Source organism: Mesorhizobium sp. M1217 (assembly GCF_040318275.1).
Taxonomy (GTDB): Bacteria; Pseudomonadota; Alphaproteobacteria; order Rhizobiales; family Rhizobiaceae; genus Mesorhizobium.
On record NZ_JAMYMA010000005.1, the window covers coordinates 110257 to 165265 of the forward strand.

The window sequence follows — 55009 nt, forward strand, 5'->3', positions numbered from 1 at the left end:
CCTTGCGGATGCGGCTTTCGGCAAAGGCGATATCTTCGGGGATCGACGGCGACAGATGGTGACAGACCATCAGCATGTCGAGGTGTTCGGCCAGCGTGTTGACCGTGTAGGGGCGGGTCGGATTGGTCGAGGACGGAATGACGTTGGGCAGGCCGCAGACCTTGATGATATCAGGTGCGTGGCCGCCGCCGGCGCCTTCGGTGTGGAAGGCATGGATGGTGCGGCCCTTGATCGCCGCCACCGTGTTTTCGACGAAGCCGGACTCGTTCAGCGTGTCGGTGTGGATCATGACCTGCACGTCGTAATCGTCGGCGACCGACAGGCAGCAGTCGATTGCAGCCGGTGTCGTGCCCCAGTCCTCATGCAGCTTCAGCGAGCAGGCGCCGGCGAGCACCATCTCCTCGAGCGCGGCAGGCAGCGACGCGTTGCCCTTGCCCGACAGGCCGATATTCATCGGGAAGGCATCGAAAGACTGGATCATGCGTGCCAGATGCCACGGGCCAGGCGTGCAGGTGGTGGCCAGCGTACCGTGCGCCGGGCCGGTGCCGCCGCCGAGCATGGTGGTGATGCCCGACATCAGCGCTTCCTCGATCTGCTGCGGGCAGATGAAGTGGATATGCGCGTCGAAGCCGCCGGCGGTCAGGATCTTGCCCTCGCCGGCGATGATCTCGGTGCCGGGGCCGATGATGATGGTGACGCCGCCTTGAGTATCCGGATTGCCGGCCTTGCCGATCGCGGCGATACGGCCGTCCCTGAGGCCGATATCTGCCTTGACGATACCGGCGGTGGCATCGACGACCAGCGCATTGGTGATGACGGTGTCGACCGCGCCTTGCGCGCGCGAAACCTGGCTCTGGCCCATGCCATCGCGGATGACCTTGCCGCCGCCGAATTTCACCTCCTCACCGTAAAGGGTGAGATCCTTTTCGACCTCGATGAACAGTTCGGTGTCGGCGAGCCGGACCTTGTCGCCAACGGTCGGGCCGTACATCTGCGCATAGGCGGCGCGGGTGATTTTAGCCATCAGCAATTGCTCCCGAAATACAGCCCGAAAATACCGCTTGTCGAAGCCGGGACCCACATTGCCGCCATCCTATGGTCACGCAATGACCCGCTGAGCGACACTTTCCGATCCCATTTGGCGGTTGAGGTGGGCGGGCCACCCCAAAACGACCATTTGCCAATCGATGGAAAGGAACATCCATGCGCAAAACGACCCTTCTGGCAGCCGCCGCCACGCTGGTGCTCGCAACCGCCGCCAGCGCCCAGCAACAGCCTGCGCAGCAGCCCAGTCCGGCGCCGGCCGCTCCTGCTCCTGCCGCGCCCGGGGCGCAGCCGCAGGCGCCCACCATTCAGGCGATCAATGTCGTCGATATCAAGGATCTGCCGGCGGATACTCAAGCCAAGGTCAACGAGGTGATCGCTAAGCGCAGCGATGCCGATTTGCAGAAGCTGCGCGGCTCGATCGACGCGACACCGGAGGTCAAGTCCGCGCTCGAAGCGAAAGGACTCACCTCGGCGCAGGTGATCGCCGCCAGCATGAGCACCAATGGCGCGCTGACGCTGATCACCAAGAAAGCCAGCTGACGAGGCGAGGCGGCGGGCCGGCGCCCGGTCAGCCCGCCGCATCGCAAAGGGAACCTTCACAGGGGAAGTTACGTTTCGGTCCTGTCGCCCTGACACAAGCCTCGAAAAGGAGCCTGAGAACGAGCGATGGCGATCACCACCTTCTCCGACACCAGATGGCTGCATGGGATTGCTGCGACCGCGTTTCTGGCAGCCAGCATTCCGCACGCCGCGCTGAACGCGCAGAGCCTCGATAGCGCCGAGACCGTCAACCGGATCGTCGGCTCGGAGGTCGGCCAGGAAGAGACCAAGACAAATGCGGAAGCCGGCAAGGTCAGCTCGGCGATCGACCGCACGCGTGAAAACATCGCTGTCGTGCGCAAGACGTCCAAGCTCGACAAGGTCGATATCGTGTTTCTTACCGACGCCGCGCGCACCGAAGGCGGCCCGCCGCCGGCGATCGAAAACAAGGTCAGGCAACATCGGGACGACATTGCCGAGCTGCGCAAGGAGATCGAGGCGAACGCATTGCTGTTCAACGCCATCGACTCGCGGAGAGTGCAAACCGAGGACGTTCTGGCGGTGGAATTCGACGATCCGGGAAAGGTCGTCATCTATGCGGCGGCCAAGCCGCCCGGCTGAGCCGAAACTGCTCGACGCCTTCGATCTCACAGCTTGCCCATGATCTTCTGCTGAAATCCGTAGACCTCGCGCTTGCCGCCGAACGGCACCAGGGTAACGTCACGCTCCTGCCCCGGCTCGAAGCGCATGGCGGTGCCGGCAGCGATGTCGAGGCGCATGCCGCGGGCCTGGTCGCGATCGAATCTCAGCCCTTCATTGGTCTCGAAGAAATGATAATGGCTGCCGACCTGGATCGGCCGATCGCCGCTGTTGGCTACCTTCAAGGTGACGGTCGCCAGACCCTTGTTCAGCTCTATCTCGCCGCTTGCCGTGATGATTTCACCTGGGATCATTGCGGCCCTCACAGGACGCCGAAAGCAAGGCCGGCGCCAATCGTGGCACAGGCGGCCCCGGCGACGCGGGCAAGTCCGCGGAAGCGCCAGCCGAGGTTGAAACCGGCAGTGATGCCGACGGCGTGGAGCAGCGCGGTGGCGGCGGCAAAGCCCGCCATGTAGCCGAGCCCACCCGCATTTTCGGGCACCTCGGTGCCGTGGGCATAGCCGTGGAACAACGCGAACAGGCCGATGACGGCGACGCCGGCCGAGACCGGAAGGTCGACGGCGAGCGCAACCAGCAGCCCGAGCACCACGACGGACGCCAATATGGCCGGCTCGACGAAAGCCATCGGCACATGCAGGATGCCGAGCGCGCCGCCGGCCAGCATGATGCCGACGAAAGCCAGCGGCCATGCCCAGATCGCTTTGTCGCCCTTGAGTGCTGCCCACAGGCCGACGGCAATCATCACCGTCATGTGATCGAGGCCGGAGAGCGGGTGGGTGAAGCCGGCGGTGAAGGACGAAACCGTGCCGTCGCCGACATGGGCATAGGCTGGCCCAGCTGCCGCCAGCAGCAGGACCGCCGACAGCGTTGTGCGTTTCATCGTAGCGGGGATCATCGGCGTACCTTCCATCTTCGAGATCATCATGCCTCTCACGCGGCCTTGCGGGCCGGGCCGCAGCCCTCTGCCTTGAGAATGCGCTGGGTCGAGGCCGGATATTTCTTCAGCATCGCTGCCGGACGGATCGGGCGGGCCGAGAAGTTGCCGCCACAATTCGGACAGGCGCCGCCGAGCACGTTTTGGGCGCAGTCCGCGCAGAAGGTGCATTCGAAGGTGCAGATCACCGCATCTGTCGCATCGGGCGGCAGATCCTTGTCGCAGCATTCGCAGTTGGGACGCAGCTCAAGCATTTTCCTCTCCTCGCCTTTGGTGATTATCTGATCGGTTCGTGCACGGTCACCAGCTTGGTGCCGTCGGGAAACGTCGCCTCGACCTGCACATCGTGGATCATTTCGGCAATGCCTTCCATCACCTGCGCCCGGGTCACGACATGGGCGCCGGCCTCCATCAGCTCGGCGACCGCGCGCCCGTCGCGGGCACCCTCGACGACGAAATCGGTGATCAGCGCGATCGCTTCCGGGTGGTTGAGCTTGACGCCGCGTTCGAGCCGCTTGCGGGCCACGATCGCCGCCATGGCGATCAGCAGCTTGTCTTTCTCCCTCGGCGTCAGATTCATGCTTTTTCCTGCAGTGGCATAATCGAAATCAGAGTGACCATAATTTGGGCAGGCCCGCCCGCCCGTTGAGCAATTCGACAAGCGGCACCAGCCGCTTGCGGAGCTGGTAGCCGTCCTCGGCGAACAGCCTCGCAAGAAGCTTGCCAGATTTCCGCACACTCCAGAAACTGACGCCGCCCTGGCCGCCGACCATGCCCCGGGCCGGCTCGAGCAAAGCCTCTGCCCGCGGCGACACCATCAGCAGCGTCGCCACGGCGATGCCGCCACCGGCCACAGCCGTACGGTTCAAGGTGGCCGCAATGTCGGGCCCGATGCGGAACTCCTCGGCATGGACCAGCGCTCCGTCCTGGCGGACGCGCCAGCGGTCGTGGAAATAGCCTTGCGCTGCCCGTTCGCCCATGGCCAGGCGGCCGAAGACAGTAGCCTCCAGGATCAGCGCCTCGGCTCCGGCGGCAAGCTCCACGTCAAGCGTGCGGGCAAAGACCGAGCGGTCGAAGACGATGGTTTCCTGCGGCAGCCAGGCAATGTGGCCGCCTTCGCCGACGGTCAGTTGCACCCGCACTTCGGCGCGATCGGATGCGGCGCGGTAGATTTTCTCGCAGGCCTGCGTTGTTATGGTTGCGGAGGCGCCGGCACCGACATCGACCTGCCAGGCGAGACGGTCGCCGCCGGTCAGGCCACCGGCAGTGTTGATCAGGACAGCTTCGAGCGGATCGGCCGAGACTGCCGGCATGCGGATCTTGGCCGAGCCGTCCTGGTACAAGCGCCGAAGACGCGTGCGGCCTCCGTTCCAGTCGCAGCCAAGCCGCGCGACGCCGGCAACGCGCTGGGCCGGCGACACTGAGCTCAAGCTATATGCGATCGTATCCACGACACCAACGTTAAGCACTGCGGCGGCTTTGTCGATATATAGCTTGTTGCTTGACAGCGTTTCGGTTTCTATAGAGGGAGCCACCTTGGTACGGTCATCGGCGCCTGGCGGGGGTAAAAGGCGACGATGACGACGTAATCGAGGACAAAAGGGGCGCTGATCAGTTGGCGTCGGGAAACGACAGAGTTGGGGAAGAAACCGAATGGCTGACCAGCTGGCAAACGATATCATCGCCAAGATCAAGGCTCATGCCGAGCCGGGCGGCGAGGAAATCACCACCAGTACCGAACTGACCGCCCTTGGCATCCATTCGCTGGAACTGACGGAAATCATCTTCGATCTCGAGGAAGAGTATGGCATCGAAATCGAGATGAACACGGTCGATGCCTGGAGCAATCTGAAGAATGTCGGCGACATGGTCGAGGCGGTTCGCGCGCTGATCGCGAAAAAAGCCTGACTGAATGCACAAGCGCATCGTCATCACGGGCATCGGCGGGTTATGCGGGCTCGGCACCAATGCACCAGCAATATGGAATGAGATGCGCACCGGCCGTTCGGCAATCGGTGCGATCGTCAATTCCGAGCTGCATGACCTCAAGGTCAGGGTCGGTTGCGAAATCAAAACGCTTCCCGAGCACGGCATCGACCGCAAGCAGGTCGTGTCGATGGACCGCTTCAGCCTTCTGGCGACGATCGCCGCGCGGGAGGCGGCACAGCAGGCGGGATTGAACCCGCACGCGGCCAACACCTATCGGATGGGCACCATCGTCGGCGTCGGCGTCTGCGGCTGGGAGGCAATCGAAGAGAGCTATCGCGCCATCCTGCTCGAAGGCAAGAACCGCGCCGGCATCTTCACCGTGCCGAAAGTAATGCCGGGCGCGGCCGCCGGCCACGTCAGCATGAATCTTGGTCTGCGCGGGCCGGTATTCGGCATCACCTCTGCCTGTTCGTCATCCAACCACGCCATTGCCTCGGCGGTCGACCAGATCAGGCTCGGCCGCGCCGACGTCATGGTCGCCGGCGGCACCGATGCGCCGCTGGTCTGGGGCATCCTCAAGGGCTGGGAGGCCCTGCGGGTCTTGTCGCCGGACACCTGCCGGCCGTTTTCGGCCGATCGCCAAGGCCTTGTGCTCGGCGAGGGTGCGGGAATGGTGGTGCTGGAAACCTATGAGCATGCCATGGCGCGCGGCGCCGCCATCCTTGCCGAAATCGCCGGGGTCGGCCTTTCCGCCGACGCCTCCGACATCGTTGCGCCGACCATCGAAGGGCCGGAGGCGGCGATGCGCTTCTGCCTCGTCGATGCGGGGCTCAATCCGGAGGACGTCGACTATCTCAACGCGCATGGCACCGGCACCAAGGCCAACGACCAGATCGAGACGGCGGCGATCAAGCGTGTCTTCGGCGGCCATGCCTACAAGCTTTCTATCTCCTCGACCAAATCGATGCACGCCCACTGTCTCGGCGCGTCCGGCGCGCTGGAAATGATCGCCTGCGTGATGGCGATCCGCGACGGCATCGTGCCGCCGACCGCCAACTATCGGGAAGCCGACGCCGACTGCGATCTCGACATCACGCCGAACGTGGCGCGTGAGCGCGCGGTGCGCACCGCGATCAGCAACAGCTTCGCCTTCGGCGGCACCAATGCGGTGCTGGCGGTCAAAGCCGTCTGAACCGCACCCCTTGCCGGGTTTCGTCGGGGCCGGTGAAACTTTCCATGCGCATATTGATCGCGCCAGGCGTCGCGCCTAACTCTCTGCGACCCGCCGTGACCGCGCCGTTCGGGGCGCCCCCCGACCAGGAGTTTCGATGACCGATCTGTCCGCGTTTCCGATTGCCACGCGCTGGCCGGCAAACCATCCCGACCGCATCCAGCTTTATTCGTTTCCGACGCCGAACGGGGTGAAGATATCGATCGCGCTGGAGGAACTTGGCCTGCAGTACGAGCCGCATGCTGTCGACATCGGCAAGAACGAAAGTTGGACACCGGAATTCCTGTCTTTGAACCCGAACGGCAAGATACCGGCGATGATCGATCCGGACGGCCCGGGCGGCAAACCGATCGGCCTGTTCGAATCCGGCGCCATCCTGCTCTACCTCAGCGACAAGACCGGCAAGCTGGTCCCGGCAGACGCAACGCTGCGTTACGAGACGATCCAGTGGGTGTTCTTCCAGATGGCTTCGATCGGGCCGATGTTCGGCCAAGTCGGTTTCTTCCACAAATTCGCCGGGCGCGAAATCGCCGACAAGCGCCCCCTGGAACGTTATCGCGACGAGTCGCGACGGCTGATCGGCGTCCTCGAAACGAGGCTCAAGGGCCGCAGCTGGATCATGGGCGACGATTACACCATCGCCGACATTTCGATGCTTGGATGGGTGCGCAATCTGATCGGCTTTTATGAGGCACGGGAACTCGTCGGTTTCGACGATTTCCCCAGCGTCGGCGCATGGCTGGAGCGCGGCCTTGCCCGGCCGGCGGTGCAGAGGGGCCTCACCATTCCGGCCAGAGCCTGATCGAAAGCCAGACTGGCCCGGCTATTTTGCCTTGGTCCGGGGTTTCGAGCCCTTGCCGACTACGGAAGCGGCAAGCGAGGCCGCACCTTTGGCGGTCGCAAGCACGGCACCGGCGGCGACGTTGGCCGTCGTTTTGACGGTGCGCATTGCGCTGCCTGCGATCGATCCTCTGCTGCTTGCCGGCTTTTTGGGCTTGGGTGCAGCGGCTTTGGCCGCGGCAGGCACCACCTTCTTCGGCGCCGCCTTGCCAAAGCTGGGCTTTGCCGCGTCCTTGGAGCGGGCCGCCACTGCCGGGCCGGCGCTGGTTTTCGCTCGCGTTGCTTTTGATCGTGTTGCCCTGCCCTTGGCGGGCGCAGGCTTTCTTGCCATGGTTTCCATCGAACTGTTCCCTCATACGGCACGATTGCCGTGTCCGGGATAACGGCCTGAAAGTGTTAAGGTTCCGGCCGAACAGTCCTTACAGATCAGGCCTGTTCACCAACCACCAGGTCGGCGGGCCGCCGACGGGCAAGCACGCGATCGATGTTCGGCATGTCGTTGGAAGCAATCCAGGCGCGCGCGTCCTCGTCGGACCGGCCGTGCTCGTGCCATCGCTCCAGCAGTCGGCGCTCGAGGTCGGCGCGCGGCACATCGACAAAGATCGAGAAGTCGAACAGCGGCGCCAGCCGCGTCCATGGCTCTTCGTCGAGCAGCAGATAATTGCCTTCGACCAGGATGAATTTGGTGTCGGCGGCGATGATCGCAGCGGCGGCGCGCGACAGCTCCATGCTGCGGTCGAAGACCGGGATCGCGATATCCGGCTCGCCGGCGCGGATGCGCTTGAGCAGCGTTTCGAAGCCGGCAAAATCAAAGGTTTCCGGGGCACCTTTTCGTTGGCGAAGGCCGCGTCGCTCGAGCACGACATCATCGTAATGGAAGCCATCCATCGGCACGACTTCTGCCGTGCCTTCCGGCAGCAGGTCGTGCAAGCCTGCCGACAATGTCGATTTGCCGGCGCCGGGCGGACCGGCAATGGCAACGATGAAGCGCGGTGCCTTGCCGGCGCGCTTGAAGATGGCAGCAGCAATATGGGCGATCTCGGACATTGGAGCCTTTCTGGCTGAGTGTTTTCGATCTTGGCGACAATTCGCGGGAATTTCAAACCCGAGATTAGTTTCCTCGCTCAGGGATTTTGACCGTCCGTCGGCAAATCGCAAAGCTTTGAGATTGCCCGAAACGATCGTCCCTTTCGTCATCCTGGGGCGGAGCAAGGAGCGAAGCGACGCAGCGCAGACCCCGGGATCCATGCCGTGACATCAGGGCGCCTCAGCGGCGCAGAATTCTGTTCCGCCGCATTCCTCGACGACGGTCGCGGCATGGATCCCAGGGTCTCCGCGACGTCGCTTCGCTCCTGCTCCGCCCTGGGATGACGAAGGTGGGGAGGCGAGTTCTCAAGCTGGGGCCGACCTGCCGATCCGCAGGAAGTCGCTGTCGAAGCCAATGTCGCGCACGGCGCCGTCGGCGGCCAGGATGCGCATGCGGCCCGGTAAGCTCGCGACGTCGCGCGGCGGCTCGCCGGACGGCCACGGCAGTGCGCCGATGACATGGCGGAACGAAAAGCTGCGCCCTTCAGAAAGCGCAAAGGCGGTCGCCACGCCTTCGCGCTTCAGCCAGTTGTCGCCGAGCGATGCGGCGTGGCCGACAGCGGTGCGGCCATCCTCGATGCCGAGCACGCCGCGATGGCGGCCGCTCCATGGCGCATAATCGCGCCCGCCATTGCTGACCCACAGCATGGTCACCGGCAGTTCAGCCGGGTTCTTCAGCACCAGCACGAGATCTGCTTCCGCCTGGCGCGCCAGCGCGGTCCAGCCCGGCCCGCCATGATCGGCCTCGACCAGCGTGACAAAGTCCTCACGCTGCTGGTCCATGCGATAGGCGGTCAGGTCGATCATGCCGCCGTCGGCGGCGGGAAAGCGCGTCAGGTCGGCGGTCCGTGCCGGGTAGGCGAGCAAAGAGCGGCCGCGAGCCGGATCGGGTTCCGGCGCCTCGTTCGGCGTTGCGGCAAAGCGCTTCGCCGAGAAAGCCAGCCTGCCGCCGGCCGTCATTACCGTCATCGGGTGGTGGGCGACGGGAATGGCGCCGACGCCGCCGGAAAAGACGTGCTCCTGATAGAGAACGGGATGATCGTCGCGCAAGGTCAGGATCTTGTCGACGGTTGCGCCCATGACCGGGCGCTGCAGACGGAAGACGGCGCGCCAGCCATCGGCCGTCGCGGCGCTGTCGACGACGTCCCAGCGACTATTGGCCGGCCAGCCATGCAAAGGTGCCGCTTCGACGTCGCTGGTCGAGAACGGCGCGCAGAGGAAATCGCCGGACAGGTGGACCGTCCCTTCAGGCAGATCTTTCGGCAGCGTCTCGCGCGGCTCTTCGACCCAGGGTGCGCGATGCAGCGGCTTCAGCCGACGGCCGTCGATCTCGATCGCCATGTCGGCGAGATGGCCGACGGCAAGATCAACCGATACCGAAATCCCCTTTGCCGTAATCGTGACCGTATCCATGTGCGCACCTACCGATTCTGCCAGCCCGATTCTGGCGGCCCGATTCTGCCGGCGCCAGCAAAGCCCACTCGCCGCCCCTTGCGCAAGCGCGGCGGCCGGCAATTCGCATCGGACGGCTTGGCACAGCCGCCACGTCTGCCTGTGGACAGGGCACCATTCCAGGGCGCGACGATATTAACCAAATGGACTGTGCCTTTGCGTTAAGATAGCTTCGCCTCGTCTCAGAAACAGCCTGCCTTCGGAACTGACTTGTCCGCCTTCCGGTTCTTTTCGCTCATCCACAACTACGTCGCCATGCTGGCGCTGCTGCTGCTTGCTGCCGGCTGTACGACGGTGACGCCGCCCGACAGCGTGCTGGCGGTGCCGGCGCCGCCGCAGAAATATGCCGCGATGGTCATCGATGCCGGCACCGGCAAGACGCTGTTCGAGGTCAATTCGACGGCGCCGCGTTATCCGGCGTCGCTGACCAAGATGATGACGCTGTACCTTCTGTTCGAGGCGCTGGACCAGGGCCGTATCAGCAAGGAGACGCAAATTCCGGTGTCGGACAACGCCGCCCGGCAGCCGCCGACCAAGCTGCGGTTCAGGCGCGGCGAGACCATCGACGTCGATTCGGCGATCCGCGCCATCGTCGTCAAATCGGCCAATGACGTGGCGGTCGCCGTTGCCGAATATCTCGGCGGCAGCGAAGAGGCGTTCGCCGGCATGATGACCGCCAAGGCGCGCCAGATCGGCATGAGCAGCACGGTATTCCGCAACGCCTCGGGCCTGCCGGACGGCGACCAGCACACGAGCGCGCGCGACATGGCGGTGCTCGGCATGGCGCTGCACGCCCGCTTCCCGCAGCATTTCCACTATTTCTCCGAAAGCGACTTCATGTTCCGCGGCAGGCTGGTGCGCGGCCACAACGACATGCTCGGCCGGGTGCGCGGCGTCGACGGCATCAAGACCGGCTACATCCGCGCTTCCGGCTTCAACATCGTCACCTCCTATAATGCGGACGGGCACCGGCTGATCATCGTGGTGATGGGCGCCGACAGCGCGCGCCAGCGCAACGACCATGTCGAGGCGCTGATCCAGCGCAGCCTGTCGACGGGGACGGCGAATGCGACGACGCGGCTGTTGTACGCCGAGCAGCAGTGAGGGGTGACGTCCGGCGGGCGGCGAATCAGGGCGCTCATCGGGCGACAAACGCAGAACCGCCGTTTTGCGCGACACTGCTGAGATACTTTGCCGGCGGCTTGCCAAGCGCTTTCTTGAACATGGTGATGAAGGCGGTGACCGATTCGTAACCGAGATCGGCCGAAACCTGCTGCACGCTGGCGCCGGAGGCCAGCTCGCTCAATGCGACGATCAAATGCATTTGCTGGCGCCAGCGCCCGAAGGTCAGCCCTGTCTCCTTTACCACGAGACGTGCGAGACTGCTCTCGCTGAGCGCGACGCGATTGGCCCATTCCGCCAGGGTGCTGCGGTCGGCAGCATCTTGCGCCAACGCCGCCGCGATACGCCTCAAGCGCGGCTCGGACGAGATCGGCAAATGCAGCTGCTGGACAGGCATGCGCGGCAGTTCGGCGAGCAGTACCCTGGTCAGGAGCTCGCTCCTGGCGTCATCGTCCTCACCGCGATCCGCCAGCTCGATGATGAGCTCGCGCAGCAACGGCGAGATCGAAAGCGTGCAGCACCGGTCCGGCAGCTCGGCAGCTCCCGGCTCGATATAAACGAAGAAAATCCGGGCATTGGCGGTCGCGACATTGCTGTGCTCCATGTTGCCCGGAATCCACACCGCGCAATGGGGCGGCACCATCCACAGGCCGCTGGGGACGCGGCATGTGACGCCGCCGCCGAGCGCGAAGACGAGTTGGCCTTTGCGGTGGTGGTGGTCCGGCACCTCTGCCCTGGTTTCGGTAACGTCAACGCGCACGGCGATTGCCGAGGCGAGGACATCATCCGGATCGAAAGGCCAGGGGTAGCGGAGAGGCTGTCTCATATTGACTGATTTTAGCGATCAACTGCCAAGGTATCTAAATTACTCAAACAGGAAAGTCGATAGTTTAGGGCCTTGAGTAACTCAGAAGACGACAGGGCGGGCTTCCAGATAGTCATACCCTGCTTGCGTTCTGAACGTCGGACCAACAAGCCCGGCGCACGAAAACAGACTGGCGTCCCCCATGCAGCAAGAAAGGACGATACCAATGCTCGCCTTGGTCACATCTTCCGACAGAGCCACCGGGCTGAAACTCGCCGAGCTTGGCGAGCCCGAGCCCGCCCCGGACGAGGCGCTGGTCTCGGTCCGGGCAGTCTCGCTGAACCGCGGCGAACTGCGCCTGCTCAAGATCCGTCCGAACGGCTGGGTGCCTGGCCAGGACGTCGCCGGAATTGTCGAGCGCGCCGCGGCCGATGGCTCCGGGCCGCCCATCGGCACCCGGGTTGCGGCGCTGGTCGACGAGGCCGGGTGGGCCGAGCGTGTCGCCGTTCCAACCGACCACCTCGCCGTGCTGCCGGACGGCGTCAGCTTCGCCGCCGCCGCCACCGTTCCGGTCGCGGGCACGACCGCGCTGCGAACCCTGCGCCTCGGCGGCGACCTGGCCGGCCAGCGGGTCCTGATTACCGGCGCAAGCGGCGCGGTCGGCCGTTTCCAGATCCAGATCGCCCGCCAGCAGGGCGCGTCGGTGGTGGCGGTCGCCGCCACCCGGCATGCCGACGATCTCCGCGGCCTCGGAGCCGAGCGCGTCGTCGAAAGGATCGAGTTGGCCGACGGACTCTTCTCGCTGATTACCGAGTCGGTCGGCGGCGACAGCCTCGCCCACGCCATCGAACGCGTCGCGCCCGGCGGAACCGTCGTCATGTTCGGCTCGAGCAGCGGCGAACTCACGCCCATCGGGTTCCGCCAGTTCGTGCCGGGTCACGAAGGCGCGCGGCTGCAGACCTTCGCCTACTACACTTCCGGTCCGGAGGTTGGCGCCGACATCGGCTCGCTGCTCGCGCTGATCGCAGCCGGCCGGCTCGAAACGCGCGTGGTCCTGACCGTCCCGTGGCGGGACGTCGGCCGGGCTCTGGACGCGCTGCGGCAGCGAAGCATCAGCGGCAAGGCAGTGCTCACCATGACGGAATGAGCAGGCGCGGCCGCCGGACGGGACACCGTCTGGGCTGCTGCGCAATCTGAGCCCGTCCGCGATTGCCCGTTGAAGCCGGCGCCTGCTTCAGCTAAGAAGCCGTGGCTGGCCGGTTTACCGGCTGGTTCGTTTTTGGGATCACCGATCCTGAAGGCACCCGTAGCTCAGCTGGATAGAGCGCTGCCCTCCGAAGGCAGAGGTCACAGGTTCGAATCCTGTCGGGTGCGCCAGTTCTGCCCATTCCACCACGCCAACACCGAAAAAAATACCGCCAATCGCCGCCGGAACTACGCCCGTGGGAAGAGCGGGAATAGCCAGAAGGCGACAAAGCCTAGTAACGGCGGTGATCGACGGTGAAAAAGTCCGAATCGCTTACGGTCGAATGGCGTATTTGGACCCAAGGCAGAACTCGCATGTTCGTCGTTGGACGACCGTTGTGCGCCTCATGTCGGCCATAGAGTTCAGCTTTGCCGCTGCCCGAAAGCAGACATCGCGGGCGGCGACATCGGAGGTCGCGGTTGCGCCAACCCAGATTGTATGGGAAGCCCGTATCGATGAGTACAGCGTCGTTGAGCAGGGTGGTATCAATGGCTTCTCGTATGTCCGAATCGTAAGGGTAGCCATTCGTCGCATGAACGTGCTGTTTCCCGATGTTCCCGTGATCGTAAGGCGACGCATGGCGCGCATTCGGGGCAAGGCCACGCGCCCAGAGTTGCTTGTCCGCCAGACTGTGCGAGCGCTGGGCATCGGCTATCGGCTTAACCGTCGAGACTTGCCAGGATCACCGGATCTCGTTTTCAAGGGGCGCAAGAAGGTCATCTTCGTGCACGGGTGCTTCTGGCATCAGCATGGATGCAAGCTTACGGGCAAGGCGCCTCAGAAGCGCGCCGAGTACTGGGCCCCCAAGCTCAAGCGGAACGTAAAGAGGGATCAGGAGGCGCAACAGCGCCTAGAAGAACTCGGCTACCGTGCCCTCACGATTTGGGAATGCGAGGTCAGCAGCCCAAGTCTGCCAGAACGGATAGCGAAATTCCTCAAGACCTGAATTCTTCGTGCATTTTGATGAATTTTGGTGCATCCTGGTGTGGGGAGGCTGATATGGCAGGGCTGACGCAACAGAAGCGATTTACAGTTTCGGTAGATCGAGCCGACTACGAAGCTCTTCAAGAGCTCGGCCGGTCTGTGAGCCCGCCGGTCAATCTGCAGTACCTCGTCCGACTCGCAGTTCGGAATCTGCTCGAACAGCACGCATCCAAGCAACTCACCTTTCCTCTGGAGAGGCGGTAATGAGGTTCATCGACCTCTTCGCCGGCCTGGGCGGATTCCACCAAGCGCTCGAGAGGCTCGGACATGAGTGCGTGTTCGCGTCCGAGCTCAATCATGACCTGGCGAACCTTTACGAGCGGAATTTTGGGATCAAACCCCATGGGGATATTCGTGAGGCGTACGAGTTAGTCCCGGCGCACGAAATCCTGTGTGCGGGCTTTCCCTGCCAGCCTTTCTCCAAGGCCGGAGACCAACTCGGTTTTGACTGTCCGCAATGGGGCGACTTGTTCGACTACATGATCAAGATCCTTCAGCGGCATGAGCCTCGGTTCCTGATTATTGAGAACGTGCCTAATATCATGCGTCACAACGGCGGGAAAACGTGGCAGCGCGTCCGCCAACGCCTCCGCGACGTTGGCTATGACATCGACTCCTCCTTAATGTCACCGCACATGTTCGGCGTGCCGCAGTTGCGCGAGCGCGCGATCATCGTCGGCGCGCGCGATAGCCTCGGCAGCTTCGAGTGGCCCACGGCGACGCATTCGGCCGAGGAGGTCGACATTCGATCAATCCTAGATGACCGGCCAGACGACGCGAAGTCTCTTCCGCCGGCGTTCGTCGCCTACCTTCAGGAGTGGCAGCGGCTGCTGGATGCGCTGCCTGCGGACGCGGAGTTGCCGTCATTCCCGATCTGGGCAATGGAGTTTGGCGCTACCTACCCGGCTCGGACAGGGACCCCTATCGGCCACGGGCTCTCGGAGATCCGCTCCTTCAGCGGCGCATTCGGGAAACCGCTGCGCGACATGACCGACGCTGAGGTCTTAGAGGCGATCCCGCCGTACGCGCGTGACGTGAACCCGACCTTCCCAGAATGGAAGATTCAATTCATCGAGCAGAACCGCCGCTTCTATCAGCGGCATAAGGCGGTGATCGATCCGTGGCTCCCGTCTATCCGATCCTTCGCGCCAAGCTTCCAGAAGCTTGAGTGGAACTGGAAGGGGGGCCCGCGCGACCTCAACCAGTGCATCATCCAGTTCAGGGCGTCAGGCATTAGGGCGAAGCGCCCGACGGCCGCGCCATCGTTGGTGGCATTGACGACCAGCCAGGTCCCTGTCATTCCATGGGAGCGGCGTTACATGACGATGCGCGAGTGCGCCCGGCTGCAAAGCATGGACAAGCTTGCGCATTTGCCTGAGACGCAGACTGCGGCCTTCAAGGCGCTCGGAAATGCGGTCAATGTGGATGTGATCGCGGCGGTCGCAAGCGCGCTGCTCAGCGATAGGGAGCAGAAGGTTGGCAGCCTAAGGCTGCCGCTCGGCCGCCCGCCGACCCCGCTAGAGGCTGCCGCCTGATCGCAGGGACAAAGACCAGGCTTGGAGGGGAACGAGGCGTTGGAAGATCTAGACTTTGACCAGGTTGCGACGCTTCTGTCTGAGCTGTCGCTGCCGAGCGCGATGCCCAAGCTGACCGGCGGCCGGAAGGGTTCGAACGCCTTCGATGCCAATGAGATCGATTTCGCGTCCAGCGCTTGGCTCGCGCGCATCGTCGAGGTCGCGACCTGGCTGAACCTTGACGCCACCTTTGAGCAGGAGGATTCTCCTAAGTCCGTCGCAATCAAGCTGTTCGATGAGCTCTCGCTGGGAAAGGCCGAGGCCAGCTTCCAAATGGAGGACGGGCACGTCCTGCTGACCGAGATGGGCGCGCAAACGCTTGGGGAGCGGCTAAGTCGAGCGGTTAGCAACCGCGCCAACTTTCTCCAGATGCTTGACGAGGAGTTGTCGGTTGCCGCCGCCACCGAGGCTTGGATCGATGCTTGGAACGAGGCGCCTCCGACCGAGCCGCTGTCGATCAACGCCAAGGTCGACAAGTGGCGCATCAACGAGCTTGCCGGCATCGCTGAGCTTGGGGAGCTTGACCTCAACCCGAGCTATCAGCGCGACTTTGTGTGGTCGAACGCGGACTCGCAGATGCTGATCGAGTCGATTCTGCGCGGCATCCCGCTACCCTCGATTATTCTCGCGCGCGTCTCGAATAGCTCCAGCTTCCAGATCGTCGACGGGAAGCAGCGCCTGACTGCCATACTGCGATTCATGGGGAAGCATCCAGAGGGCATGGAGAATGCCAAGCGGATGAAGGAGCCCCAACTCTTCTCGACGAACTTCGGACTGTTCGCGCGTCGCAACAATCTGCGCGCGACCGAGGTCCGCGAGAATTACTTCCCCTTCAAGACTAAGAAATATCCGGCGGACGATCCGCTCGCGCCGCTGGGTGGCAATTATTACTGCGACATAAGGGATCAAAAAGTCAGGATCGCCGGCGAGTCCGTCTCGGTCGGCAATCTGTTTGAGCGAGCGGCGGGAGACTACTTCATCCCGGTGCTGATTTACCGAGACACCCTCGTCCGCGACATCCATAAGGTGTTCCGCCTCTACAATCAGCAGGGCATGAAGCTGAACGCGGAGGAGATCCGCAACGCGGTTTTTAATCACCTGATGATCTCGCGGCTCATGCTCTTCGTCAGCGGCGACCGGCCAGAGCCCGAGATCGCGCCTGAGCTTATCGAGGCCGGCATCGATCCCACGACGGCCCATGAGAACATCAAGGCTCTTGGCTTTGGCATCACGCGCTTTCGTCGGACCAAGGTCCTGCTCTGGACAGTGGCGACGCTGATCCTCAAGCCTGCCCAGGGACCGGATAGTGCATACCGGACGCCGTCGACCGCGAGCCACATCGATGAGTTCCTGCGCTCGATTGATGACAAGCGCTTGGCGCAGTTCCGGTCCAAGGGAACCCTTGAGAACCTTGCCAATGACCTGATCGCCGCGCTGGAGTTGCATCAGCTCTCGTCCGACGCCTGGCATCCGAAATTCCGCCGGAAGGGCAAGAGCGAGATGGCGTCTCGTTGGGAGGAACTGCCCGTCGTTGCCAGCCTGCTTGCCTGCCTGATCCTCGTTATCACCCGCCAAGAGCCCAAGCTCGAGCAGGGAATCGACGAGGTTCGCGATCTTACCTCGAAGATGGTCGGGCCGCAGAGCACGCAGAACAAAACGCAGTGGGCGCATATCGCCAACGCATCGACGAGCATCCTCGAGACGCTCGGCGTCAGCATGGCCGACGCAGACGCGACAGTGAGGGATCGCTACGGCGACAGCGCGATCGATGCACTGCTCGAGATCCGCAAGATTCCGATGATCTGAGATGGCGGTAGGTGATCCCAGTCTCGGCCCGGCTGCGATCGTCCCGGTCGGCGCGACCAGCGACGCGCCCGATCCAAGGGGCGGCTCGGCCATCGGCGGAGAGGCGTGGTGGTCGCGCTATCGCGCGAGCGTCGAGGGCCACCTGTCGCCGACGGCGCTCTCGGTGCTTGAGGCAGATGTGCGCTACATCATCGGGAAGGCGCTTCCTCGTGCGAAGGACAGGCTCGATAAAGCGGCATGGCCAGAATCTCGGGTGCGCACCGGCATGGTTGTTGGCTCGGTCCAGTCGGGTAAGACGGCGAGCATGCTCGGCGTTGCTGCGATGGCGCTCGACGCGGGGGTCGACCTCCTGATCCTCCTTGCCGGCACGCGCGTCAGCCTCTGGCTCCAGACGTACGAGCGGCTGCTTGCTCAACTGGACGGGTCGACTGCCGACAGTGCCTATCGCCGGCGTGCCGAGCGGCTGATCCTGCCCCAGCCTGCCGACATTCTTCACAAACAGCGGGCGGACCCGGCGCGCTACCTACAGCGGCCGCTCGCGCGACAGGCCTTGAGGGCTGGGCGGCCAATCATCTGCGTCATCCCAAAGGAGGACGACCACCTGCTCACGCTCCGGCGCTTCCTCGCTGACATGATTAGCGACGATTACCTGGATGCCTGCGGCCACCCCTACTCCATCCTCCTCCTCGACGACGAGGCGGATGATGCGAGCGTCCTAGACAGCGATCGATCGCAGAAGATCACGCCTAGGCTGATCACTGCCTTGTGGAGTGGCGACACCGACGAGGCGACGACGCGGCACGTCAACATGCTGGCGACATACGTCGCCTATACTGCGACGCCGCAGGCGAACTTCCTCCAGGCAACGCACAACCCGCTGAGCCCCAGGGACTTCAACGCAGCGCTGCGCACGCCAGGCGCGACCGGCGCGGTGGTGCCGCGATCGCTCACATATGTCGAGCCTGCGGGGGTCCGCTCATATTATTGCGGTGGCGAAATCTTTTATGAGTGGCTGCGCAAGGCCGGTGACGGCGCCCTCTGCCACACGGCGTTGTTCCCTGATCTCACGTTCGGCGAGACCGAGACCGAGCTTGCCGGAAGGCGCGACGCCCTGCGCTGGACGATGTTGTCCGATGCCTTGCGCTGCTATCTCGTAGGCGCCGCGGTCCGCAGCCTTGCGCCTGGGTGGGAGCACGCCTTCAATCATGCGCGGGCCTTCACCTCCGCTGAGGAGGCACTGATCGCGGCGCGAGGACCGCATACCATGCTGATCCACCCTTCGGCGCGGAAGGAGGACCATTTCAGCACCGCTGTCGACGTCGTTCGCTGGGCTATGGCGATGCCGGGCCGCGAGGCCGAGGTCGAACTCCACGAGGGGGCTGAGGAGCGGCTGGAGGTCTCGGCAGATGGTCTTGAGCGCCGGCTGTCGCATGAGGAGGCGGAGTGGTCGGCCTGGCTCAGCCGGTTTGAGGCGTCGCGGATCGCGCTCGCCACCCTACCGCAGGTGCCCTATGCGTCGATCTCCGCGGCGGAGTGGCCAAAGGTGCGGACGGCGCTGATCGAGCGAGTCTTCCCGAACGTGCGCCTGCGCGTGCTCAACAGCGACCCAGCATCGGATGATCGGCCACGCTTCGAGATCGCCGAGGACGAGGCAGGCTTCCATGTTCCGGCCGACAGCCTGTCGATCTTCATTGCCGGCAACGTGCTATCGCGCGGGCTAACGCTAGAAGGCCTGACCACGAGCCTGTTCCTGCGCGGCGCGGCGGAGCCAGCGGCGGATACCCAGATGCAGATGCAGCGCTGGTTTGGCTATCGCGGCGGCTTCCTGCCGTTCTGCCGGGTCTTCACCTACGAGGATCAACTGCAGTTGTTCCGACGCTATCACATCAACGACAATGCGCTAAAGACGGAGGTCATGTCGTCGATGGACGCCGGTGAAGATACGAACGGCCCGGCGCTGGTACTGCAGGGCGCGGCGTTCGTGGCGACGAGCAAGGTCGAGGCGCGCAAGGTGCCGCTCTCCCCGGGGCCGCGTCCGTCGATCCGGCTGGTCGAGGCCGAAGATGGCGACCTTGCCCGGCACAATATCGATATTGCGGTCGACCTGCTCGGCGATGGCCAGTGGGTGCCGCTTAGGGATGACAATGGCCTTGAGCGCGGGGTCATCCGAACGGAACCGGTCAGCCTACGGATGCTGGCCGGAACGCTCGACAAGCTGCGCTACTCGCACCACGACCCTGACCCCGGCAATGAACTGAGCCAGCGTTGGGAGCATTATGCGCGGCTTCTGGGCATAGACGATCCGCTGTTCACGCCGCCGATGCACAACTCTCAGGACTATGGCGCTGAGCCGCAGTCGTGTCCCTACTCGATCGCGGCCTACCTCAGGCTCTGGTCGTGTCTCACGGGAGACCACTCGGCACCGGGCTTCTATCCGACCGACCGGCCTGAGGTGCCCTGGAATTACGCAGATACGCTGCGCACAAGCACGCCAGAGTTCTACCTTGCCTTCCGGCACGGTCAGAGCAATGCGCGAGACTCGCGGCTTGCGGCGAAAGGCATCAAGGCGGTGACCCGCGATCGCGTGGCCAATGGTCGAGCGCTGCAGACGCTATGGGGTACGCGCGGCTATGGTGGCAGCTACTTCGGGGATGAACTCATCGATTACTACTTCCATAAAACCGCGCCGGTGCCGAGTATTCAGGGCGGCGCCAGTTGGCGGCCGCGCGGGCACCCAGGACTCGCGCTTCTTCACGTCGTGAGCGCACCCGAACTTCCAACGGACCTGCTCGCCATCGGCTTGGGGCTCCCGCATGGCGGCCCCGACCATATCGCGGCGCTGCGCGCATGAGCGACCTCCATTTCGAGGCTCTGCGCGCCGACCTAGAAGAACTCGGCGTTCCAGCTGGCCAAGCCCGCCGAATGCGTTGGGTGGCGACGTCCCTCGCGGTTGGGCGCACGGCGTCGGGCGATTATGAGGTCTTCATCCGTGGGCCCGAGTTGCACGCCGCATCGTCGTTGGTACGTCGGCATGTTCAGCATAGCCAATGGCGCCCCGAGGAGGGAGGAGAGCCCTTCCCTGCGAGCCGGATCGTGCTGCCTGCGGCGCCGCACTTCGGGTCGATCGCAGTGCTAATCGCGATCGAGCTTTTGCGCGCCGGCGTCGCCGGACCGCAAGGCCCGCAGTCGGCATTCACCGACGTCGAGCCGATCATTGAGATGGCGATCCGGCGCGGCGCACTGTCAGAGAGTGTGATCATCGGCCTGGTCGGCGAGTTGGCCGTCTTGCGTCAACTGGTTCTCGCGCGCGGCGATCGTCCGGCGCTAATGATGCGCACGCTCGATTGCTGGCAGGGCTGGCAGCATGGTGGCCGCGACTTCCGGATCGGCGAGCACTCAATTGAGGTGAAGACGACGCAGGCGAGCGCTTCGATCCACGAGTTCAGCGGCCTGCATCAACTTGAGCCGAGGCTACTTCCCTCTGGGTCGATGGAACAGTTGCATCTGATGAGCATTGGCTTGGCCGCCTCAAGCGCGATGGGTGAGACGCTACCATCGATGGTGAGCAGCATCGTAACATTGTTGACGAAAGGGACGGCTGGTCCCGACGTCGCGGACGAGTTCCTGCATCGCGTCTCGCTCTATGGCGGCCAGCCAGGAGGCGGCTACGTGCACGCGACGATGCAGGAATGGAGCGTCTACGGCACGCGATATGCCCACACGTTCCTGCCGCGCCTCTATCGCGTGGATGATCCGGCCATGCGCCTGCTCGGCCGCGATATGCTGGCGGAGACGTTCGTCCAGGCGCAGGGCCTCTCGTTTACTATGCATATCCCCGAGCACGTTTCGGCCTTCAATCCGGCGCCAAGTTGGGAGGCCGAACTAGAGTCGATGGATCTTTCCTGATCAGGATCCCAATTGCCCACCTGAGCGTCTCCGACTGGTGGCGGGACGGACTCCGCCCGCACATGGCACCCTTCCACTCAGCCTTGCCTGGAACCCAATCGGCTTAGAACGATTTGTTTGTGGGTAGATCTTAAAGGGAGAAACCCATTGCCCGCACCACCCGAAATGGATGTCGTCCTCGAAAAGCTGCCTTTGAGGATCGGCGCCTATATCCCCGACGACTTGCTGGAGGACTGGTTTGCGCCGGGGACGGGCATGAATCCGGTCAGCAAGGAGGCGCTTGCCGCCGCGAAGAATTACGGTTGGCGCTTCGAATGCGAGTTCAAGCACTACCCCGACCGCAAGGAGGGCGTGTTCTGGAAGTGGGTGCCGGCGATCTGACCGGCCCTGGAGCGGTTCATCGTTTCACGGAAACGCAGAGAACCGGTCTATGACGCAATTCCGGACGGAAAACCGTTTCACACCTTTTTCCTGGACTTGCTCAGCCTCCGCCGATCGGCGTCGTCACCTTGCCGGTTCCGCCGCATTCGGGGCAGGTGCGGCCGTCGATCATGCCTGACCCCGCACAGCGGCGGCAAATATTCTCGCCAGCGCCGGGAATGCCTGCGGGAACTCCGTCCGCGTTGGTTTGGCCGGCTTGCCCGGGGTTGCCCAGCAGCTTGTTTCTCAGCCGGGCGACCCAGCCTTCGTCGACCTCGAGCGGTTTGCTGCTGTCGTCCGGCAGGCCTTCGCCGGATTGGCCGATGGTTTCATTGCACGGCCGGTCGTTCGCGCCTGTCGTGATCTTCTGAGCCATTGCATTTGCCTTTACGCCTTGCAATTTCGAACGCCTCAGCCCCGCGGAGGTTCCGGTAGCGGCCAGCCGCCTTCAGCCGGGTTTTGTCCGAGCCGCCCTTCGGCCGCGGCTGGCAAGGATGGTGGTTAGCGTGACCGGACGAAAATCCCAGCTGTCGACGCCGACGTCATACTGACGCGTGACCGGGGTGAGCCTGCCGTGCGAATGGCCATGCAGGTCGATCGATTTCCTGCCGATCTGGTTCCAGGTGCGAAAAGGGTAGTGGCAAAGGATCAGCAGACTGCCGTCCAACGTCAGCTCCTTGTAGTGTTGCGTGCTCGCCCAACCCGTGGCGTCGATGGTGGCCGCAGCATCGTTGTTGCCGATGACCAGATGCTTGCTGCCATGAAGAGACGACAGAAGCGACGACACGAATGCGGCCGATCCCCTGGCAAAATCGCCGAGGTGCCAGATCTCGTCGTCCGGCCGGACAGTTTCGTTCCACAACGCAATGAGCGCCCGATCATGCTCCGCCAGCGAGCCGAACGGGCGGCGATCGATGCGCAAAATGCGCGGGTCGCTGAAATGCGTGTCGGCGGTGAAGTAGATCATGCGCGCTCGCTGGGGCCCGTTGTCGAACTGCCGCGCATGTAGGCGCGTGGCGCACCAAGTCCATCTTGCTCTCCCCAATGCTTGCTCAACCCGCTCGATCGTCGGTTGTTCCTGTAAACAGGCCTAGGCGGCTTCCGCTTGTTGGAACTTTAAGAAGGGGGAACTTTAAGAAGGGGAACTTTGAAACGGGGGAACTTTGAAATGAGACGCAGGTTAGAATGCTTGAGGCCGATGCTCTGAAAGGACCTCGACGATGACCGACGCAGCACCTCTTGGGCGAAGCCCGGCTCAAGCGCGGGGCGATATCGACGCCGGGCGCGAAGGGGATAAGACACCGGGGATCGACCCAGCCGCGGCTCCCATGGAAACGGACGCGGAATCAGCCGGCAGCGTTCCGGCAAAGGATCGGTCTGCGCCTCATGAAAAGCCGGAGTTCACCAACCAGGCGAGCTATGCCAATGCGATGCGTCCGCTGAAGGATGAGCCCGACGTCCAGCCGCGCCGATATGGGCCGGTGCTGGTGATTGCCGCCATCGTCGTGCTGGCCGCTGCGGTTTTCATCGGCGCAGCGATGCTGCTCTGAATACAACGCAGTGGCTGGACATTTTGCTTCCGGTCCGGGACCTTGTTGCCGCGCAACGTTCAGGCGCGATCGAGTCTGCTGCACATTGACCACCAACCATCAATTCTTTGCCCGAGACGCTACCATCGTCGCGCGCGACATGATTGGCGCCACGCTGCTCTTGCATGGCGTTGGCGGCATCATCGTCGAGACCGAGGCCTATCGCCCGGATGACCCGGCTTCGCATGCTTTCGGTGGCAGGACGGTGCGCAACGGCGCAATGTTCGGCGCCCCCGGCAGCGCCTATGTCTATCGCTCCTATGGCCTGCATTGGTGCCTCAATGCCGTCTGCCTGCCCGGCAGTGCCGTGCTCATCCGCGCAATCGAGCCGCAATCCGGGCTGGACGTGATGCGGGCCAATCGCGGCCTTGACGATCCCCGGCTGCTTTGTTCGGGACCGGGTCGCCTTTGCCAGGCGCTGGCAATCGACAAATCCCATGACGGGCTGCCGCTGGACGCGCCGCCATTCGAATTCAGGCTGCCCGGCGACGCCAGCGCCATTCTTACAGGCCGCCGGATCGGCATTTCCAAGGCTGTCGATGCGGCGTGGCGGTTCGGCCTTCGCGGTTCGGATTATTTGAGCCGCAAGTTCTGACGCCGCGGCAGCGGCAGAGTAGCTGCCACGCATCACTCCTTGTCGAGATGCATGGGCGTTGTCTGTTGGCGGGCTTCCCTGGTCACCTCGTCGGCTCCGGCAGGTGAAATCCCTCGCAACGCCTTCGCGGCTTCGATCAGGCGCCCGCGATCATTGCCGAAGCTCTTGATCAGCTGGCGAACCTGGTCGGCGGTGATGCCGTTCTGTTGGGCAAAATACTCGACTTCACGTTCATCTTCCGCGGAAACGCGATCGCGGTCGCGGAAATCTCGCTTGCTCTTGTCGTCAGCCATTTTTTCCTCCTGGTGAAGCTTCGCATCACTGGCAACGTGGGCAAGCGGCTTTCGTTGCCGCGACCAGGCGGACTTTTGCGCCGTCGTGCCGACTGACCAGGAACCATGAGGCGAGCAGCCGGTTTGGCTTGGATGCAGCGGCCCACAATTCATACCGATGGAGATTACGATGACGCTCGCAAGCAAAACCACTGTAGTTGCCGCGGCGCTGGCCATGTTGGCCGCGCCGGCATTCGGCCAGACGAGCCCGCCCGCGGCGCCGGCGCCGGATCGTGGCGCCGAACAGTCGCCCGCAGTGAACGGGCAGGACGCCATGCGCGATATGATGCGCCAGATGATGACCGAAATGCTGGAGGAGAGAATGCAAGAAGATCGCGCGCCCCGGGCAGAACGGCGAGGTCACTGGCATCGCGGCTACAGGATGGGCCCGCCCCACCGAGATTGGGAGACGGGAGGGCGCGGTGGCATGGCACGCGGGATGCATGGCGCGAGGATGCGAATGATGTTCGCCATAGTAGATGCGGACGGCGATGGCGCGCTTTCTCAGAGCGAAGTCCAGGATTTCGTCGGGCGGATATTCAACGCCGTCGATGAGGACGGTGACGGTAGCGTCGACATGCAGGAAATCCGGTCCTTCTTCCACGGAGCAGGCGCCGAGGATCAGGAGTAAGTCTCCTACGGGTCGGCAGGAGGCCTGTCTGGAGCAGCGCGAGCTACGTCGGCCGGGGAGGATGAAAAGTCGCTGGCAACGGGATACCAGGCTGCCAGCCGGGGAGATGCGTTCCTTGGCTGGCCTTGCCGAACGCCGCGGACCAATCAGACCAGCAGGAATTCGTTGACCATGACAGAGAAAGTGACAGAGAAAACCCCGACCATCGCCCGTGTCTGGCGTGGCAGAACCTTGCCTGAGAAGGCCGACGCCTATGAAAGCTACAATTACGAGGCCGGCATCAAGCCGCTGGTCGAGAAGGCGCTGGGCGTGCAGACCTTTCGCGAGGACACGCCGACCCATTCGGAATTCGTGACGATTTCCTATTGGGAAAATGTCGAGGCGATGGCGGCGTTTACCGGTGGCGATCCGACAAAAATCCACCATCTCGAGCGGGACGAAGAGTTCCTGATCGAGCTGCCGTCGCGGGTGCAGGTGTTGCGCATCCGCTCCAGTCACGGCCGCCTGCAATAGCCCTGAGGAGCGCCGCCCTGTTCGGCCCGACCTAATAAATCGCCGTCAGGTCGATTTCGGTAATGTGCCAGCGGCCGAGATTTGAGGTGTAAAGCCTGTCGCCCTTGAAGGCGATGTTGGTGGGATGGGCGAGCGTCGTTGCCGCCGGATCCTCGATCAGCACTTCGAGCCCGCTATCTTTTCGCCAACGATAAATGCGGCTCGGCTCGTAGCATGAGATGAACAGCGAACCGTCCGGCGCGAAGGCAACGCCATCGGGGACGTTGTTCACGCCGTCCACGACGAGCTGGCGAGGTCCTGCCGTGCCGTCGGCACGGATCGGCACATAGCTGACGCAGGCCGCATGGCTTTCCACGACGTAAAGCCCATTCCCACCCGGCGCCATCGCCATGCCGTTGGCGAAGGCCATGGTCTCGCTACACCACAGGCGGCCTTCGCCGGTCTTCAACTCGTAGCGAAAAATGCCGGAGCGGCTGTCTTCGCCGAGGCTGTCGGAAACGTAGAGCCAGCCTCGTGCCTCGTCGACGATCGGATAGTTCGGCACGCGGATGCCAGCCGAGGCGAAGCGCTCCATATGACCCGTTCCGGCATTCCAGCGAAAGATCGCCGAATGCCTGAGATCGCAAGCGAAGCAGTTGTCCGCGCTATCGAAGGCGATGCCGAGCAGAAAGCCCTCTGTGCCGCCCATGTGCTCGACCGAGCTGCCATCGGCGGCGAGGCGCAGCAGGTCGCCGGTTTCGGTGCCGCACCAGATCGAGCCGTCGCGATGGATGGCCACGCCTTCCGGATGGGCGACGCGCGGGCTGGTGAAGATGCCGTCGAAGAAGACCTTCGCGGCCGACATTTCGAGCAACGGCTTTGCCATGCGCCACCCCTCTTCAGCCTGTTGCGGTATGCGACCGCTGCACGGCAATACAGCGCTCGACCATCAGCCGGTCGGCCGCCAGGATCTCGGCGATAAGCGCGCCACGCTCCTTGGCGCTGACGAATTCGAGACGCCGCAGGCCAAGCGGGTCGATGCGGTTTCGCAGGATGTCGAGCGTCTCGTTCGAGGGCAGCGGAACCTCGCGGCAATCGGCATCGAATGTCAGGGCGAAGCCGGTGGCATCCTGGACCTGCTGGCGCGTCACGCCCGGCATGGTCTCGACGATGACCAATTGCCGGCTCTCCCGGTCGAGCCGAAAGATGCAAAGATCGGTGAACACCAGCGCCGCGCCGGTCCGATAGCCCATCGGCTCGCGTTCGGCCTCTGTCAGCAAGCCGCGCGCCGAGCTGGCGATCTCGACGGTGTCGACCAGCGACTGCGGGGAGTGGCGCGGGACGTAGAGCAGATAATCGCGATGCATGTTGGCGACATCAGCCATGCCGCCCTGCCCGGGCAGCCGGATGAGGCTGCCGTCGCGCTTGCGCAGCGCAATGGTGTTGACGCGCCCGCGTCGGTCGACCTGGGCGGCACCGACGATCTCATGCGTCACGGCGCCGGCCTGGTAATAGGTCGAATAGGTGTCGTCGCCGCCGGCATGGGCCACCGCTGTCTCGCAATCGAGGCTCTCGATCAACGACAGGATCATCGGGCTCGGCGCTATGTCGAGATGACCGCAACTCATCGTCGCGATGATCATGTCCGGCGCGTGCGTCGCCTTGGCCAGCCGGTAGGCGACATTGGCGAGCGGCGACACCGCGCCGGCGCTGGCAAAGCTCTCATTGTCGAGCTCGGCGGCGATGCGGGCAGCGATGATCTCGTCGATGGATGCCTTCTTTTCGCCGTGCACGAGCCCGGGCATTGCGAGGACTGTTTCAGCGCGGACTTTCGCAGCGTCTTGAACCCGCTCCGGCACACCTTCCGAAGGCACGCTCAGGCTGTCCGCCAAAGGTATCTCCTTGGCCGCCAACGCTCCCGCCAACGCTTGATAATCCGTCACATAGAATGGCAGGCAGGAGGCGGGATAGGCGCCGCCTGGCGCCAGCGCTATGGCCGACACCTGGTTGCGGGTCAAAATGTTTTGGCGACCAGCATGGCGCAGCGCTCCGACCGGGACGATTTCCTCGACCGTGACCAGCACCTGGCGCGCCGCGCCGGCCATGGCGAAGTCCAGCGCCCGTGGTCCGATGATCTGGACATTGCCGCTCTCGTCGGCACGCTGGGCATGGACGACGAACGTATCGAGCCGCAAGGCCGGGATGACCCCGGTCGTGATTCCGTCGACCGGATCGGGCGCGGCGATCGCGCCGGGCACGCGCGCCGGCATGTCCGAACCCTGCGGAAGCTGAAACGGCATCGACGGCAGGTTCTGCTGTGCCGCCCGCAACGCCTGAATCATGGCCAGCGCGGTCCAGTCGCGGACCGGCACGGCACTGGTCTCGGCAGTCGCGCGGAAACGGGGCGGCAAGCCAAAAATATCGAGGCTGGAAAAGCAGAGGTCGATTTCCGCCACGGCATTCGCTTCGAGAAGCAGCTCGAGCGGCAGGCCGCCGGCCCAGCAGACGTAGCGCAAATCCCGTACGCCCAACCGCGCGATGGCGCGCAGCAGGGCGATCGGCAGCCGGGCAAAATGATGGCCGCCGACGCCGAAGACGTCGCCGCCGCCGACCATCGCGGCCAGGCCCTCGACATCGGTGAAGCGCGGCCGGTTTTGCTTGACCAGGGACGTCATTTCGCAGCCTTGGCCCGTGCCGCGCTCTTTTCAGCAAATTCCCTGACGCGCCGCTGGCCGATCTCGCTGCGGTAGAGGCTGCCCAGTATGTCGCGCTCCATGGCAAGGCCGCCGGCCAGATTGCCCGACACGGCATGCGCTGTCAGCGCTTTCAGCCCCTCGATCGCTGCGGCCGGTTCGGCGGCGATCATCTCGGCGAGTTCCAGCGCCCGCGGCATCAGCCTTTCGGCATCGACGATCTCGTTGACCAGCCCGGCGCCGACGAACTCGGAAGCCGGCACGATGGCGCCGGTCATCAGCAGAAAATTGGCGCGGTTGCGGCCGAGCTTCTGGACGCTGCGCTGCGTGTCGCCGCCGCCGGGGACCAGCCCGAGCTTGATCTCGGGCAGGCCGAGTTTGGCGAACTGGTTGGCGATGACGATGTCGCAGCACAGCACCAGCTCCATGCCGCCGCCAAGCGCAAAACCGTTGACCGCGGCGATGACCGGCTTGCGGTTGTTCTCGACCGCCGCATACATGCGCTTGCCCGCCATCTGGAAGGCGTCGAACTCGATAGCTGTCTGGGCGGCATATTCCTTGATGTCAGCGCCGGCCATGAAGCCGCGCCCCTCGCCGGTCACCACGATCGCGCCGATACCGTCATCCTGCGACAGCGCCTCGAAAACCTCGGTGATCTCGCTTTGCATCAGCCGGTTCATAGCGTTGAGCTGATCGGCGCGCCGGAAGGTGACGACTGCGACGCGGCCAGATGTTTCCAAGGTGAGTGTCTGATAAACGCTCATCGTCAGGCAGCATCCACGGTCATGTCGCCGGACGCTTCCAGCACGGCGATCTCATCTCTGGAGAGGCCGAACTCGGCCAGTATCTCGCGGCCATGCTGGCCGACCAGCGGCGCCGGCCGCTCTATGGTAGCTGGCGTCTCGCTCATCTTGACCGCCGGTGCGACCACCCTGACCTTACCGCCGCGCGGATGATCGTAGCTGGTGATCATGCCCAGGTGCTTGACCTGCGGGTCCTCGGCTGCGCGCCTTATGTCCTTCACCTCGGCACACCAGATGTCGGCTGCCAGCAGCCGCGCCAGCAGGTCTTGCGTCGCAAACTTCCTGGTTTCGGCGTTGACCTGGTCGAACACCTCGTCGCGCTTGTCGAACAGCGTCTTCAGATCATCGTAGACAGCAAGCTGAGGTGCCTCCAGCACTTCATACAGCGTCTTGAACGGGCTCATGGCGATCGACACATAGCCGCCGTCCTTCGCTTCGTATATGCCGAACGGCGCCTGCATGCCGGGGTGGCCGATGCCGGAATTCGGGCGCACGAAATCCTCGCCGAGATTGAGCACGGCGACATATTCCTGATTGAGATGCGCCAGCATGCCGGCCAGCAGATTGACCTCGATCTTCTGGCCCTTGCCGGTCTTCTCGCGATAGTAGAGCGCCGACAGGATGCCATAGACCATGTTCATGGCGCCGATCTGGTCGGCGAGGCCGGCGCCGGCCGGAACAGGAGCCTGATCGCCGCGGCCGGTGTTGGAAATCAGCCCGGACAGTCCCTGGATCAGCATGTCCTGGCCGGGGCGCTCGACATAGGGGCCTTCCTCGCCATAGCCGGAGCCCGAGCAATAGATAATGGCGGGATTGACCGCCCTGAAATCCTCGTAGCCATAGCCGAGCCTGGCGAGCACGCCGGGGCGGAAATTCTGCACCACCACATCGGCCTTCTTCGCCATATCCATGATGATGGCATGTACCTTGCGGCTCTTCAGGTTGAGCGCGATGGAGCGCTTGTTGCGGTTCCAGGCGAGAAAGTTCGGGCTTTCGGAGCCGCCGACCCATTTCGCGAAGAAGGTCATGCCGCGGAACATGTCGCCGGCGCCGGCACGCTCGATCTTGATGACGTCGGCGCCCATGTCGCCGAGCAGCTGCGTGGCGAACGGCCCTTGCAGCAGATGGCTGAAATCGAGAATGCGGACGCCTTCGAGGGCTTTGTTCATTTTTGTCTCGTTGGTTGTCAAAGCAGGTCGGGTACGTAGCGGGGTGCTGCGGTGAGGCCGCCGTCGACGCGCAGGTCGGTGCCGGTGGTGAAGCCAGCGGCGTCGGAGGCGAGATAGACGGCGGCTTCGGCCACTTCGGACGGTTTGCCGATGCGGCCGAGCGGATGCATCTTCACCCAGGCCTTGGCGAGGTTGCCGCCGATCTCTTTGACCAGTTTGTCGTTCATTGGCGTGTTGATGGTGCCGGGCGAGATCGAGTTGACGCGAATGTTGAGCGGGCCGAACTCGACCGCCATCTGGCGCGTCATCGCCATCACCGCACCCTTGGCGCCGGCATAGGCGGTCCAGCCGTCGAGCCCGATATGACCTTGCGCCGAGGCCATGTTGATGATCGAGCCGGATTTCTGCGCGATCATGTGCGGCAGCGCATATTTGCAGCCGCGGAACACGCTGGTCAGGTTGACCGCGATCAGCCGGTGCCACTGCTCGTCGGTCATTTCGTGAACCGGCATGCCGCCGATGGCGATAGCGGCATTGTTGACCAGAATATCGAGATGGCCGGTCTTGGCGACGGCTGCGTCGATCAGGGCGGCGATGTCGGCCTCCTCCGCCACGTCGCAATGGACGTAGTCGGCGCGATGGCCGGCGGCGCGCAGTTCCGCGGCGAATTTTTCACCCTTCTCGTCGGCGATGTCGCCGAGGAAGACGTGCGCGCCTTCCCTTGCCATCGCCTCGCCGATCGCATGGCCGATGCCGTCGGCGGCGCCGGTAACGATTGCGGTTTTCCCTTTGAGACGATCCATATCAGCCTCCAATGGCGCGCCGGCGCTTTCCTTCGTCGAAGGCGACGGCGGCAATGATGATCATGCCGGTGATGACCAGTTGCCACTCGGTCGGCAGGCCGAGACCGCGCAGCCCGTTGGACAGGAATTGCAGGATCAGCACGCCAAGCGCCATGCCGGTCAGGCTGCCGATGCCGCCGGCAAGGCTCACGCCGCCGAGCACGGTGGCAGCGACGACCTGGAACTCGAAATTCAGCCCGGCCGTATGCTGGGCCGAACCGACGCGGGCGGCCAGGATGATGCCGGCAACCGTTGCAAGCAGCGCGCTGATGATGAAGCAGATGAATTTGACGCGGCGCACGTCGTAGCCTGCCAGCCGTGCCACTTCCGGATTGCCACCGACGGCATAGATCTGCCGTCCGAACGGACGATGCTGCATCATGTAGGCGAAGACGGCGAGCAGGACGATGGCGATGACCGCCGAATACGGAATGACATTGAACAGGCGGCCGTCCGACAGCGCAATGAAGCTGTCGAGCGCGGCATCGTCGGGGATGGCGCGCTGGCCGGTGTAGAGATAGACGCCGCCGCGCATGATGAACATCGTGCCCAGCGTCACGATCAGCGAGTTGATGCCGGCATAGGCCGTGAGATAGCCGTTCACCACGCCGATGATCAGCCCGAACAGCAGCGCACCACTGATGCCGAGCAGCAGCGAGTTGGTTTCGTTCATGATGATGATCAGCGGCAGGGCGATGGTTGCCAGCAGCGACCCTATCGAGATGTCGACCTCGCCGGACATGAAGACGATGGCGCAGCCTATGCCGGCGGTGAGCGCCAGCGACGCCTGTCCGAGCACATTGGTGATGTTGCGCACCGAGAAGAAGTTCTCTGCCGTCAGGGAAAAGAACGCAATCACCAGGATCAGGCAAAGCAGCAGGGCGAGCTCCTGCCGTGCCAGGAATCGTGCCAGCATGGACGGCGCGGCTTCGATGGACCGGGTGCCTGCCAGGCTCATCGCTTGCTCCCTTTGCGAAGCGTCATCGTCTTAGCCGATTGCCGCATTGAGTATGTTCTCCTGCGTGGCCTCTTCTCGAGGCATGATCGCGGTGAGGCGGCCTTCGCACATCACCGCGATGCGGTCGGCAAGGCCCAGCAGCTCAGGCATTTCGGACGTCATCATGACGACCGCCAAGCCTTCGCCGGCGAGCCGGTCGATGAGCGCGAAAATCTCCGACTTGGCGCCGACGTCGATGCCGCGGGTCGGCTCGTCGACGACGATTACCTTGAGACCGCGCATCAGCCAGCGCGAGATCAGCACTTTCTGCTGATTGCCGCCGGACAGATTCTTGACCAGCTGAAACAGGCTGGGCGTCCTGATGCGAAAACGGTCGACATAGTCCTGCACCGCCTTGCGTTCCCTGGCCTTGTCGACGAAGCCCATTCTGGCGAAGGCACCGAGCGAGGCGAGGCTGGCATTCTGGTAGACCGGCAGCTCGCCCATCAGCCCTTCGCTCTTGCGATCCTCGGTGAGCAGTCCGATGCCGAGCCGGACGCCGGGGTGCGTGTCGTGCGGCAGCAGCCGGCTGCCATCGACCGAAATGGCGCCGGAAGTGATCGGGTCGTAACCGACGATGGCCTTGGCGAGCTCGGTCCGGCCGGCCCCCATGAGGCCGAAGAAGCCGAGGACCTCGCCGGCATGCGCCTCGAACGATACGTCCTTCAGTTTCTTGGCGGTGCTGAGCCCTTCAACCGAAAGCGCTACCTTGCTGCCCGGCGCACTGCGCTTGCGCGGGAACAGGTTTTCGATGCGCCGGCCGATCATGTCCTGGATCAGCGTGTCGTTGGTGTGCTCGCCGATCGGCCTAGTCGAGACGTGACGGCCATCGCGCAGCACGGTCACGGTGTCGGCGATCTCGAAGACCTCGTCGAGCTTGTGGCTGACATAGAGCACCGCGATGCCGAGAGCGGCCAGCCGGCGGATGACGGTGAACAGCAGCGAGACCTCGTTCGGCGTCAGCGAGGAGGTCGGCTCGTCCATCACCACGACGCGGGCCTCATGGGCGAGCGCGCGGGCGATCTCGACCATCTGCTGCTGGCTGACCGGCAGCGATCCCGTGCGCGCTGCCGGGTCGACGTTGAAGCCGATGCGCTTGAACAGAGCGGCCGCGTCGGCGCGGATCTTCTTCCAGTCGATCGAGCCGCCTTTGCCGGTCGGATAGCCCTCGAGGAAGATGTTTTCGGCGACGCTGAATTCGGCGATCAGCGCGATCTCCTGGAACACCACCTTGATGCCCTCTTTCAGGCTGTCGCGCGGCGACTTGATGTCGGCCTCGCGGCCGCGCAGGCAGATGGTGCCGGCATCCTTGCCGTAGACCCCGGCCATGATCTTGATCAGCGTTGACTTGCCGGCCCCGTTCTCGCCCATCAGGGCGTGGATTTTGCCGGGTTCCAGGGTCAGATCGACATTGTCCAGCGCCATCACGCCGGGAAAGCGCTTGCCGATGCCGCGCATCTCCAGCGCCGGCACGCTTTTATCGACGGCCGCGGTTTTGCCGGGATGGAGGAAGTCAACCGACATTGGCTCTGTTCCGGACGATGTCGAGATAGGTCGCCAGGATGATGACGATGCCCGGCACCACCATCTGCAGGTCCTGGTTCCAGCCGAGGATGATGATGCCGTTGTCGATGACCTTCAGCACCAGCACGCCCAGCAACGTGCCGAGCAGCGAGCCGCGGCCGCCAAGCAGGCTGGTGCCGCCGAGGATGACGGCGGCAATCACAGTCAGCTCGAAGCCGCGGCCGGCGGTCGGCTGGCCGGCATTCATCAGCGACGACAGGATCATGCCGGCAATGCCGACGCAAATGCCAGTGACGACGAAGGCGAACAGTTTCAGGCGTTGCGAGCGCACGCCGGAGAGGCGAACCGCTCGCTCGTTGGCGCCGACCGCGTAAAGATAGCGGCCGAGCGTGGTGAAGCGCAGCGTTGCCGCGGCCAGCGCGAAAATCAGCGCGGCAATCACCACCGGCAGCGGGATCGCGCCGATATAGCCGGCGCCGAGATCGGTGAAGCTTGCAAGCCGGTGGTGGTTCTGCACCGCTTCGCGGGTGAACAGATAGACGCCGCCCTGCAGCATCATCATGGTGCCGATAGTGGCGATCAGCGAGTTCACCTTGAGCCTGGTGACAACCAGCCCGTTGAACAGGCCGACCGCACCGGAAAAGGCGAGCGCCGCCAGCAGGCCGAGCGTCAGGCTGTGCGTTGAATTGAGTACGGCCATGCCGATGCAGCCGACAAAGGCGAGCGATGCACCGACCGACAGGTCGACTTCAGCGGTGATGATCAGCATCGTCATGCCGGAGGCGACGATCAGCACCAGCGCGCATTGGCGCAGGATTGCGATGATGTTGGCCTCGGAATAGAATTGCGGCGCCGCAATCGAGATGGCGATGCAGAGCACGGCCAGGATCACGCCGAGCACCAGCTGGCTGCTGCCCAGCAGCTGGCCGCCGATGAAACGCCTTGGCGCGGAGGATTGCGTAAGCTCGCTCATGTCCATTTCATTTCCGGGCCGCATCGGGTGCCGTCGCCGTTTGGAAACTGCCGGCCAAAACAGGGCGGTTGACCTGTTTTGCCGCCTGCATCCGATCCGATGCCCTTCCCGCGGCGTGGGAAGGGCTACCCGGAATCCTTACTTCTTCAGGTCGGCGGAAGTTTTCATGCATTTTTCCGGTGGCTGAAGCGCATTGACGGCATCCCATTTGATCGTTCGTGTGGTGCCGTCGTAGTCGTAGAACTTCTTCCAGTCGTCGCCGTTCATCGGCGCGGTCGGGCTGACGATGTGTTCCGGCACCTCTTCGCCGTTGAAGAGCTTAACTGCTGCATCGATGGCGGTGTAGCCTTCCTTTTCCGGGAACATCGCGGCCTCGATGTGATAGGACGGCTCGTTCTGCATGGCATTGATGAAGGCAAGGCCCTCGCCGCCGGTGCCGACCGTCAACAGGCCATCCTGCGACTTGCCGGCCGCTTTCCAGGCCTGAAGGCCGCCGAGCGACGAGGAATCGTTGATGCCGTAGATGATGTTGATGTCGGCGTTCTTGGCAAGTGCCGCCGAAGAGACTTCGAGCGCGCGGTCGGGATTGCCACCGCCGTCGAGGTCGTGGACCATGACCGCGTCGGGGACGATGGTCTTCAGGCCGTCCATGAAACCCTGCGAACGCAGCACCGTGGCGGACAGCAGCGGCAGGCCGACATTCATCACCTTGGCTTTGCCTTCGAGCTTTTCCTTGGCGTATTTGCCGGCTTCGACGCCGGCGGTGTAGCCGGTGTCGTAGTCGCAGATCGCGACCATGGTGGTCATGCCCTTGACCGGGTTGCCTTCGAGCACGACCGGAACGTTGTTGGATTTCGCCTGGCGCAGCAGCGGTACGACGCCCTCCTCGTTGACGGGCGTGACAATCAGCACGTCGACGCCCTTGGCCATGAAGTCTTCGGCGGCGGAAACCTCCTTGGCGATGTCGAGATTGGCGTCCTGCACCTCGAGCTCGATTCCGAGTTCCTTGGCGCGGGCCTGCATGCCCTTGATGACGTTCTGATACCATTCATGGGTGGCATAATTGGTAACGTAGCCGATGCGCTTCGGCATGTTTTCGGCGTGTGCCGCGGCGGCGCTCAGAGCCAGCGCGGCCGCCGAGACAAACAGCATTGATTTGGACCAGTTCATGTTTCTTCTCCCTGTATTTCTTGTCAGTTGCTGAACGGATAGTCCCGCCGTTCCGGGTCGGCACGTGGAGAGTTGGCAGCTTCGCCCGCGCCCAGCGCCGCCGATATCGTCTCGGCCGCCGCCTTCGTCCGTTCGAAGACGGTCTTGCGATCGAAGCGGGCGGCCTTTTGCGGCAGGAACGGGACTGTGAGCGCGGCAATGACCGCGCCGGTATGGTCGCGCACCGGCATCGAGATGTTGGTGCAGCCCTCAACAGCCAGCGAAGCGCGCATTTCATAGCCGAGCCTTGCGACGTCGTTCAGCCGCGCTTCGATTTCCGCCCGGCTGCCTTGGCCTTCGCCCGCAGCGACGATCCGCTCGACAATACGGTCGCGCTCGGCGCGGCTCGAATGCGCCAGCAGCACCGCGCCGGAGCTCGTCTCGAGGATCGGAAAATGCGAGCCAAGGGCAACCGAATAACGCATCGGCAAAGGCGAATCGATCTGCAGCACGACCAGCGCGCTCTCACCTTCGCGCACGACCAGATGGCAGCTCTGGTCGGCATTGGCGGCGAGGCCGCGCATCACCGGCAGCGCGCATTCGACCAGGCGGTTTACCGGCGGATGCATATGCGCCAGCTCGAATAGCTTCAGCGACAGGCGGAAGCGGTCCGATTGCGTCCGGAAAATGTAGCCGCGCTTCTCCAGCAGCAGCAGGATGCGGTAGATCTCGTGAATGGAGCGCCCCATTCCGGTGGCGATCTCGGTCTGGGTCAGCGGCTCGCCGCTGGCAGCCATGAATTCCAGGATATCGAGCGCCTTCTCCACCGCCGGCACGCGATAGCCGTTGCGGCCGCTTTCGCCTTCGTCGACGATCTGGGCAATATCGGTGGCCATTACGCGACGCTCCGTTGCGGCTGGCCATGCCTGGTCTCGCGATAGAGCCGGTTCAGCCGATCCGCGAGCTCGGCCGCCGGCAATTCGCCGGCGATGGCCGCGGCAGCATGAGGGGCGCATTGGCGGAAGAAGCTGATGAAGCCCGTATGGGTCGGGCGCAGATAGGAGGCTTCGATCGTCGCCAGCGTCGAGGCGAAGAAGCCGCCCGAGAGCGCGTTGACCTCGGCATCCTGCCACGCCGCCAGCGATCCCGGCTGTCCGCCGGATTTCACATAGTCGCCGCGCTGATAGCCGGGCGAGCACAGAAACAGCGCGTAATCGATGGCTGCCTGCTTGTGTTTCGATTGGGCGCTGACGCCGATGCCGGCGCCGCCGAGCAAGGCGCCGGCGGATCGCGGCGTCGGCACATCGGCGAAGCGCAGATACGGCCTGTCTGCCTTGAAGGCATAGTTCACATAGCCGAAGGCGAACGGCACGTAGACCACATCGTCATGCGCGATCATATGATCGTAGCAGCGGATCGGGTTCCATTTCGGCGAATCCGGATGCGACAGCGCCGCAAGCTGGCGCAATTGCCCAACGGCCTGCTCGATTTTTTCCCTGGCAATGAACTCGTCGCCGTCTTCCCGCGGTTCGCCCAGCGTCAAAAGCAGGCACATGGCGTCAGTCGGCACCAACGGCAGCCCAAGCCATTTGCCGTCCTTCAAGGCGCGCCGGCCGAGCTCCAGCACCTCGTCATGGCTGCGCGGCAGCGGCCCGTAGCGCTCCAGGAGATCGGGGCGATACGAGGCAACCTGGCAGGCAGCATCGATCGGCAACGCCCATTGGCGCCCGTCCCTTGCGTAGGATTGCCAGGATGCGCCGACCGAATCCCGTTCGAAGCCGCGGCGCTGCTCAGCCGACAAATCGAACGGCACCATCAGCCCGCCTTCGGCAATATCGCCGATGAACGGATGGTCGAACACGACAAGATCATAGGCGCCGAGCACCGGACCAAGCGCGCCCTCGCCGAACTCGTAGAGGCTGCGGCGGTCCCATTCGATCTCAAGACCGGGATTGGCGGCACAATACGGCCCGATGCTGGCGTCGAGCGGACCCCAGCAGCGTCGGTGATCCCACGCGAGACCGCGCAGTCTTGTCATGCCCGAAATTCCTCCCTGAACCGCCCAGCCGATTAGTAGCAACTATTTTCACCTAGACAAGTAGTTTTTACATACGCAACCAGTCTCGACTTCGTTTGGCAGGGAAACCGCCCCAACCGCCGCTGGTGCGCATCGCATTGTCGCCGGCCTTCAACCAAAGGCTGCGACGGGTCTGGCTTTTTGGAACTTTCGCGACGAACATACGTTCGGTTGGCGCAACCATCTTGAGCAGCATCATTGGGCAGCGTCACTGGATTCAGCGCCGAGTCGTAGGGAGCGGACGAAATGGCCCAACTGTGGGCGCGGCCATGAACCGGTTTGCCGCCTTGGCATTCGCCACGTTTCTGGCGATAACGTCGATCTGGGTACTGTTTCTGGTTTCTTAAGATTTGGCTTTGGTTGCGTGGGATTTGCCGCTGGTTTGTTAGGATTTGGAGGGGTTCTCGACAGGTTGACCGCTTAACGACATCCACGGCATGTGGTTCTGCCAGCCGGAGCCGCGTGCGTGAAGAAACTGTCGCCAGGAGCACACCGGCGCGCACATTCGGGGTTGGCAGCCACGCTGCCTGCAACGTTCCAATCGGTTTTCAGGAAACGGCGAGATCTCATGTTGCTGAGGGCGATCGTTCGAAACTGTGCCGTTCTTGGCCGCGTCGGCGCGACGACGCTACTTGCCGGGCTGCTTGCCGGCTGCCAGGGCGGCGTGCTTGACCCTCACGGGCCAGTCGGCGCGGCGCAGCGCACGATCCTGCTCAATTCGGTTGCCATCATGCTGGCCATCGTCATCCCGACGATCGTGGCGACGCTCGGCTTTGCCTGGTGGTTCCGGGAAACCAACACAAGAGCGCGGTATCTGCCGGAATGGGCCTATTCCGGACGCATCGAACTGGTGGTCTGGTCGATCCCCATCCTCGTCATCCTGTTTCTGAGCGGCATCATCTGGATCGGGTCGCATGACCTCGATCCAATGAAGCCGCTGGATTCCCAGCAACAGCCGCTTGAGGTGCAGGTCGTCTCGCTCGACTGGAAATGGCTGTTCATCTACCCCGAGCAGAATGTCGCGAGCATCAACCGGCTCGTGGTGCCGGCGGGCAGGCCGGTGCATTTCTCGCTTACCTCGGCAAGTGTCATGAATGCGTTCTTCGTGCCTCAGCTTGGCGGCATGATCTACACGATGAACGGCATGACGACGCAGCTTCACCTGCAGGCGGATCAGCAGGGCGAATTTTATGGGCGGTCGGCCCACTTCAGCGGCGACGGTTTTCCGGGCATGCAATTCGTGCTGCATGCTGTCGCGGTCGACGCCTTCGACGCGTTCGTCAATTCGGCGCGAAGCCAAGGACAGGCACTCGACAGGGCCAGCTACCAGGAACTGGCCAGACAGAGCCTGGACGTGCCGCCTTCGACCTATCGCTCGGTCGAGCCGGACCTTTTCCATGAAATCGCGACGCAGGGCGTTCCGCCCGCGCCCGGCCCCCAGGCCGGTCGCCCCGAGCCGAGCGTATCGCCCAAGACAGGAGGCTGACAATGCTCGGAAAATTGAGCTGGGACGTCATCCCGTTCGATCAGCCTCTGCCGATGATCGCCTCGGCGGTCGTCGCCCTGGCAATCCTCGGCGTGCTGGCCTGGGTCTTCCTGGCCGGCCATTTCCCCTATCTGTGGCGCGAATGGATCACCAGCGTCGATCACAAGCGGATCGGCGTCATGTACACGCTGCTGGCGCTGCTGATGCTGCTGCGCGGCTTCAGCGACGCCGTCATGATGCGGTCCCAGCAAGCCCTCGCCTTCCAGGCGCCCGGCTATCTGCCGCCCGACCACTTCAACCAGGTCTTTTCCGCCCACGGCACCATCATGATCTTTTTCGGGGCGATGCCGTTCGTCATCGGCCTGATGAACCTGGTCGTGCCGCTGCAGCTCGGCGTCCGCGACGTTGCCTTTCCGACGCTCAACTCGGTGAGTTTCTGGCTCACCGCCACCGGTGCGCTGCTGGTCAACATCTCGCTGGTGATCGGCGAATTCGCGCGTACCGGATGGCTGCCCTATCCGCCGCTCAGCGAGACCGCCTACTCGCCGGGCGTCGGCGTCGATTATTATCTGTGGGCGGTGCAGATAGCGGGCGTCGGAACGCTGCTCACCGGCATCAATTTCGTCACCACGATCCTGAAGATGCGGGCGCCTGGCATGAGTTACCTCAGCATGTCGATGTTCTGCTGGACTTCACTCGCCGCCAGCCTGCTCATCGTCGCCGCCTTCCCGATCCTCACCGCCACGCTCGCGATGCTGACGCTCGACCGCTATTTCGGCTTTCATTTCTTCACCAACGAAGCCGGCGGCAACATGCTGATGTTCGTGAACCTGATCTGGGCCTGGGGCCATCCCGAGGTCTACATCCTCGTCCTGCCGGCATTCGGCATCTTCTCGGAGGTCATCTCCACCTTCTCCAGCAAGCCGCTGTTCGGCTACCGCTCGATGGTGGCCGCGACGCTCTTCATCTGCATCGTCTCCTTCATGGTGTGGCTGCACCACTTTTTCACCATGGGCGCCGGCGCCGACGTCAACGCCGCGTTCGGCATTGCCACCAGCATCATCGCTGTCGGTACCGGCGTGAAGATCTACAACTGGATGTTCACCATGTATGGCGGCCGCATCCGCTTCGCGACGCCGATGCTGTGGTCGCTTGGCTTCATGGTGACGTTCGTCATCGGTGGCATGACGGGCGTGTTGCTGGCCGTGCCGCCAGCCGATTTCCTGCTTCACAACAGCCTGTTCCTGGTGGCGCATTTTCACAACGTCATCATCGGCGGTGTGCTGTTCGGCGCCTTCGCGGGATATACCTACTGGTTTCCCAAGGCATTCGGATTCCGGCTGCACGAGGGCTGGGGCAAGCTGGCCTTCTGGCTGACGCTGATCGGCTTCTACGCCACCTTCGTGCCGCTCTACACCGTCGGCCTGCTCGGCATGACCCGCCGCATGCAGCATTTCGACGTGCCGGCCTGGTATCCCTGGGTGCTGGTTGCCGGCGCCGGCATGTTAATCACCACCGCCGGCGTGGTCGCCCAGATCATTCAGCTCGTCGTCAGCATCCGACAGCGCGCGGCGCTTCGCGATGTCACCGGGGATCCCTGGGACGGCCGTTCGTTGGAATGGGCCACACCCTCGCCGCCGCCGGTCTTCAACTTCGCCGCGCTTCCGCATGTCGAGGGCGAAGAGCCCTACTGGAGCATCAAGCAGCGGGCACGCGAGCAAAACCGGCTGCGCGACGAGCCTGAATACGAGCCGATCGAGATGCCGCGCAACAGTCCCACCGGGTTCATCTGCGCCTTCTTTGCGACCGTGATGGGTTTCGCCCTCATCTGGCACATCTGGTGGATGGTGGCGCTCGGCGCGCTCGGTGCTTTCGCCACCTTCGTCGTATTCGCGTGGCGCGACATACCCGAATACGTCATTCCTGCCGCCGAAGTCGCCCGGATCGACCGCGCCAACCGAAGTGCCCGCCGCGAGGCGCTGGCCACGTATACGGGGCCAAGGCCATGACCGCGATCGACGTTCGAGAGCGTGACCCCTACCACCTCGGCCATCGCGGGCACGGCCATGCCCCCGGCCATGGCGACGGCGGACCGGCACCGATCCGGATCGTCGTCGGCTACGGCTTCTGGATCTTCCTTCTGAGCGACATCGTGATGTTCTCGGCCTTCTTTGCGGCCTACGCTGTGCTGGCGGGCAAGACGGCGGGCGGACCAAGCGGAGCCGAGCTGTTCGACCTGCGCAACGTCGCGATCGAGACGGCAGCCCTGCTGTTGTCGAGCTTTACCTGCGGTCTCGCCAGCCTCGCCGTGACCGCGCGGCGAAGCTCCTGGTTCTATGTTGCGATGGCTCTCACTTTCGTGCTCGGCGCCAGCTTCATCCTGCTCGAGCTGCGCGAGTTCGCGCATATGATTGCCCGCGATGCCGGACCGACGCGCAGTGCTTTCCTGTCGGCGTTCTTCACGCTGGTGGGATGCCATGGCCTGCACGTGACGGCGGGGCTGCTGTGGCTGCTCACGATGATGGCGCAGATCTTCGCCAAGGGATTCCGCGACGATATTCTTCGGCGTTTCATGTGCTTCAGCCTGTTCTGGCACGCCCTCGACATCATCTGGGTCGCCCTGTTCACGGTGGTCTATCTCCTGGGAGCAAGTCGATGAGCAATGCTGACGACCGCCATGCGCAAAGGCGCGACACCGATGGCCTGGAGCGCTACGACATCGATACGGCGCCGGGTGACGAATACCTCGGCGACGCCGAGGTCGGATCCGGGTTACGCGGCTATGTGATCGGCCTCGGGCTGGCAACGCTGTTGACCATCGCCTCGTTCTGGTTGCTCGGAACCAACCTTATATGGGCACCGGGCATCCCGGTGGCGCTGATTGTGCTGGCGATCGCGCAGATGGGCGTGCATCTCGTCTTCTTCCTGCATATCACGACGGGGCCGGACAACACCAACAACGCCCTGGCGCTTGCCTTCGGCGTGCTGATCGTCGTCCTGGTGATCGGCGGCTCGATCTGGATCATGGCCAACCTCGACCACAATTTGATGCCGACGAATGCGATCATGAACATGAACCGCTAGTGACAGTTCCGGCCGTTGGCCGCAGTTCATGCGACAGCCAGCTCGGTCTCAAGCCCGTTCGAATGTGTCGACGACCTCGGCCGCTCCCAGGGCGCGGGGCGCGGCCTCCTTGAGCACATCCATTACCCTGTCTGAGGCTCCCGCATAAAAACCATGAGCCGCCGATGTTCCGATCGCCGCAACTCGGTCAAACCGGATAGCGCGCCGTTGCCCGGAACATTCGCCGAGGAAGCGGGTTTTTCGGTTCGGACGCATCGCCGCGGAATAACGGCAATGGGCTCGGCAATGGACGAAGGGCGGCGCGACATGACCGGGCTAAGCGGCACACAATCGGGCGGAGCAAAAGGTGTTGTGGTCGCGTTCTCCGCGCCGGGCGGCGAGACCATCTATGCCCACGAATGGGAGACCGTCGCTGCCGTCGCGCGCACGATTGCGGCGTTGAAGGGATTTTCCTTCCGCCAGGGCCTGCGTGACTGGGGCGGTGACAACGGCGGGCTGTATTTCGTGCCGGACGACAGCCTGCTTGCCGCCGATGCGGTCCAACTGGGCATCAACGGGCCCGACGACCTCTTCGGCGGTGTGGTGCCCTGGCGCCTCGCAACCACCAAGGCCATAACCCACGAGCTGGTGGACGGGTCGGCGGCACGGCCAAAAGATTGGCCAGCCGGCTTCGGCAGCGCCGTCGGCGCGGCCGTACTGCCCGGCTACACCGCATTTTCACGCGATGACGCGCTGCGCGCAGCGGAACGTCTGCTGCAGCTCGGGCTGGTCCGGTTCAAGCCACCGCGCGCTTCGCGGGGCCGCGACCAGCACACCGCCGCGACGGTCGCCGATATCGAAAGGCTGCTGGAACGATATCCATCCTCCGACCTAAGCGAATACGGGCTTGTTCTCGAAACGGAGCTTCGCGACATTGTCACGCTGAGCATTGGCAGAACCGCGATCGACGGAACATCGGTCAGCTATTACGGCGTGCAGCGGATGACGGCCGACAATGCCGGACAGCCCGTTTACGGCGGATCCGATCTGGTCGTCGTGCGCGGCGGATGGGAAGCGCTCGACAGGCTGCAGCTGTCTCCGGCGCTGACTTTGGCTGTGGCGCAGGCGAGGACCTACGACGCGGCGATGCTTGGCCATCCCGGATTCTTCGCCTCGAGGCGCAACTACGACATCGGCCAAGGTGTCGATTCCTCGGGCATCTGGCGATCGGGTGTGCTGGAAGCCAGCTGGCGGATCGGCGGCAGCAGCACGGCAGAGCTTGCGGCAATGGAGGCCATGACGCGTGACCCCGACGTACAGCTCGTGCATGCGTGCGCGGTCAAGCAATTCGGCAACACCGCGCAGATGCCGCTGGATGCAGAAATCCACTTCCACGGAGAGGACCCCGTGGAGGGCCAAATCACGCGTTATACCGTCGTCACGCAGGCGATCCGAGGACCCGTCAGGAAGCCAGCCGATCGTCATTTTAGGTCGAAGTGAACACGCTTTTGGCAGGGAACATCCGCGAATGGCCCGAGTTTGTTTCAGGCAGCCAGCCATTCAGAAACCGGAGGGAAAAATGATCGAGATGATTTCCGCTCCCCAAAACGTCGCTGCCTTTCGTGTCGCCGGCACTGTGACGGCGGAGGACTACGAAAAAATCATCCCGGCCATCGAAGCGAAACTGAGCGACCACAAGGACATCGGCGTCCTGACTGACCTTACCGATTTCGAAGACATGACGGCTGGCGCCTTACGGCGCGACCTGCAGTATGGGCTGAGCAAACTCCGCGAGTTCCACCGCTTCAAACGTGCCGCCGTGATTTCCGACAAGCAGTGGATCAAGGCAGCCACGGAAATGACGGACGCGCTGTTTCCGCAAATCGAGGCGCGGGTGTTCCCGGAAGACGAAAAGGCTCAGGCCCTGAAATGGGTAGCGGCCGTACAATAGCGGCGTTGCCTGGAGGAGTGGCCATGCCCTACGACAAACGACAGGATCCGGAAGGCCTCTGGGAGGTCTATGACAGCGAGAGCGACGAAGCCGTCGTGGTCGGCGGGTTGCCGCTTTCCGGTCTCGACGAGAGCGAAGCCGGTGAAGCGATTGAAAAGCTCAATCGGGGCGAGCTGACGTCGGACAACATCCCCGAGACGGTTCGGTCAGGGTGGCCTCCGACCAAGGACGGATTGTGATGACAACCGGACGGACGTCACCGAGGACGACCGGTCGCGGATCTACGGCGAGGCCTTGACGCCTAGCGCGCGGGCCTTGTCCTCGAAGTCGTCGCGAATGTCCTCGATCGTCGGCAGATGCAGGCGTCGCAGCTGGGCGTGCAACTTTTTGGCAGCGTCGGAATTCAGGTCGCGCTTGAAATTGGTCGCGACCTCCTCAGCCGAGCCGTAACGGCGATAGCGCTCGATCTCGGTCTTCGTGGCCTGCTGAACATGTTCGAGCATCTTGCGCTCGGCATCGGATTTTCCGTCGGGTTTGGCCCGCATGACCGGATTGAAGGCTTTGCTGATAACGAATTCGACGAGTTCTTGCTGGGCGTGAGCCATGCTTGTTCTCCCTCGAAGAAGGCCTGTGTGGGCTTGGAACGGTTTCGCGGAAACGCCGAACCGCTCAATCTTTTTGTTTTGACGCAATTCCGAACGGAAAATCGTTCCACGCTTTTCCTGGAATTGCTCTAACCGCGGCGGCAATTGAAGGTTCCGTAGCTTCGTTACCGCTACAGGTCACGGGCGAAGGTCACAGCCGCGCTTTGGTGGTGCGCGGCGTTGCCAGGAGCAGGCTTGTTTCGCTGCCGGTAATTCCGGGGATCAGGCGGATACGTCTCAGCACCGCATCGAACTCGCTCAGCGTCTGGGTTCCGAGTTCTATCACCAGATCCCAACGGCCATTGGTGGTGTGGATCGTCGAGACCTCGGAGAAGCCGCCCAGCGCCCGGATGACGCGATCTGCGGCATGGCCTTCGATTTCGATCATCATGATGCCACGCACCCGCTGATCGACTGCGTCGGCGCGTAGAATGACGGTGTAGCCGACGATGACGCCGTCTCTTTCAAGTCGCTCGATCCGGGACCTTACCGTTGCCCGGGAGACACCCAGGCTAACGGCAAGGTCGGAAATGCTGCGCCGGGCGTCATGCCGCAAAGAGGTGATGATCTGCTCGTCGAGCCGGTCCATGATTGCTCACAACGGAAGTAGATGCTGCCACTATGATAAGGCACTTCAACAAATTTGCCAATTTGACATGTTCATTCTGCCAGCGATGCGGGCTTCACTAAAGCATCGCAATTTGGTGGGGTATGAGAATGCATTGCACGATCGTTGGGGCTCCGATCCAGGCCGGCTCAGGCAGGATGGGCTGCGAGATGGGGCCGAGCGCGCTGCGCACGGCCGGTCTGGCCGGCGCGCTGACCGAGCTTGGCCATACGCTGACCGACCTCGGAACGATTGTCCCTGCCGACATGCGCCCTGTCGTACACGGCAACGCGGTGGTGAAGGCGCTGCCGGAAATCGCCGCCTGGACGGCAGCGATCAGCGAAACCGCCTATGCTGCGAGCGCCGACGCAATGCCGATCTTTCTCGGCGGCGACCACAGCATTTCGGCCGGCACGCTCGCCGGCATTGCCCGCCGGGCAGCGAATGCCGGCCGGCCGCTCTTCGTGCTGTGGCTCGACGCCCACCCCGATTTTCATACGCTCGACACGACGACCAGCGGCAATCTGCATGGCGTGCCGCTGGCCTATGCCAGCGGGCAGCCCGGCTTCGAGGGCTATTTCCCCCGCCTCGCGGCGCAGGTGGACCCGGCTCGCATATGCGCGCTGGGAATCCGCAGCGTGGACCTGGCGGAACGGGATGCGTTGCGCAGAGCCGGCGTGACGGTCCACGACATGCGTTCGATCGACGAGCACGGCATCGCGCAACTGCTTCGCGCCTTTCTCGAACGGGTGAGCGCCGCCAACGGCATGCTCCATGTCAGCCTCGATGTCGATTTTCTCGACCCGTCGATCGCGCCGGCGGTGGGCACCACCGTTCCCGGCGGCGCCACCTTCCGCGAGGCGCATCTGGCGATGGAAATGCTGCATGACAGCGGGCTCGTCACCAGTCTCGACCTGGTCGAACTCAACCCTTTTCTCGACGAGCGCGGCCGCACCGCCACGCTTTTGGTCGACCTGACCGCAAGCCTGATGGGCCGGCGGATCATGGATCGCCCGACGAGGGGGTTCTGAGCCATGACCGTCAATTTGAACATCGTTCCGTTCGTCAGCGTCGACCGCATGATGAAGCTGGTGCTTGCCATCGGCATCGAGCGCTTCCTGGTCGAGCTTGCCGCCTATATCGAAGAGGATTTCAGGCGTTGGGAGCTGTTCGACAAGACGCCGCGCGTCGCCTCGCACAGCATTGACGGCGTCATCGAGCTGATGCCGACCAGCGACGGGCAGCTTTACGGCTTCAAATACGTCAACGGGCATCCGAAGAACACGCGTGACGGCCGCCAGACCGTGACCGCTTTCGGCGTGCTTGCCGATGTCGGCAACGGCTACCCGATGCTGCTTTCGGAAATGACCATCCTGACTGCCCTGCGAACGGCGGCCAGCTCGGCGGTCGCGGCGAAATACCTCGCTCCCGGGGCCGCCAGATGCATGGCGATCATCGGCAACGGCGCGCAATCGGAATTTCAGGCTATTGCGTTCAAGGCGCTGCTTGGCGTCGACAGGCTGCGCCTCTACGATATCGACCCGGCGGCCTCGACCAAATGCATGAAGAACCTTGCCGGCATGGGTTTCGACATCAAGCTCTGCGCGTCGGCGCAGGAGGCCGTTGAAGGTGCACAGATCATCACCACGGTAACCGCCGACAAGCGATCGGCAACAATCCTGACCGACAACATGGTCGGGTCCGGCGTGCACATCAACGCGGTCGGCGGCGACTGCCCGGGCAAGACCGAGCTGCATCGCGACATTCTGCTGCGCTCGGATATTTTCGTCGAATATCCGCCGCAGACGCGCATCGAAGGCGAGAGCCAGCAGCTCGATGCGGACCATCCGATCACCGAATTGTGGCAGGTGATGACAGGAAAGGCAGCAGGCCGGACGGCCGCCGGACAGATCACGCTGTTTGATTCCGTCGGCTTTGCGATCGAGGATTTTTCCGCGCTACGCTACGTCCGCGATCAGCTTCAGCGGACCGGCCTTTACGAGGAACTAGACCTTCTGGCCGATCCCGATGAGCCGCGTGACCTGTTCGGCATGCTGCTGCGCGCCGAAAAAGTGGCCGGGCTGGCGGTTGCCCGCAGCTGAGCTGCGATCCCGTCGGTCAGTCCTTCTTTTCCTGGTACAGGCGCTCGGTCGCGCGCTCGCTTTCCCTGCGCTCCGCCGGGCCGCGACGGCGCTGGGTGAGCAGGGCGTAGGCGATCAGGATTGCCAGCAGCAGTGGACCGCCTGCAACAACGAGCAACCACAAACTAGTCTCAAACATCGAACCGTCTCCTTTCCCTCACAACCGGGAAGGACCAGAACCGTTCCTCCGTCTTGTCGGAGGTCGCCCGCACCGCGTGGCGTGATTCAGGATTTTGTGCCTCGAGCAGGACGTTCCACGCCTTGTCGGCATGCAGGATGCTCTTATCTAGAGTCTTATCGTTCGGTCACAGGCACTCTCTGCAAAGTGAAGGGAACCACAAGGGCTTTCCGACATTTGGTTGTTCAAGAGACAAACGTGCAGCCACACCGGCTCCGGGGCTAGGAATACCATGCGTGAGAATCAATCCGACGTCTTCGATCTGTTTTCCGAGGTTTACAAGAATGCGGCGCAGGAGGAGATAAGCCTCCAGCAATATCTGCTTGCCTGCCGCGAGGACAAGTCGATGTACGCCTCGGCGCCCGAGCGGATGGTCGAGGCGATCGGCGAGCCGACCTTTGTCGATACCAGCAAGGACGAGCGGCTCGGCCGCATTTTTTCGAACCGGACGATCAAGATCTATCCGACCTTCGCCGACTTTTACGGCATGGAGGATACGATCGAGCGTATCGCCGGTTATTTCCGCTATGCCTCGCAAGGGCTCGAGGAACGCAAGCAGATCCTGTATCTCCTCGGCCCGGTCGGCGGCGGCAAGTCCTCGCTTGCGGAGCAGTTGAAAAGGCTGATGGAGCAGCGTCCGATCTATACGCTGAAGGTCGGCGGCCAGGTCAGTCCGGTCTTCGAATCGCCGCTCGGGCTGTTCGACCCCGACCGCATGGGCGACCTTTTGGAGGACAAATACGGCATCGCCCGGCGGCGGCTGAACGGCCTGATCTCGCCCTGGGCGGCCAAGCGCCTCGACGAATTGTCCGGCGACATCTCCAAATTCAGCGTCGTCAAGCTGATGCCGTCCAGGCTTCGCCAGATCGGCATCGCCAAGACCGAGCCGGGCGACGAGAACAACCAGGACGTTTCGGCCCTGGTCGGCAAGGTCGACATCAGGCAGCTGGAAAACTTCAGCCAGTCCGATCCGGATGCCTATTCCTATAGCGGCGGCCTGAACCGGACGACGCAAGGACTGCTCGAATTCGTCGAGATGTTCAAGGCGCCGATCAAGGTGCTGCATCCGCTGCTGACCGCGACCCAGGAAGGCAGCTACAACGGCACCGAGAATTTCGGCGCTTTCCCCTATCAGGGCATCATCGTTGCCCATTCCAACGAATCGGAATGGCTGCAGTTCAAGAACAACAAGAACAACGAGGCGTTCCTCGACCGCATCCTGGTGGTCAAGGTGCCGTATTGCCTGCGGGTCAGGGAAGAGCGGCAGATCTACGAGAAGCTGTTGCGCGAAAGCGAATTGGCCTCCAGCCCCTGCGCTCCGGAAGTGCTCGATATCCTCAGCCGGTTCACCGTTTCGACCCGCCTGGCCGAACACGACAATTCGCCGCTCTACACCAAGATGCGCGTCTATGACGGCGAGAACCTCAAGGAAACCGATCCCAAGGCGAAGTCGGTCCAGGAGTACCGAAACGCGGCCGGTGTCGATGAAGGCATGACCGGCGTCAGCACCCGCTTCGCCTTCAAAATCCTGTCGCAGACCTTCAACTACGACACCGAAGAGGTCGCCGCCGATCCGGTGCATCTGATGTACATCCTGGAAGAGGCGATCAAGCGCGAGCAGTTCCCGAAGGAAACCGAGGCGGACTATCTCGATTTCATAAAGTCGGAGCTCGCCACCCGTTATGCCGAGTTCATCGGCCACGAGATCCAGAAGGCCTATCTGGAATCCTACAGCGAATACGGCCAGAACCTGTTCGACCGCTACATCGCCTATGCCGATGCCTGGATCGAGGATCAGGACTTCAAGGATACCGATACCGGCCAGATCCTCAATCGCGAGGTTTTGGACAACGAACTGTCGCAGGTCGAAAAGCCGGCCGGCATCGCCAATCCCAAGGACTTCCGCAACGAAGTGGTGAAGTTCACGCTGCGCGCGCGGGCCAGAAACCACGGCCGTAACCCGTCATGGACAAGCTATGAAAAGCTGCGCGAAGTCATCGAGAAGCGGATGTTCGGGCAGGTCGAAGATCTGCTGCCGGTGATCAGCTTCGGCTCCAAGCAGGACAGCGTGACGGAGAAGCGGCATACCGAATTCGTGCAGCGGATGATCCAGCGCGGTTACACCGAGCGCCAGGTCCGCCGGCTGGTGGACTGGTACATGCGGGTGAACAAGGCGGGTTGAAGCCAGCCCGGGGTAACATATGCCGATCTTCATCGATCGCCGACTGAACCCGAAGGACAAAAGCCTCGGCAACCGGCAGCGTTTCCTGCGGCGGGCGCGCGAAGAGTTGAAGCGCACCATCCGCGATCAGATCCGCACCGGCAAGATCGCCGACGTGGACGCCGAGCATGCCGTTTCGATGCCGGCGCGAGGCACCGGCGAGCCGAGCTTCAACGATGCCCGGAACAGCGGCAGCCGCCAGCACGTCCTGCCCGGCAACAAGCATTTTGCCCCAGGCGACCGGCTGCCCAAGCCGGGCCAGGGCGGCGGCATGGGATCCGCCCCGGGGAGAACCGAATCGGAGGACGATTTCCGTTTCGTGCTGTCGCGCGAAGAGGTGCTCGACCTCTTCTTCGAAGACCTCGAACTGCCTGATATGGTCAAGCTCAACCTCAAGGAGATCCTCGCCTTCAAGCCGCGCCGGGCCGGCTTCGCCGCGACCGGCTCGCCGACCAACATCAATGTCGGACGCACGATGCGCAACAGCCATGGCCGCCGCATAGCGCTCAGGCGTCCCAAGCAGGAGGCGGTCGACGCTGTCGCGCAGGAGATCGCGACGCTGGAGGCCAAGCCGCAAAACGCCGAGATGCGGCAGCGCATCGTGGCGCTGCAGGAAGAGCTTGAGCGGCTGGAGCGCCGCCGCAAGCGGATCGCCTTTGTCGATCCGGTCGATATCCGCTTCAACCGCTTCGACGCCCAGCCGGTGCCGAACGCCAATGCGGTGATGTTCTGCCTGATGGACGTGTCCGGTTCGATGGGCGAACGCGAGAAGGATCTGGCCAAGCGCTTCTTCGTGCTGCTGCACCTGTTCCTGAAGCGGCGCTATGACCGGACCGAGGTCGTCTTCATCCGCCACACGCACGAGGCGCAGGAGGTGGACGAGGAAACCTTTTTCTACAACACCCAGAGCGGCGGCACGGTGGTTTCCACGGCGCTCGAGGAGATGCACCGCATCGTCGAGCAACGCTATCCCAGCCGCGAATGGAACATCTATGTCGCCCAGGCCTCGGACGGCGACAATTTCGTCACCGATTCCGAGCGCTGCATCGCCCTTCTCGACGAACAGATCATGCGGCTTTGCCAGTATTTTGCCTATGTCGAGATCCTCGACGAGCGTGAGAGCCACATCTTCGGCGCCACCGACAACGGCACGTCGCTGTGGCGTGCCTACAGTGCGGTCAAGCTGAGATGGTCGAACTTCCAGATGAGCCGCATCGCCACGGCGGCCGACATCTACCCGGTTTTCCGCCAACTCTTCGCCAGACAGCCGGGTTATCAAAAGAGCGGTGAAAGAGGGGGCTGATGGCGAGCAAATCCGGGTTGCTGTTTTCCGGTTCCGACTGGGATTTCAGGACGCTGTCGCGCGCCTACCAGACCATCGAGGCGGTCGCCACCGAAGAGCTCCACCTCGACGTCTATCCGGTGCAGATGGAGATCATCTCGTCCGAACAGATGCTCGACGCCTATTCCTCTGTCGGCATGCCGCTGATGTACCGGCATTGGTCGTTCGGCAAGCACTACCTCTACCAGGAATTGCTCTACCGCAAAGGTGGGCGAGGGCTGGCCTACGAACTCGTCATCAATTCCAATCCCTGCATCGTCTATCTGATGGAGGAAAACACCATGGCCCTGCAGGCGCTGGTGACGGCGCACGCGGCGCTCGGCCATAACCATTTCTTCAAGAACAATTATCTTTTCCGGCAGTGGACGGACGCCGGCGCCATCCTCAGCTATCTCGACTTTGCCAAGGGCTATATTGCCCGCTGCGAAGAGCGGCACGGCGTCGATGCGGTGGAAGAGATCCTCGATGCCGCACATGCGCTGATGGAACAGGGCGTGTTCAGATATCACCGGCCGCCGAAGCTGTCGTCGGAAAAGCAGCGCGAGGGGATTCGCGAGCGCCTGGAATACGAGGAGCGTTCCTACAACGACCTATGGCGCACGCTGCCGCCTTCGAAGGACGGCACCAAGCCCCGCGAGACGGATACAATGGCGGAGCGCAAGAAATCGCTCAAGCTGCCCGAGGAAAACCTGCTTTATTTCCTGGAGAAGAACAGCCTGATCCTGGAACCCTGGCAGCGTGAGGTCATCCGGATTGTCCGCGTCATCGCGCAGTATTTCTATCCACAGCGCCAAACGCAGGTGATGAACGAGGGCTGCGCCACCTTCGTGCATTACACGCTGATGAACCTTTTGTTCGACCGCGGCCTGATCGGCGAAGGCGCCATGCTGGAGGTGCTGCGCAACCATTCGAACGTGATCTTCCAACCGGGCTTCGACGATCCGCGCTTTTCCGGCATCAACCCTTACGCGCTGGGGCTCGACATGATGCAGGACATCCAGCGCATCTCGACCGCGCCGACCGCCGAGGATCGCGACTGGTTTCCCGATATCGCCGGCAATGGCGACTGGCGGCAGACCTTGCTGGACGCCTGGGCCAACCATCGCGACGAGTCCTTCATCCGCCAGTATCTGAGCCCTACCCTGATCCGGAAATGGCGGTTTTTTGTCCTCGCCGATGCGGCCAACGATCCACATTACGAAGTTGCGTCGATACACAATGAGCGCGGCTATGAGAGCATTCGCGCAGCACTCGCTCATAGCTACGACATCGGCGCCAGCCGGCCGGATATTCAGGTGGTGGACGTGGACCTGCTCGGCGACCGGCATCTGCGCCTGCAGCACAAGGTCAAGGACGGCATAGTGCTGGAAGGCGGCAGCCGCGACGCCGTGCTGCGCCATATCCGCAAGCTCTGGGGCTACGAGGTCAGCATGGTCGCGGTCGACGCGCAAACCGGCGCCACAGTCCACGAACGGTCGACCAGCCAGATCGGGGAATGACCGAACCGGCCTTGCCGGCGAAGTCGGGTGTCGTTGCCTTTACCGAATCACCAACCACCCTAAGTACGCGCGCACCACGAGCGCATCATTCAGGGAGCAGGAGCATGCGCGCATTGATGATCGCCGCCCTTCTTCTGGTCGCCGTCACGATGGCGCTCTCGCTTGCGCACGCTTTGGAGTTGCCGGGCAAGTTGCGCCTCAAGGAGGCGACCTACAAATCAGTGCAGGCGATCTACTATCCCGGCTTCACGGTCGGCGGGTTCGCCGAGATCGGCGGCATCATTGCACTCGCCATCCTGCTCTACCTGACGCCATATCCAAGCGCCCGATTCTGGTGGACCTTGGCGGCGCTTGCCTTCTTGCTGGCGGAACATGCGACCTATTGGTTGGTCACGCATCCCGTCAACAATTTTTGGGTGCGAGACGTTGCCATGGCGCAATCAGCCGCGACGTTTTTTTCAACGTTTTCTCGAAAGCAGCTCGGCGACTGGAGAGACTTGCGCAACCTCTGGGAGGCTTCGCATGTCGCCAGGGCAGGCCTGGCGATACTGAGCCTCGTCTCAATTGCTGTCGCCGCGACATTTTTTGCTGAATAGCGCCAGGGATCAAGACGGCCCTCCAACTTGCGGCCACGAACGCTGCATCCGTCAGATCAGGGAACGGAACCGCGTATTACCTTAACGTTAAGCGATCCCGCCGTTTCAGCGGTCGGCGCGATGCTTGTTGTGGGCGCTTTCCTGGTGCTCGCCGCGGATGATGTTGCGGTCGTCGGGATCGGCAATGTCCTTGGGGTCCGATCTGAGCTCGGCACCGCGCCGTAACGCCTCGCGCTCTTGCCTGGTCTTTTTCAAATCCGCTTCCGCGTCGAAATCCTTGCCAGCGTTTTTCGTGTTCTCGCGCTCATCGATGATGCGCAATTGCTGCTCATGAGTCTTCTTTCCGGCCATTGGTGACCTCCTTCTTTCGATTTTCCGCTTCCCCCAAGGTCCAAATTCGCTACAGCCCGAAAGGATAGGTCTCGGGAAGGCCTGTCCCCGCATGTTCCGGCCCAAGCGGCGTCACGGCACTGGTTTCATCGAACCAGACGAAAGCATCGAACTGGCGGGCGAGCGAGGCATCCGCATAGTGGCTGTGCAACTCGGTCTCCGGCCGGTAGATAACGCCGATAAAGCGTTCCAGCCGGCGCTCCAGAAGCCGTTGGCGCAGCGTGTCGTCGCGCTCGAAATCGAGCAGGAAAGGCGAGACGCCGCTGTCATGGCAAAGCCGCTCATAGCTGTCGTTGTGGGAAGGCCGAACCGGTTTCACTTCCATGTCGCCGTCCCAGTCGGTGGCGGCGGCTACCGTCCCGGAATGCGTGCTGAGCCCAATCAAGGCAACCTCGTCGCCAAAACGCTGGCGGCAGAGCTGGCCGATGTTCACTTCGTCCCTGACGATCCCCATCTCGGTATAGCGGGCATCGCCGATATGGGAATTATGTGCCCACACCACCGCCTTGGCGACCGGGCCGCGGGCCTGCAGCAGGTGCTCCAGCGTTTCGAACATGTGGGTGTCGCGCAGGTTCCAGGACTGCGCGCCGCCGTAATACATGGTGCGGTAGTAGCGCTCGGCGGAGGCGACCAGGCGGGCGTTTTGGGTGGCGTCGAGGAAATCGATGCCGTCCTGCTGCGCATAGTCGAGCTCTCTGGAAAGCAGTTCCCGGCATTGCTCGAGCACGGCCTTCTCGCATTTCTGGTAGCCGGAGGTGAGTGCGACACGGCCATAGGTGGCCGGGTCGTTCTGCCATGGCGTCAGGCAGCCGTAGCGTTCGCGTGCGATCCTTGCCGCCTGCGGATCGATCCGGTCGAGATATTGCAAGACCGCCGCGATCGACCCACCCATATTGTAGATGTCGAGGCCATAGAACCCGGCCCGCCGGGAGGATATCCTGATCCGCTCATTATGCTCTCGCATCCAGTCGACGAACGCCGCGACGTCGGTGTTGCGCCACATCCAGGTGGGAAAGCGCTGAAACGGCGGATCGGCGCCCGGCCGCGGTGGCCGGTGACGGACGTAGCGGTCGATCGCCGCGGCATCGGGCCAGTCGGCCTCGACCGCGACGATGGTGAAGCCATGCTTCTCGATCAGCCTGCGAGTGATCGCGGCGCGCGCGCGGTAGAACTCCGACGTGCCGTGGCTGGCTTCGCCGAGCAAGACGACGCGGCGGTCGGCAAACCGGTCGAACAGCGCACCGAAGGCGGGATCGTCGAAATCCGGAAGCGGTTCGGCGGCGGTCGCTATCATCTGCGGCAGGCTGCTTCTGCGCTGATGCCGGTGCGGAAGATCGGCCGCTATTTGGCTGTCGCTGCCTGGCTCGCCCCAGCCTTGCTCGCCGATCAGTGGAACAAACCGCACGCCGCCGAAATCCTCCTCGGTGTAAGTTGCTGCGCCAG

General features: G+C 63.2%; 61 protein-coding genes and 1 tRNA gene (2 of these 62 running past the window's edge). 32 read left to right on the forward strand and 30 right to left on the reverse strand.

Features of this window, described 5'->3' with window-relative positions; genetic code table 11:
• Positions 1–1024, reverse strand: the 5' portion of a protein-coding gene (gene ureC / locus NKH37_RS10105; protein WP_502895920.1) for an urease subunit alpha. 689 nt of this gene lie to the left of the window's left edge; 1024 of the gene's 1713 nt are visible here — the first part of the coding sequence; the start codon lies at positions 1022–1024; its stop codon lies off the left edge, out of view.
• Positions 1025–1203: 179 nt separating this feature from the next.
• Between ureC and NKH37_RS10110 the strand changes: the two genes are divergently transcribed.
• Positions 1204–1587: a hypothetical protein gene (locus NKH37_RS10110; RefSeq protein WP_023722543.1), complete on the forward strand. Its 384-nt coding sequence runs from the start codon at positions 1204–1206 to the stop codon at positions 1585–1587.
• Positions 1588–1713: 126 nt separating this feature from the next.
• The gene (locus tag NKH37_RS10115) at positions 1714–2208 is read left to right on the forward strand and encodes a hypothetical protein (RefSeq protein WP_023722544.1); all 495 of its coding nucleotides are present in this window, start codon (positions 1714–1716) and stop codon (positions 2206–2208) included.
• A gap of 26 nt (positions 2209–2234) precedes the next feature.
• On the opposite strand, the gene NKH37_RS10120 is transcribed toward NKH37_RS10115, so the two are convergent.
• Genes NKH37_RS10120 through NKH37_RS10140 form a run of 5 tightly spaced genes read right to left on the reverse strand, consistent with a single transcriptional unit; the run spans position 2235 to position 4623 of the window.
• On the reverse strand, positions 2235–2540 hold the full coding sequence (locus NKH37_RS10120; RefSeq protein ID WP_023722545.1) for an urease subunit beta: 306 nt from the start codon (positions 2538–2540) through the stop codon (positions 2235–2237).
• An 8-nt stretch (positions 2541–2548) separates the two neighbouring features.
• The gene (locus tag NKH37_RS10125; protein ID WP_031195187.1) at positions 2549–3142 is read right to left on the reverse strand and encodes a HupE/UreJ family protein; all 594 of its coding nucleotides are present in this window, start codon (positions 3140–3142) and stop codon (positions 2549–2551) included.
• 35 nt (positions 3143–3177) lie between these two features.
• Positions 3178–3435: a DUF1272 domain-containing protein gene (locus NKH37_RS10130; protein ID WP_023722547.1), complete on the reverse strand. Its 258-nt coding sequence runs from the start codon at positions 3433–3435 to the stop codon at positions 3178–3180.
• Positions 3436–3458: 23 nt separating this feature from the next.
• A complete protein-coding gene (locus tag NKH37_RS10135) occupies positions 3459–3761 on the reverse strand; it encodes an urease subunit gamma (protein WP_023677011.1) in 303 nt (100 codons plus the stop codon).
• A 28-nt stretch (positions 3762–3789) separates the two neighbouring features.
• The gene (locus tag NKH37_RS10140) at positions 3790–4623 is read right to left on the reverse strand and encodes an urease accessory protein UreD (protein ID WP_502895922.1); all 834 of its coding nucleotides are present in this window, start codon (positions 4621–4623) and stop codon (positions 3790–3792) included.
• A gap of 211 nt (positions 4624–4834) precedes the next feature.
• On the opposite strand from NKH37_RS10140, the gene NKH37_RS10145 reads away from it, so the two are divergent.
• The 3 genes from NKH37_RS10145 (at position 4835) to NKH37_RS10155 (ending at position 7143) form a co-directional block, all read left to right on the forward strand.
• Entirely contained in the window at positions 4835–5089 is a 255-nt protein-coding gene (locus NKH37_RS10145) for an acyl carrier protein (RefSeq protein ID WP_023677013.1), read from the forward strand.
• Between the two features lie 4 nt (positions 5090–5093).
• Positions 5094–6302 carry a beta-ketoacyl-[acyl-carrier-protein] synthase family protein gene (locus tag NKH37_RS10150; RefSeq protein ID WP_352816691.1) on the forward strand — a complete coding sequence of 403 codons (1209 nt, stop codon included), beginning with the start codon at positions 5094–5096 and terminating at the stop codon, positions 6300–6302.
• Positions 6303–6438: 136 nt separating this feature from the next.
• Positions 6439–7143, forward strand: a complete 705-nt coding sequence (locus NKH37_RS10155; RefSeq protein ID WP_352548054.1) for a glutathione S-transferase family protein — start codon at positions 6439–6441, stop codon at positions 7141–7143.
• Between the two features lie 21 nt (positions 7144–7164).
• Here NKH37_RS10155 and NKH37_RS10160 read toward each other — a convergent pair whose 3' ends face one another.
• Positions 7165–7290: a hypothetical protein gene (locus NKH37_RS10160; protein ID WP_352481498.1), complete on the reverse strand. Its 126-nt coding sequence runs from the start codon at positions 7288–7290 to the stop codon at positions 7165–7167.
• Between NKH37_RS10160 and NKH37_RS10165 the strand changes: the two genes are divergently transcribed.
• Positions 7277–7564: a hypothetical protein gene (locus tag NKH37_RS10165; protein WP_353040971.1), complete on the forward strand. Its 288-nt coding sequence runs from the start codon at positions 7277–7279 to the stop codon at positions 7562–7564. The two genes, NKH37_RS10160 and NKH37_RS10165, sit on opposite strands and share 14 nt — an antisense overlap.
• Before the next feature lie 43 nt (positions 7565–7607).
• On the opposite strand, the gene NKH37_RS10170 is transcribed toward NKH37_RS10165, so the two are convergent.
• The gene (locus NKH37_RS10170) at positions 7608–8228 is read right to left on the reverse strand and encodes a nucleoside triphosphate hydrolase (protein ID WP_352495059.1); all 621 of its coding nucleotides are present in this window, start codon (positions 8226–8228) and stop codon (positions 7608–7610) included.
• 345 nt (positions 8229–8573) lie between these two features.
• Positions 8574–9680 carry a hypothetical protein gene (locus tag NKH37_RS10175; RefSeq protein ID WP_353005785.1) on the reverse strand — a complete coding sequence of 369 codons (1107 nt, stop codon included), beginning with the start codon at positions 9678–9680 and terminating at the stop codon, positions 8574–8576.
• 249 nt (positions 9681–9929) lie between these two features.
• Between NKH37_RS10175 and NKH37_RS10180 the strand changes: the two genes are divergently transcribed.
• The gene (locus NKH37_RS10180; RefSeq protein ID WP_502895919.1) at positions 9930–10823 is read left to right on the forward strand and encodes a D-alanyl-D-alanine carboxypeptidase family protein; all 894 of its coding nucleotides are present in this window, start codon (positions 9930–9932) and stop codon (positions 10821–10823) included.
• A 34-nt stretch (positions 10824–10857) separates the two neighbouring features.
• Here NKH37_RS10180 and NKH37_RS10185 read toward each other — a convergent pair whose 3' ends face one another.
• Positions 10858–11667 (reverse strand): AraC family transcriptional regulator, encoded by an 810-nt coding sequence (locus tag NKH37_RS10185; protein ID WP_352495062.1) that lies wholly within the window; start codon positions 11665–11667, stop codon positions 10858–10860.
• 205 nt (positions 11668–11872) lie between these two features.
• Here NKH37_RS10185 and NKH37_RS10190 point away from each other — a divergent pair, with 205 nt between their 5' ends.
• The 8 genes from NKH37_RS10190 (at position 11873) to NKH37_RS10225 (ending at position 21543) form a co-directional block, all read left to right on the forward strand.
• On the forward strand, positions 11873–12793 hold the full coding sequence (locus NKH37_RS10190; RefSeq protein ID WP_352495063.1) for a zinc-binding dehydrogenase: 921 nt from the start codon (positions 11873–11875) through the stop codon (positions 12791–12793).
• A gap of 153 nt (positions 12794–12946) precedes the next feature.
• Positions 12947–13023: transfer RNA gene (locus tag NKH37_RS10195), tRNA-Arg, on the forward strand.
• Between the two features lie 215 nt (positions 13024–13238).
• Positions 13239–13838: a very short patch repair endonuclease gene (locus NKH37_RS10200; RefSeq protein ID WP_352495064.1), complete on the forward strand. Its 600-nt coding sequence runs from the start codon at positions 13239–13241 to the stop codon at positions 13836–13838.
• 241 nt (positions 13839–14079) lie between these two features.
• Positions 14080–15411: a DNA cytosine methyltransferase gene (locus NKH37_RS10205; RefSeq protein WP_353005784.1), complete on the forward strand. Its 1332-nt coding sequence runs from the start codon at positions 14080–14082 to the stop codon at positions 15409–15411.
• A 39-nt stretch (positions 15412–15450) separates the two neighbouring features.
• Positions 15451–17256, forward strand: coding sequence for a DUF262 domain-containing protein (locus NKH37_RS10210; protein WP_352495066.1), 1806 nt, complete (start codon positions 15451–15453; stop codon positions 17254–17256).
• A 1-nt stretch (position 17257) separates the two neighbouring features.
• The gene (locus NKH37_RS10215) at positions 17258–20107 is read left to right on the forward strand and encodes a Z1 domain-containing protein (protein WP_353005782.1); all 2850 of its coding nucleotides are present in this window, start codon (positions 17258–17260) and stop codon (positions 20105–20107) included.
• Complete coding sequence (locus NKH37_RS10220) at positions 20104–21162, forward strand: PD-(D/E)XK motif protein (RefSeq protein WP_353040974.1); 1059 nt, start codon at positions 20104–20106, stop codon at positions 21160–21162. Before NKH37_RS10215 ends, NKH37_RS10220 begins: the two co-directional genes overlap by 4 nt.
• Positions 21163–21309: 147 nt before the next feature.
• The gene (locus NKH37_RS10225; protein ID WP_352495068.1) at positions 21310–21543 is read left to right on the forward strand and encodes a hypothetical protein; all 234 of its coding nucleotides are present in this window, start codon (positions 21310–21312) and stop codon (positions 21541–21543) included.
• Positions 21544–21643: 100 nt separating this feature from the next.
• Here the strand turns inward: NKH37_RS10225 and NKH37_RS10230 are convergent, their stop codons facing one another.
• Positions 21644–21958 (reverse strand): hypothetical protein, encoded by a 315-nt coding sequence (locus tag NKH37_RS10230; protein WP_352495069.1) that lies wholly within the window; start codon positions 21956–21958, stop codon positions 21644–21646.
• Between the two features lie 72 nt (positions 21959–22030).
• On the reverse strand, positions 22031–22549 hold the full coding sequence (locus NKH37_RS10235; RefSeq protein WP_352495070.1) for a metallophosphoesterase family protein: 519 nt from the start codon (positions 22547–22549) through the stop codon (positions 22031–22033).
• A 253-nt stretch (positions 22550–22802) separates the two neighbouring features.
• Between NKH37_RS10235 and NKH37_RS10240 the strand changes: the two genes are divergently transcribed.
• Both NKH37_RS10240 and NKH37_RS10245 read left to right on the forward strand, forming a co-directional pair.
• Complete coding sequence (locus NKH37_RS10240; protein ID WP_352495071.1) at positions 22803–23132, forward strand: hypothetical protein; 330 nt, start codon at positions 22803–22805, stop codon at positions 23130–23132.
• A gap of 85 nt (positions 23133–23217) precedes the next feature.
• On the forward strand, positions 23218–23766 hold the full coding sequence (locus NKH37_RS10245; protein WP_352495072.1) for a DNA-3-methyladenine glycosylase: 549 nt from the start codon (positions 23218–23220) through the stop codon (positions 23764–23766).
• A gap of 32 nt (positions 23767–23798) precedes the next feature.
• On the opposite strand, the gene NKH37_RS10250 is transcribed toward NKH37_RS10245, so the two are convergent.
• Complete coding sequence (locus tag NKH37_RS10250; protein ID WP_352495073.1) at positions 23799–24059, reverse strand: DUF3606 domain-containing protein; 261 nt, start codon at positions 24057–24059, stop codon at positions 23799–23801.
• Between the two features lie 169 nt (positions 24060–24228).
• Here NKH37_RS10250 and NKH37_RS10255 point away from each other — a divergent pair, with 169 nt between their 5' ends.
• Complete coding sequence (locus NKH37_RS10255; RefSeq protein WP_353040976.1) at positions 24229–24729, forward strand: EF-hand domain-containing protein; 501 nt, start codon at positions 24229–24231, stop codon at positions 24727–24729.
• Positions 24730–24900: 171 nt separating this feature from the next.
• Entirely contained in the window at positions 24901–25242 is a 342-nt protein-coding gene (locus NKH37_RS10260; protein WP_352495075.1) for a hypothetical protein, read from the forward strand.
• 31 nt (positions 25243–25273) lie between these two features.
• On the opposite strand, the gene NKH37_RS10265 is transcribed toward NKH37_RS10260, so the two are convergent.
• From NKH37_RS10265 to NKH37_RS10320, 12 genes are all read right to left on the reverse strand, one after another.
• A complete protein-coding gene (locus tag NKH37_RS10265; RefSeq protein ID WP_352481464.1) occupies positions 25274–26107 on the reverse strand; it encodes an SMP-30/gluconolactonase/LRE family protein in 834 nt (277 codons plus the stop codon).
• A gap of 13 nt (positions 26108–26120) precedes the next feature.
• Positions 26121–27896, reverse strand: coding sequence for a CoA-transferase (locus NKH37_RS10270; protein ID WP_352717485.1), 1776 nt, complete (start codon positions 27894–27896; stop codon positions 26121–26123).
• Positions 27893–28678: an enoyl-CoA hydratase/isomerase family protein gene (locus NKH37_RS10275; RefSeq protein WP_353040978.1), complete on the reverse strand. Its 786-nt coding sequence runs from the start codon at positions 28676–28678 to the stop codon at positions 27893–27895. Before NKH37_RS10275 ends, NKH37_RS10270 begins: the two co-directional genes overlap by 4 nt.
• A gap of 2 nt (positions 28679–28680) precedes the next feature.
• Positions 28681–29886: a CaiB/BaiF CoA transferase family protein gene (locus NKH37_RS10280; protein WP_353005779.1), complete on the reverse strand. Its 1206-nt coding sequence runs from the start codon at positions 29884–29886 to the stop codon at positions 28681–28683.
• A gap of 17 nt (positions 29887–29903) precedes the next feature.
• On the reverse strand, positions 29904–30689 hold the full coding sequence (locus NKH37_RS10285; RefSeq protein ID WP_353005778.1) for an SDR family NAD(P)-dependent oxidoreductase: 786 nt from the start codon (positions 30687–30689) through the stop codon (positions 29904–29906).
• A gap of 1 nt (position 30690) precedes the next feature.
• Positions 30691–31686: an ABC transporter permease gene (locus NKH37_RS10290; protein WP_353005777.1), complete on the reverse strand. Its 996-nt coding sequence runs from the start codon at positions 31684–31686 to the stop codon at positions 30691–30693.
• A gap of 30 nt (positions 31687–31716) precedes the next feature.
• A complete protein-coding gene (locus NKH37_RS10295) occupies positions 31717–33249 on the reverse strand; it encodes a sugar ABC transporter ATP-binding protein (protein ID WP_353005776.1) in 1533 nt (510 codons plus the stop codon).
• Positions 33239–34222, reverse strand: coding sequence for an ABC transporter permease (locus NKH37_RS10300; RefSeq protein ID WP_353005775.1), 984 nt, complete (start codon positions 34220–34222; stop codon positions 33239–33241). The genes NKH37_RS10295 and NKH37_RS10300 overlap by 11 nt, the downstream gene beginning before the upstream one ends.
• Before the next feature lie 138 nt (positions 34223–34360).
• Positions 34361–35392 (reverse strand): sugar ABC transporter substrate-binding protein, encoded by a 1032-nt coding sequence (locus tag NKH37_RS10305; RefSeq protein ID WP_352859084.1) that lies wholly within the window; start codon positions 35390–35392, stop codon positions 34361–34363.
• A 23-nt stretch (positions 35393–35415) separates the two neighbouring features.
• Positions 35416–36267 (reverse strand): IclR family transcriptional regulator, encoded by an 852-nt coding sequence (locus NKH37_RS10310; protein WP_352640325.1) that lies wholly within the window; start codon positions 36265–36267, stop codon positions 35416–35418.
• The gene (locus NKH37_RS10315) at positions 36267–37409 is read right to left on the reverse strand and encodes an extracellular solute-binding protein (RefSeq protein WP_352495079.1); all 1143 of its coding nucleotides are present in this window, start codon (positions 37407–37409) and stop codon (positions 36267–36269) included. The genes NKH37_RS10310 and NKH37_RS10315 overlap by 1 nt, the downstream gene beginning before the upstream one ends.
• A 67-nt stretch (positions 37410–37476) precedes the next feature.
• A complete protein-coding gene (locus tag NKH37_RS10320; RefSeq protein ID WP_023720492.1) occupies positions 37477–37647 on the reverse strand; it encodes a hypothetical protein in 171 nt (56 codons plus the stop codon).
• Positions 37648–38016: 369 nt separating this feature from the next.
• On the opposite strand from NKH37_RS10320, the gene cyoA reads away from it, so the two are divergent.
• The 7 genes from cyoA (at position 38017) to NKH37_RS10355 (ending at position 44187) form a co-directional block, all read left to right on the forward strand.
• The gene (gene cyoA / locus NKH37_RS10325) at positions 38017–38934 is read left to right on the forward strand and encodes a ubiquinol oxidase subunit II (protein ID WP_084642829.1); all 918 of its coding nucleotides are present in this window, start codon (positions 38017–38019) and stop codon (positions 38932–38934) included.
• Between the two features lie 2 nt (positions 38935–38936).
• On the forward strand, positions 38937–40943 hold the full coding sequence (gene cyoB / locus NKH37_RS10330; protein ID WP_023720494.1) for a cytochrome o ubiquinol oxidase subunit I: 2007 nt from the start codon (positions 38937–38939) through the stop codon (positions 40941–40943).
• On the forward strand, positions 40940–41593 hold the full coding sequence (gene cyoC, locus NKH37_RS10335) for a cytochrome o ubiquinol oxidase subunit III (RefSeq protein ID WP_023720495.1): 654 nt from the start codon (positions 40940–40942) through the stop codon (positions 41591–41593). The genes cyoB and cyoC overlap by 4 nt, the downstream gene beginning before the upstream one ends.
• Positions 41590–42018: a cytochrome o ubiquinol oxidase subunit IV gene (cyoD, locus tag NKH37_RS10340; RefSeq protein ID WP_023720496.1), complete on the forward strand. Its 429-nt coding sequence runs from the start codon at positions 41590–41592 to the stop codon at positions 42016–42018. Before cyoC ends, cyoD begins: the two co-directional genes overlap by 4 nt.
• Positions 42019–42225: 207 nt before the next feature.
• Positions 42226–43497 (forward strand): DUF3182 family protein, encoded by a 1272-nt coding sequence (locus tag NKH37_RS10345; RefSeq protein WP_353005774.1) that lies wholly within the window; start codon positions 42226–42228, stop codon positions 43495–43497.
• Positions 43498–43576: 79 nt separating this feature from the next.
• On the forward strand, positions 43577–43948 hold the full coding sequence (locus NKH37_RS10350; RefSeq protein ID WP_353005773.1) for a SpoIIAA family protein: 372 nt from the start codon (positions 43577–43579) through the stop codon (positions 43946–43948).
• A 23-nt stretch (positions 43949–43971) separates the two neighbouring features.
• On the forward strand, positions 43972–44187 hold the full coding sequence (locus tag NKH37_RS10355; RefSeq protein WP_352481451.1) for a hypothetical protein: 216 nt from the start codon (positions 43972–43974) through the stop codon (positions 44185–44187).
• A gap of 42 nt (positions 44188–44229) precedes the next feature.
• On the opposite strand, the gene NKH37_RS10360 is transcribed toward NKH37_RS10355, so the two are convergent.
• Together NKH37_RS10360 and NKH37_RS10365 are read right to left on the reverse strand one after the other, a co-directional pair.
• Positions 44230–44553 carry a hypothetical protein gene (locus tag NKH37_RS10360; protein ID WP_352481450.1) on the reverse strand — a complete coding sequence of 108 codons (324 nt, stop codon included), beginning with the start codon at positions 44551–44553 and terminating at the stop codon, positions 44230–44232.
• A gap of 190 nt (positions 44554–44743) precedes the next feature.
• A complete protein-coding gene (locus NKH37_RS10365; protein WP_352449541.1) occupies positions 44744–45181 on the reverse strand; it encodes an Lrp/AsnC family transcriptional regulator in 438 nt (145 codons plus the stop codon).
• A gap of 128 nt (positions 45182–45309) precedes the next feature.
• Here NKH37_RS10365 and rocF point away from each other — a divergent pair, with 128 nt between their 5' ends.
• Positions 45310–46230, forward strand: a complete 921-nt coding sequence (gene rocF, locus NKH37_RS10370; protein ID WP_352859068.1) for an arginase — start codon at positions 45310–45312, stop codon at positions 46228–46230.
• 3 nt (positions 46231–46233) lie between these two features.
• Positions 46234–47301 carry an ornithine cyclodeaminase gene (gene ocd / locus NKH37_RS10375; RefSeq protein ID WP_353005772.1) on the forward strand — a complete coding sequence of 356 codons (1068 nt, stop codon included), beginning with the start codon at positions 46234–46236 and terminating at the stop codon, positions 47299–47301.
• Positions 47302–47317: 16 nt separating this feature from the next.
• Here the strand turns inward: ocd and NKH37_RS10380 are convergent, their stop codons facing one another.
• Complete coding sequence (locus NKH37_RS10380; RefSeq protein ID WP_023720503.1) at positions 47318–47479, reverse strand: hypothetical protein; 162 nt, start codon at positions 47477–47479, stop codon at positions 47318–47320.
• A 271-nt stretch (positions 47480–47750) separates the two neighbouring features.
• On the opposite strand from NKH37_RS10380, the gene NKH37_RS10385 reads away from it, so the two are divergent.
• The 4 genes from NKH37_RS10385 to NKH37_RS10400 are packed head-to-tail and all read left to right on the forward strand — an operon-like array spanning position 47751 to position 53176.
• Positions 47751–49700, forward strand: a complete 1950-nt coding sequence (locus tag NKH37_RS10385; protein ID WP_353040981.1) for a PrkA family serine protein kinase — start codon at positions 47751–47753, stop codon at positions 49698–49700.
• A 19-nt stretch (positions 49701–49719) separates the two neighbouring features.
• On the forward strand, positions 49720–51042 hold the full coding sequence (locus NKH37_RS10390; RefSeq protein WP_023720505.1) for a YeaH/YhbH family protein: 1323 nt from the start codon (positions 49720–49722) through the stop codon (positions 51040–51042).
• Entirely contained in the window at positions 51042–52580 is a 1539-nt protein-coding gene (locus NKH37_RS10395) for a SpoVR family protein (protein WP_353005771.1), read from the forward strand. The genes NKH37_RS10390 and NKH37_RS10395 overlap by 1 nt, the downstream gene beginning before the upstream one ends.
• Positions 52577–53176, forward strand: a complete 600-nt coding sequence (locus tag NKH37_RS10400; protein ID WP_353005770.1) for a DUF1772 domain-containing protein — start codon at positions 52577–52579, stop codon at positions 53174–53176. Before NKH37_RS10395 ends, NKH37_RS10400 begins: the two co-directional genes overlap by 4 nt.
• A gap of 105 nt (positions 53177–53281) precedes the next feature.
• Here NKH37_RS10400 and NKH37_RS10405 read toward each other — a convergent pair whose 3' ends face one another.
• Together NKH37_RS10405 and NKH37_RS10410 are read right to left on the reverse strand one after the other, a co-directional pair.
• Complete coding sequence (locus NKH37_RS10405; RefSeq protein WP_353005769.1) at positions 53282–53527, reverse strand: hypothetical protein; 246 nt, start codon at positions 53525–53527, stop codon at positions 53282–53284.
• A 49-nt stretch (positions 53528–53576) separates the two neighbouring features.
• Positions 53577–55009, reverse strand: the 3' portion of a protein-coding gene (locus tag NKH37_RS10410) for a protein-L-isoaspartate(D-aspartate) O-methyltransferase (RefSeq protein ID WP_353005768.1). The gene runs 568 nt beyond the window's last position; only the last 1433 of its 2001 coding nucleotides appear in the window; its start codon lies beyond the right edge, outside the window — the gene reads right to left on this strand; the stop codon is at positions 53577–53579.

Coding starts and splice junctions, on each gene's coding strand:
- NKH37_RS10110 (WP_023722543.1), top strand. CDS start 1,204: ATGCGCAAAACGACCCTTCTGGCAGCCGCCGCCACGCTGGTGCTCGCA.
- NKH37_RS10115 (WP_023722544.1), top strand. CDS start 1,714: ATGGCGATCACCACCTTCTCCGACACCAGATGGCTGCATGGGATTGCT.
- NKH37_RS10120 (WP_023722545.1), bottom strand. CDS start 2,540: ATGATCCCAGGTGAAATCATCACGGCAAGCGGCGAGATAGAGCTGAAC.
- NKH37_RS10125 (WP_031195187.1), bottom strand. CDS start 3,142: ATGATCCCCGCTACGATGAAACGCACAACGCTGTCGGCGGTCCTGCTG.
- NKH37_RS10130 (WP_023722547.1), bottom strand. CDS start 3,435: ATGCTTGAGCTGCGTCCCAACTGCGAATGCTGCGACAAGGATCTGCCG.
- NKH37_RS10135 (WP_023677011.1), bottom strand. CDS start 3,761: ATGAATCTGACGCCGAGGGAGAAAGACAAGCTGCTGATCGCCATGGCG.
- NKH37_RS10145 (WP_023677013.1), top strand. CDS start 4,835: ATGGCTGACCAGCTGGCAAACGATATCATCGCCAAGATCAAGGCTCAT.
- NKH37_RS10150 (WP_352816691.1), top strand. CDS start 5,094: ATGCACAAGCGCATCGTCATCACGGGCATCGGCGGGTTATGCGGGCTC.
- NKH37_RS10155 (WP_352548054.1), top strand. CDS start 6,439: ATGACCGATCTGTCCGCGTTTCCGATTGCCACGCGCTGGCCGGCAAAC.
- NKH37_RS10160 (WP_352481498.1), bottom strand. CDS start 7,290: ATGCGCACCGTCAAAACGACGGCCAACGTCGCCGCCGGTGCCGTGCTT.
- NKH37_RS10170 (WP_352495059.1), bottom strand. CDS start 8,228: ATGTCCGAGATCGCCCATATTGCTGCTGCCATCTTCAAGCGCGCCGGC.
- NKH37_RS10175 (WP_353005785.1), bottom strand. CDS start 9,680: ATGGATACGGTCACGATTACGGCAAAGGGGATTTCGGTATCGGTTGAT.
- NKH37_RS10185 (WP_352495062.1), bottom strand. CDS start 11,667: ATGAGACAGCCTCTCCGCTACCCCTGGCCTTTCGATCCGGATGATGTC.
- NKH37_RS10190 (WP_352495063.1), top strand. CDS start 11,873: ATGCTCGCCTTGGTCACATCTTCCGACAGAGCCACCGGGCTGAAACTC.
- NKH37_RS10200 (WP_352495064.1), top strand. CDS start 13,239: ATGTCGGCCATAGAGTTCAGCTTTGCCGCTGCCCGAAAGCAGACATCG.
- NKH37_RS10205 (WP_353005784.1), top strand. CDS start 14,080: ATGAGGTTCATCGACCTCTTCGCCGGCCTGGGCGGATTCCACCAAGCG.
- NKH37_RS10215 (WP_353005782.1), top strand. CDS start 17,258: ATGGCGGTAGGTGATCCCAGTCTCGGCCCGGCTGCGATCGTCCCGGTC.
- NKH37_RS10220 (WP_353040974.1), top strand. CDS start 20,104: ATGAGCGACCTCCATTTCGAGGCTCTGCGCGCCGACCTAGAAGAACTC.
- NKH37_RS10230 (WP_352495069.1), bottom strand. CDS start 21,958: ATGGCTCAGAAGATCACGACAGGCGCGAACGACCGGCCGTGCAATGAA.
- NKH37_RS10235 (WP_352495070.1), bottom strand. CDS start 22,549: ATGATCTACTTCACCGCCGACACGCATTTCAGCGACCCGCGCATTTTG.
- NKH37_RS10240 (WP_352495071.1), top strand. CDS start 22,803: ATGACCGACGCAGCACCTCTTGGGCGAAGCCCGGCTCAAGCGCGGGGC.
- NKH37_RS10250 (WP_352495073.1), bottom strand. CDS start 24,059: ATGGCTGACGACAAGAGCAAGCGAGATTTCCGCGACCGCGATCGCGTT.
- NKH37_RS10255 (WP_353040976.1), top strand. CDS start 24,229: ATGACGCTCGCAAGCAAAACCACTGTAGTTGCCGCGGCGCTGGCCATG.
- NKH37_RS10260 (WP_352495075.1), top strand. CDS start 24,901: ATGACAGAGAAAGTGACAGAGAAAACCCCGACCATCGCCCGTGTCTGG.
- NKH37_RS10265 (WP_352481464.1), bottom strand. CDS start 26,107: ATGGCAAAGCCGTTGCTCGAAATGTCGGCCGCGAAGGTCTTCTTCGAC.
- NKH37_RS10270 (WP_352717485.1), bottom strand. CDS start 27,896: ATGACGTCCCTGGTCAAGCAAAACCGGCCGCGCTTCACCGATGTCGAG.
- NKH37_RS10275 (WP_353040978.1), bottom strand. CDS start 28,678: ATGAGCGTTTATCAGACACTCACCTTGGAAACATCTGGCCGCGTCGCA.
- NKH37_RS10280 (WP_353005779.1), bottom strand. CDS start 29,886: ATGAACAAAGCCCTCGAAGGCGTCCGCATTCTCGATTTCAGCCATCTG.
- NKH37_RS10285 (WP_353005778.1), bottom strand. CDS start 30,689: ATGGATCGTCTCAAAGGGAAAACCGCAATCGTTACCGGCGCCGCCGAC.
- NKH37_RS10290 (WP_353005777.1), bottom strand. CDS start 31,686: ATGAGCCTGGCAGGCACCCGGTCCATCGAAGCCGCGCCGTCCATGCTG.
- NKH37_RS10295 (WP_353005776.1), bottom strand. CDS start 33,249: ATGTCGGTTGACTTCCTCCATCCCGGCAAAACCGCGGCCGTCGATAAA.
- NKH37_RS10300 (WP_353005775.1), bottom strand. CDS start 34,222: ATGAGCGAGCTTACGCAATCCTCCGCGCCAAGGCGTTTCATCGGCGGC.
- NKH37_RS10305 (WP_352859084.1), bottom strand. CDS start 35,392: ATGAACTGGTCCAAATCAATGCTGTTTGTCTCGGCGGCCGCGCTGGCT.
- NKH37_RS10310 (WP_352640325.1), bottom strand. CDS start 36,267: ATGGCCACCGATATTGCCCAGATCGTCGACGAAGGCGAAAGCGGCCGC.
- NKH37_RS10315 (WP_352495079.1), bottom strand. CDS start 37,409: ATGACAAGACTGCGCGGTCTCGCGTGGGATCACCGACGCTGCTGGGGT.
- NKH37_RS10320 (WP_023720492.1), bottom strand. CDS start 37,647: ATGATGCTGCTCAAGATGGTTGCGCCAACCGAACGTATGTTCGTCGCG.
- cyoA (WP_084642829.1), top strand. CDS start 38,017: ATGTTGCTGAGGGCGATCGTTCGAAACTGTGCCGTTCTTGGCCGCGTC.
- cyoB (WP_023720494.1), top strand. CDS start 38,937: ATGCTCGGAAAATTGAGCTGGGACGTCATCCCGTTCGATCAGCCTCTG.
- cyoC (WP_023720495.1), top strand. CDS start 40,940: ATGACCGCGATCGACGTTCGAGAGCGTGACCCCTACCACCTCGGCCAT.
- cyoD (WP_023720496.1), top strand. CDS start 41,590: ATGAGCAATGCTGACGACCGCCATGCGCAAAGGCGCGACACCGATGGC.
- NKH37_RS10350 (WP_353005773.1), top strand. CDS start 43,577: ATGATCGAGATGATTTCCGCTCCCCAAAACGTCGCTGCCTTTCGTGTC.
- NKH37_RS10355 (WP_352481451.1), top strand. CDS start 43,972: ATGCCCTACGACAAACGACAGGATCCGGAAGGCCTCTGGGAGGTCTAT.
- NKH37_RS10360 (WP_352481450.1), bottom strand. CDS start 44,553: ATGGCTCACGCCCAGCAAGAACTCGTCGAATTCGTTATCAGCAAAGCC.
- NKH37_RS10365 (WP_352449541.1), bottom strand. CDS start 45,181: ATGGACCGGCTCGACGAGCAGATCATCACCTCTTTGCGGCATGACGCC.
- rocF (WP_352859068.1), top strand. CDS start 45,310: ATGCATTGCACGATCGTTGGGGCTCCGATCCAGGCCGGCTCAGGCAGG.
- ocd (WP_353005772.1), top strand. CDS start 46,234: ATGACCGTCAATTTGAACATCGTTCCGTTCGTCAGCGTCGACCGCATG.
- NKH37_RS10380 (WP_023720503.1), bottom strand. CDS start 47,479: ATGTTTGAGACTAGTTTGTGGTTGCTCGTTGTTGCAGGCGGTCCACTG.
- NKH37_RS10385 (WP_353040981.1), top strand. CDS start 47,751: ATGCGTGAGAATCAATCCGACGTCTTCGATCTGTTTTCCGAGGTTTAC.
- NKH37_RS10390 (WP_023720505.1), top strand. CDS start 49,720: ATGCCGATCTTCATCGATCGCCGACTGAACCCGAAGGACAAAAGCCTC.
- NKH37_RS10395 (WP_353005771.1), top strand. CDS start 51,042: ATGGCGAGCAAATCCGGGTTGCTGTTTTCCGGTTCCGACTGGGATTTC.
- NKH37_RS10400 (WP_353005770.1), top strand. CDS start 52,577: ATGACCGAACCGGCCTTGCCGGCGAAGTCGGGTGTCGTTGCCTTTACC.
- NKH37_RS10405 (WP_353005769.1), bottom strand. CDS start 53,527: ATGGCCGGAAAGAAGACTCATGAGCAGCAATTGCGCATCATCGATGAG.